The organism is uncultured Thalassolituus sp. (genome assembly GCF_950066645.1).
In the GTDB taxonomy this organism is placed as follows: Bacteria; Pseudomonadota; Gammaproteobacteria; order Pseudomonadales; family Oceanobacteraceae; genus Thalassolituus.
The window spans coordinates 1-57,545 of the sequence record NZ_CATMFB010000019.1 but is presented as its reverse complement, the minus strand read 5'-3'; the positions used below and the strand labels follow the sequence as shown (position 1 = coordinate 57,545).

Sequence of the window (57,545 nt, the reverse complement as noted above, 5' to 3'; positions counted from 1 at the left end):
TATCAGGCTTCTGTGCATTTACAATGAAGGGCATTATGTCGTAAGCCACACAGAGCGTCCAATGTGAACTCCATTGTTGATCTTCACTGTCACACCACTGCATCCGACGGGGCGCTGTCACCAGCCGAGCTGGTGGCCAGAGCTGCGGGGCGGGGTGTTGAGGTTCTGGCCATTACAGACCACGATACTGTCGCTGGGTTCCGTGAAGCCTCTGCAGCCGCGCAGCAACATGGTATCCGGCTTATTCCAGGCATCGAGCTTTCCTGTGTCTGGGGAGGCGTCACCGTGCATATTGTCGGGCTCAATTTTAACCCCGAATCAGAAGCGATGAAGTCGGCAGAGGCTTATCAGCTGAAGGTACGTGACGAACGCTCGGAGTTGATCGCGCAGAGGGTGGGCAAGCGTCTGAAGCAGACCTTCGATATGAATAAAGTGCGGGAGTATGCCGGTGGCGAGGGAATCGGGCGTCCACATTTTGCGCGCTATATGGTTGATCAGGGCTGGGTCCCCTCGATGGCAGTGGCCTTTAATAAGTACCTGGGGGCTGGTAAGCCCGGAGACGTTAAGAGTGGCTGGCCCGAGCTTGAGCAGGTGGTTCGCTGGATTACTGAGGCTGGCGGTACGGCGGTCATGGCACATGCGCATCTCTACAGAATGACCCGCACTAAGCTGAAAGCCTGTCTGGCTGATTTTATCGATGCCGGTGGCAGCGCGATCGAGGTGGCGTATGGCCAGATGGACAACAATCAGCGGGGTCAGATGGCAGCGCTGGCAAAAGAAATGAATCTCATGGGATCGTGTGGCAGTGATTTCCACGGCCCTAACCGTTTCGGTCTGGATCTTGGTGTGATGCCTGCCTTTCCAGCAGATGTGACTCCGGTCTGGTCTGAATGGGCCTGACAGTATTTAAGGACGTAAAGTGAGCCAGTTTTTTCAGATACATCCGGATAATCCGCAACAGCGCCTGGTGAAGCAGGCAGCGGACATTCTGCGTAACGGTGGTGTGGCGGTTATCCCGACAGACTGCGCTTACGCACTCGCGTGCCGCATCGGTGACAAAGGGGCTACCGAGACGATTTCGCGTATGCGGCAACTCGGACCAAAGCACAACTTCACGTTACTGTGTCGCGATTTCTCCGAGTTGTCGGTGTATGCCAAGGTAGATAACTCGATGTTCCGGCTGTTGAAAGCCCATACCCCGGGAGCGTTTACCTTTATTCTGCCGGGAACGCGCGACGTTCCACGCCTGCTGATGAACCCGAAAAAGCGGACCATCGGTATCCGCGTGCCGGATAACCGCATCGCAATGGCTTTGCTGGAAGAGATGGGCGAGCCTCTGATGACCTCCTCCCTGATTCTGCCGGGCGAAGAGTTACCTTTGTCAGACCCTTATGAAATCCGTGAGCGTCTTGAGCATCAGCTCGATGTGGTTATCGATGGCGGATTCTGTGGGTTCGAAGCTACGACCGTTATCGATATGACGGAAGAAGCTCCCGAGTTATTGCGTCAGGGCATAGGTGACGCAAGCGCCTTTCTCTGAACCTGTCCTTAGCCTGTGACTCACCGGCTAAAACCGCTATCATGGCGCCCTTTACGATTCATCGGATGTAACGGGTTCTGACCATGAGCAAACAGCGCGTTCTGACCGGTATTACCACTACCGGCACCCCCCACCTTGGCAACTATGTCGGCGCAATCCGCCCGGCAATTGAGGCCAGCCGCGATACGAATAACGAGTCTTTTTACTTCCTCGCGGATTTCCACGCACTGATCAAATGTCAGGATCCGGCAGCTGTACACCAATCGACCAAGGAAATTGCCGCGACCTGGCTGGCGTTGGGCCTGGATACCGATAATGCTGTTTTTTATCGTCAGTCAGACGTTCCGGAAATACCGCAACTTACCTGGTTCCTGAACTGTATCTGCGCCAAAGGCCTGATGAACCGGGCGCATGCCTACAAAGCTGCCGTGGATGCCAATCTCGAAGAAGGTGAGGATGCAGACAAGGCGGTCACTATGGGTCTGTTCAGTTACCCGGTATTGATGGCGGCAGACATCCTGATGTTTGGTGCGCATAAAGTGCCGGTCGGTAAAGATCAGATTCAGCACGTCGAGATGGCTCGTGCTATGGCTCAGCGTTTTAACCATATCTATTGTAAAAATGAGCCGCTGCTGACGCTTCCGGATTATCAGGTTGATGACGATGCTGCCGTACTGCAGGGGCTGGATGGTCGTAAAATGAGCAAGAGCTACGGCAACACGATTCCGCTGTTCCTGCCAGAGAAAAAGCTGCAGAAGCACATCAATAAGATTAAAACCAACCTGCTGGAGCCGGGTGAGCCAAAAGATCCGGATACTTCCGCGGTTTTCCAGATCTGGAAAGCTTTCGCAACCCAGGAGCAGACCGCCGAGATGCGCCAGGCGTTTGCAGAAGGTATCGGTTGGGGAGATGCGAAGAAGAAACTGTTTGCATTGATCAACGAAGAAGTTGCCGAAGCCCGTGAACGTTATGAAGATCTGCTGGCCCGTCCGGCGGATATTGAAGCTGAGCTGCAGAAGGGCGCAGAAAAAGCGCGTTCTTTCAGTCGTCCGATGCTTGAAAAAGTACGTGCGGCGGTTGGTATCTCAGGTCTGGCCTGAAAACAGGAAATTGCCCGGCTGCTGGAGTACACTGGGCCGGGTATAAGAGAAAGAGGAAGCGCAATTGAGTACAGTTGATCCGCAGAGGCGGGTGGTCTCCGGAATGCGACCGACCGGCCCGGTTCATCTCGGCCACTATCATGGTGTGCTGAAAAACTGGGTAAAGCTGCAACACGAGTACGAGTGCTTCTTCTTTATTGCTGACTGGCATGCCCTGACGACTGGGTATACCTCAACAGAGCAGATTAACTCTGCCACCTGGGATACGGTGATTGACTGGTTGGCTGCCGGAGTGAACCCCGGTGCGGCCAATCTGTTTATCCAGAGTCGCGTGCCTGAGCAGGCAGAGCTTCATCTTCTTCTTTCGATGATTACACCTCTTACCTGGCTTGAGCGAGCGCCTGCCTACAAAGAGTTTATTGAACACAACCGGGAGAATGATCGCAGCACATTTGGTGTACTTGGGTACCCTCTGCTGCAGAGTGCAGATGTGCTGGCCTATCGGGCAGGTCTGGTTCCGGTGGGCGCCGATCAGGCACCACACGTTGAGTTGGCCCGTGAGATCGCCCGGCGATTTAACCATCTCTATGGGGGGGAGGTTGATTTCACTGCGAACTCAGAAGCCGCGATCCGTAAGCTCGGTAAGAAAACGGGCAAGCTTTATACTGAGTTGCGGGTGGCTTATACCACCAAAGGCGATGTGGATGCGCTGGCTACTGCGCAGGCACTGATCCGTGAACAGAACTCCCTGACACTCAGTGATAAGGAGCGTCTGCTGGGATATCTGCAGGGTGACAGCGTCGCCATCCTGCCAGAGCCGAAGGCCGTTCTGGCCGACAACGCCGCAAAAATGCCCGGACTGGATGGTCGTAAGATGTCGAACAGTCATGGCAATATCATCCCCTTACGAGCCGAGCCTGACGACGTTGCAAAAGCTGTCCGTAATATGCCGACAGACCCTGCGCGTATCCGTCTCAGTGATCCGGGAGATCCGGATAAGTGTCCGGTATGGCGTTTTCATCAGTTGTACAGTGACGAGCATGGCCAGGCGGAAGTGTCAGACCGCTGTCGCGCAGCTGCATGGGGATGTCTGGAGTGCAAGCAATGTGTGATCGATGCCATCGTTGCGGAGCAGGCTCCGGTGCGGGAGCGGGCAAAACAGTTTGAAGAGAATACGGATCTGATTCACAGCATCATTGCAGAAGGGACAGAGAAGGCCCGGGATGCCGCCCGTGCAACGCTCGAAGAAGTCCGCGATGCGATGGGGCTGGCGTTCCGTTGAGGAGCATCCGATGACAGAGAGCGAGCAGACACCCGTCAGCACCGCCCGCCAGCGGGAAATGCCGTTTGCATTGGTGCAGGGGCAGCCAATGACTCAGCTGCCTCTGGATCTCTATATTCCACCTGATGCGCTTGAGATTATTCTGGAGCAGTTTGAAGGACCGCTTGATCTTCTGTTGTATCTGATCCGTAAGCAGAACCTCGATATTCTGGAGGTGAATGTCTCTGAGATCGTGGATCAGTATATGCAGTACATAGATCTGATGCAGTCGCTGCAGTTGGAGCTCGCTGCTGAGTACATGGTCATGGCGGCGATGCTGGCTGAAATAAAAAGCAGAATGTTACTGCCCCGTCAGAAAGGCGACGGCGAAGAGGGTGAGGAAGAAGATCCCCGTGCTGAACTTATCCGGCGCCTGCAGGAATATGAACGTTTCCGGACCGCAGCTGAGAATCTCGACGAGCTGCCGAGGCTGGAAAGGGATATTCATGTTGCTGATATTGATGCACCGGATCGTATTCAGGAAAGAGTACATCCTGAAGTTGATATACGTGAACTGATGCTGGCGATGGCCGTTGTTATGCGCCGTGCTGAGCGCTTTGAACACCATGAGATTCAGCGCGAGCAGCTGTCAACCCGGGAGCGCATGAGCCAGGTGCTGGAGTCGTTGAAAGGCGGGCATTTCGTTCCATTCCGCGCGCTTTTTACGCCAGAAGAAGGACGGCTTGGCGTGGTCGTAACTTTTCTGGCAATTCTTGAGCTGATAAAAGAATCCCTGGTTGATATTGTTCAGCATGAAACTCTTGGCGCGATACACGTAAAACTGCGGGGTGGGGATGTCATTACCGGCACTGAAGAACATTCTTGAAGCGGCGCTGATGGCGGCAGGCACACCGCTGTCGCTGGACCGGATGCTGACGCTTTTTGAAGAGCATGAAGCCCCTGCCCGTAATGATCTGCGTGACGCTCTTGATGAACTCAAGCGTGATCTCCTTACTCGTGGCATAGAATTAAGTGAAGTAGCCTCCGGCTACCGGCTTCAGGTCAGGCGAGAGGTCGCTCCATACGTCGCCAGGCTATGGGAGGAGCGTCCGCAACGTTATTCCAGAGCCTTGCTTGAGACACTTGCTCTTATTGCTTACCGGCAGCCTGTGACACGGGGAGATATCGAAGATGTCCGTGGGGTTGTGGTGAGTTCAGGCATTATGAAAACTCTCGTGGAACGTGAGTGGGTCAGAGTTGTGGGATACCGTGATGTGCCTGGTCGTCCGGCAATGTATGCCACAACCCGGGAGTTTCTCGATTATTTTGGCCTGACCTCCCTTGAGGACCTGCCGTCGCTGATGGAGATTCGTGAGCTTGATGATGCGAACCGCCGGCTGGAACTGGGGGATGATGCAGACGCACGTAAGCCGACACCGGAGCGTTACGATTTCACCAGTGACGAAGATCGTGAAGAAAGAGGTGCTGAGGTACTCTCTGATACGGCAGACGATCTTGATCAGGCTGAAGCATTGTTACGGCAGGTAGAGGACAATGTCTTCGAGCCTGCCGGAGAAAAAGGTGAGGGCCGCAAGGTTCGCGATCTTGGTGATATACTCGCGCGCCTTGAAGAACAACAGGGTCAGCTGGCGGAGCCGGCTGACGAACTTAAGGCGGTAGCGGCAGATGACGGCGCGCACCGCATGCAGGATACAGAATCAGATCATGAATGAACGTGTTCAGAAGTTGCTGGCGGTTGCTGGCGTAGCCTCCCGTCGCGAAGTAGAGCGCTGGATCAGCGAAGGCCGGGTTTCAGTGAATGGTGAAACCTGTAAGCTGGGTGATCGTGCCAGTCGTTTTGACGATGTGCGTGTCGATGGCCGCCGTATCAACCTGGAAGAAGCTGGCCGGACCTGCCGCGTTATTGCCTACAACAAGCCCGTGGGGGAAGTGTGTACCCGCAATGATCCGGAAGGTCGCCCTACGGTATTCGACCACCTGCCGAAGACCAGAAACGAGCGGTGGGTTAATGTTGGTCGCCTCGATATCAACACCAGCGGGTTACTGCTGTTTACGACAGACGGTGAGCTGGCCAACAAGCTGATGCATCCTTCAAGCAATGTCGACCGCGAATACGCCGTTCGTGTCCGCGGTGATGTTGATGAGGAAATGATTGCACGTCTGAAAGAAGGGGTGTTACTCGAAGACGGGCTGGCGCGCTTTACCGATGTCCGTTATTTCGATGGTGAAGGGCAGAATAAGTGGTATCACGTAGTGGTGATGGAAGGACGTAATCGTGAGGTACGTCGCCTGTGGGAAAGCCAGGGGGTTGCGGTCAGTCGCCTCAAACGTGTCCGCTATGGTTGTATCTTTATGCCTGCCAATGTCCCTGTGGGCACCTGGGTTGAAATGGGTCAGAAAGAAATTAATGACCTGTGTGATATGGTGGAGCTGCGCCGCAAGCGAACTAAACGCTTGGTGGGCAAAGAAAAGGACCAGGCGCAAAGAGCGGCTAAGAAGCAGAAAATCCGCCAGTTTGCCGGCCGTCGTCGCCGTCCCGGTTCGGAGCGGGCGGATAACGAATAAGCATCAGGGGAGTGCTTACTCCCCGTCTTCTTCGCGCTCTGTGAATTCCATATCAAGGTCACTGATGACTCTGTTACGGCCACTGTCTTTCGCAACGTAGAGAGCTTCGTCGGCCCGTTGTACTAACTCTTCCATTGTATCTGTCATATTCAGGGTGGCACAGCCGATGCTGGCGGTTACCTGAAGGCTTCCCTTTTCACTGGTAAACATCAGCTGACCGATGCCCATGCGGATACGCTCTGCAATGCGCAGCGCGCCTGCCTGGTCTGCACTGCTGAGCATGATAAGAAATTCTTCACCCCCGTAGCGGAAACACATATCCGTCTGGCGAATGCAGCCGGTCATGGCGATCACGGCCTCTTTGAGAACTTTATCTCCCATGCTGTGGCCGAACTCGTCATTCACCTGCTTGAAGTGGTCAAGGTCCAGCATAAGCACAGACAGTGACTGGTCGTGGCGTTTCGCGAGTTCGACTTCCCGCCCCAGAGTTTTATCCAGTGCAACGCGGTTTCCTGCTCCGGTCAGGGGGTCGCGGAAGGCGGCAGCCATCGCTTCGTGATATCTCAGGGCATTTCGCAGCGGATACACCAGTGTGCTCAGCAGGCCCTCGATGTTGGCAAGTTCGTGTTCGCGGAAGCGGGTGGAGCGATGAAAGGTCAGATCGCCCATGTAATCCTGCTGAGTCTGCATACGGTAGTTGGCGGTGTGCAGACTGTTGCGACCGGTTGCGAGAGATATTCCGGAGGGGTCATGCGTCAGCGTGAGGCCATCTACGAGCACGGCCTGCTGAATTTCTTCCAGAAATATTTCGAGGAGTTGGCTGAGTTCCAGGGTGGTCTGAAGCTTCCCTGATAAACGCAACAGTACTTCCGGGCGAATGTCGGGACGTGGTGCCAGATCCCCGAAAGGGGTAATGACTTTATCGTCCCGCAGTTCTGCTCTGCCGTTGGTGTGTAACGGACTGACCATGAGCTACCTCATCAGTTGGTTTATGCATCTGATCAGGAAATAAGCGATAACCGTGCCAGTATACGAAATGTTGTTTAATTTCAGTAAAAACAATAGGTTAGCGTATGATAGCTGGGGTGGGGCGATCTTTTGCCGGCGGTTTGACGTTTGCCGCCGGCAAAGGCCTGCCAAATAACTGACTAAAATTCAGAAGGTTTTCTTCTGGTTTTCCGTCATTTCTTTGGCTGGGCATCGATACTCTGGCAATGCGTTCCGATAGATTCCGGACTCATCAGATGAAGATAAAGAGGCATGATGTCCTTTGCTTCCGTGACGGTTGTCGGGTTTTCAGCGGGGTAGGCGGCTGCGCGCATCTGGGTGCGTGTTGCGCCTGGATTGATGCAGTTAACACGGATTTTGCTGGTGTTTTCGAGTTCTTCCGCCATTACCTGCATCAGGCCTTCTGTCGCGAATTTAGAGACAGCGTAGGCTCCCCAGTAGGCCCGGCCCTGGCGTCCGACACTGCTGGTGGTGAAGATCACAGAGGCGTCGGCGGGGGCGTTCCGCAGGAGTGGTAACAGGTGTTTCATTAACGCAAATTGGCCATTCACGTTGATCTGCATAACTTTCTGCCACGTTTCCCAGTGGTAGTTATCGAGCATTGTTCTCTGCCCAAGCACCGAGGCATTGAGTAGTACGCCATCGAGGTGATCGAAATGCTGTTCAATCAGAGCGGCCAGCTCGATAAACTTCGCTTCGTCTTTTTCTTCGAGATCGAAGGGCAGTACCGCTGGTTGCGGCAGGTGTTCTGCTTCGATCATGTCGTACGTATCGTTGAGCGCTTCTTCAGTACGCCCCAGCAGGAGCACAGTGGCGCCTGCTCTGGCGTAGGTGAGGGCGGCTTCACGGCCGATACCATAGCCGCCACCTGTCACTAAAATGACGCGATTTTCGAGGGGTTTGGCGTTCTGGTCAGTCATTTCTTGAATTTTCTCGTTAAACCGTTAAGGAATCAGCGGCAAGAACGGCAATGCCGGTCAGTCTTTGCCGGTAAGCATCGCCATCAGGCTCTGCGCAGAGTCTATATAATGATCCGCCTCCCATGAGGCTGGATCATCCTGTTCTTCAATGTACCCGAAACAGGCTGCGATACTGAGCATCCCTGCTGCTTTCGCGGCCTGTATGTCGCGAATGTGGTCACCGACATACCAGCACTGACTCGCAGCTACTTTCATCTGCTCTGCGCACAGCAGCAGGCTGTCGGGTGCTGGCTTATTATTGATGACATCTTCCGGGCAGACCACGAAGTCACATGGCAATGGCATACGATCAAGCAGCAGCTCAGTGTACTTGCGTGGTTTATTGGTCACGATTCCCCAGGGAATGCGCTGTTCTGCGAGAAATGCCAGTACTTCCGAAAAGCCATCGAACAGCTCCGCGTGCGCACCGACTGCAGTTTCGTAGCGGTCGAGGACTTTCTGGCGGTATGCCTGAATGTCCGGGTGATCGCGGGAGATATCATAGGTAATCGTCGCCAGTGCAACACCGCCATTACTCACTTGCTCGCGAATAGCATCGTCGCTAAGCGGTGACTTGCCAATGTCTGCACGGAGGCTGTTGACGACCTGGTAGAAGTCGGCAGCCGTGTCTACCAGGGTGCCATCAAGGTCAAAAAGTACCGCAGCAGGGCTCATCAGATGTCTTCTTTTACCGTGGCGACGAGATAATTCACATCAACGTCATTGTCTTTCAGGCTGTAGTCCTTGGTCAGCGGGTTGTAGACCATGCCGGTCATATCGATGACTTTCAGGTCTGCAGCGCGGCACCAGCGGGTCAGTTCGCTCGGCTTGATGAACTTGTCGTAATCGTGGGTGCCGGCCGGCAGCATGCGCAGCAGGTATTCCGCACCGATAATGGCCATGGCATAGGCTTTCGGGTTGCGGTTGATGGTCGAGAAGAAGACCATGCCGCCCGGTTTCACCAACTTGTAGCAAGCGCGGATGATCGACGCCGGATCAGGCACGTGTTCAAGCATCTCAAGGCAGGTCACGACGTCAAACGCCCCTGGCATTTCTTCGGCGAGCTCTTCCACGGGAATCTGGCGATAAGTAACGCTGACACCGCTTTCAAGGGCGTGCAGGCGAGCAACATTCAGTGGGGCTTCGCCCATGTCGATGCCGGTGACTTCGGCACCGCGTTGCGCCATGGCTTCACTCAGAATACCGCCGCCGCAACCGACATCGAGGACTTTCTTGCCCGCCAGTGTCGCGTGAGCGTCGATGTAGTTGGTGCGCAATGGGTTGATATCATGGAGTGGTTTGAATTCACTCTCCATATCCCACCAACGGGAGGCGAGGGCTTCAAATTTCGCGATTTCTGCGCGGTCGACGTTGGCTTTTACTGTCTCGGTCATAATTGTTGTCTCGTCGTGCGTCTTATTTGCTGATCTTCTGTTGCCATTGTACAGCGCGGGCAATCAGTTGATCTTCATTTAAGGTACTGAGCTGGCCTGCTTTAAGCAGGGCTTTGCCGGCAACCCAGGTGTATTCGGTCATGCGGCTGCTGTCGGTGTATACCAGCTGCGAAGCGGCATCATAGAGTGGCAGCTGCGGCAGGTTGTTCATTCGTACCGCCTGCAGGTCGGCTGCTTTGCCAATTTCAATAGAACCGGTGAACTCGTCAATTCGCAGTGCTTTGGCACCGCCAATGGTCGCTGCTTTCAGTGCGGTCATCGCAGGCAGTGCTGCTGCGTCACCTGCGACGGCTTTGGCCAGCATGGCGGCGGTTTTAAGTTCGCCCTGAATATTGAGGTCGTTATTACTGGCCGCGCCGTCAGTCCCGATGGCAACAGTCACACCAGCATCCATGAGTTTCTGTACCGGGCAGAACCCACTTGCCAGTTTTAGGTTGGATTCCGGGCAATGCACCACGGATGCGCCGGTCTGCTGCAGGATGCCGATGTCTGTATCGTCGATCTGGGTCATATGGACGCAGCTGACGCCTTCATTTAAGAAGCCAAGTTCAGCCAGGCGTTCCGTCGGGCGTTGACCGCGTTGCTCGATACTCTGAGCGACTTCAAAAGCGGTTTCGTGCAGATGGATCTGTACCGGCATGCCAGTCTGATTGGCGATGGTGGCGATTTCTTTCAATGGCTCATCTGACACTGTGTAAGGCGCATGAGGGCCGATGCCGATATGTGCGAGTGCCTGATGGCGGTATTTCGCGTGCACATCCATGGTTTTACGGATGTACTCGTCAGCGTTCTGGGCGAAGTTGGTCGGGAAATCCAGTACGGGTGTGAAGCTCACTGTGCGCATACCTGCATCCAGTGAGGCTTGTATACTGTCGCCCGAATAGAAATACATGTCGGCGAAGGTAGTGGTGCCGCAGCGCAGCATTTCAGCAATCGCCAGTTGTGTGCCGTCGTAGACAAACCCGGAAGATACCCACTGACCCTCGGCCGGCCAGATGTGCTGTTCAAGCCAGGTCATTAACGGAAGGTCATCAGCCATGCCGCGGAACAATGACATCGCAGCGTGCCCATGGGCGTTGATGTATCCGGGTAATACTGCGTGTTCTGTTAAGTGAAGGGTTTCGCCAGCTTCTTCTGTACATTCAGAGGTCGGGCACAGGCCGCTGACTTTGCCATCAGTAACGAGCACTGTGTGGTTTTCCAGAACACCCGTGCCCTCGCTCATAGGGAGTACCCAGCGGGCATCAATGCGCAGATCTGCGGCCATGTTTGTATTCCTGAATTTCAGTGTGTGCGCAGTATACCTAATCGTTGAGTGATTGAGCGAATAAACACTCTGGGGCTGTGTGTTATTTGATCAGTAGGGAACGCCCGTTCAGATGCTAAAACGTCTTGTGCGGCCATTCAGGAGCTCTCATTAGGTATCTGCCTGTTTTGTGGTATGATTCTGCGCTTCTCCGGGCGCTCTAAGGGCGTCTGTTCAAAATAAGGATTACCGCCTCAGGCGGAAAACAGTGCGGGCCAGAGTTTTATGGGTGAATTAGCTAAAGAAGTTCTTCCGGTAAACATTGAAGACGAGCTTCAGCAGTCGTACCTCGATTATGCCATGAGTGTTATCGTTGGGCGGGCACTTCCGGACGTCCGGGACGGCCTTAAGCCGGTCCATCGTCGAGTGCTCCATGCGATGAATGTTCTTGGTAACGACTGGAACAAACCTTACAAAAAGTCTGCCCGTGTTGTTGGTGACGTGATCGGTAAATATCACCCACATGGTGACTCTGCGGTCTACGACACCATCGTTCGTATGGCTCAGGACTTCTCCATGCGTTATACGCTGGTGGATGGTCAGGGTAACTTCGGTTCGGTAGACGGTGACTCTGCTGCAGCGATGCGTTACACGGAAATCCGGATGGAGAAAATCAGCCATGACATGCTGGCTGATATCGACAAAGAAACCGTCGACTGGGTACCTAACTATGATGGTACTGAGCAGATTCCCGAAGTATTGCCGACCCGTGTGCCAAACCTGCTGGTGAATGGCTCATCCGGTATCGCGGTAGGTATGGCGACCAATATTCCGCCACACAACCTGACCGAAGTACTGAATGGCTGTCTGGCTCTTATCGACGATCCGAATCTGACCGTTGACGATCTGATGGAATACATTCCGGGTCCGGATTTCCCAACAGGCGCCTTTATTAATGGTCGTGACGGTATCGTTGAGGCTTATCGCACGGGTCGTGGCCGTATTTACCTGCGTGCCCGTCACCACTTCGAAGAAGACGATAAGAACGGTAAGGTCTCTATCGTATTCACCGAAATTCCGTACATGGTGAACAAAGCCCGCCTGATCGAAAAGATCGCGGAGCTGGTAAAAGATAAGAAGATCGAAGGTATTACAGAGCTGCGCGACGAGTCGGATAAAGACGGTATGCGTATCGTGGTTGAACTGCGTCGCGGTGAAATGCCAGAAGTGGTCCTGAATAACCTGTTTGCACAGACCCAGCTGCAGGGTGTGTTCGGTATTAACACTGTTGCACTGGTAGACGGTCAGCCTAAGACGCTGAATCTGAAACAGCTGCTGGACGCCTTTGTTAAGCACCGTCGCGAAGTGGTTACACGCCGTACTATCTACGACCTGCGTAAAGCCCGCGAACGTGGCCATATTCTTGAGGGGCTGGCACTGGCGCTGGCAAACATTGACCCGGTGATTGAGCTGATCAAAAAGTCTCCGACTGCAGCTGAGGCTAAAGAGCGTCTGATTGCTGAGGCCTGGGCTCCCGGAGATGTTCTGGATATGCTCGAGCGTGCTGGAGAAGATGCCTGTCGCCCAGATGATCTGCCAGAGGAGTTTGGCTTCCGTGATGGTAAGTATCACCTGTCACCAGTTCAGGCTCAGGCGATTCTGGATCTGCGTCTGCAGAAGCTGACCGGTCTTGAACACGAAAAACTGATTGATGAGTATCAGCAGAAACTGGCTGAAATCGCCGAGTACCTGGAAATTCTGGGTAGCCCTGAGCGCCTGATGCAGGTGATCCGTGAAGAGCTGGAAGCCATCCGCGCCGAATACGGCGATGATCGTCGCACCGAAATCATTGCACAGAAACGCGATCTGACGATGGCGGATCTGATTCCGGAAGAGACCCTGGTACTGACTTTGTCTCATACCGGCTATGCCAAGACTCAGCCGATGGATGCGTACCAGGCGCAGAAGCGCGGTGGTAAAGGCAAGTCAGCCACACAGGTGAAAGACGAAGACTTTATTGAACATCTGTTGGTGGTGAACAGCCACGACACGGTGCTCTGTTTTACCGACGCCGGCAAAGTTTACTGGCTGACTGTTTATGATATCCCGCAGGCGAGCCGTAATGCGAAAGGTCGCCCGATTGTGAACGTTCTGAATCTGTCAGAAGAAGGCGAGCGTATTACCGCCATTCTGCCGGTCGATGAATACCGCGAAGATCTTTATGTCTTCATGGCAACTGCTCGCGGTACCGTTAAGAAGACGACCCTGGATCAGTTCAGCCGTCCCCGTTCAACTGGCCTGATTGCCTGTGAGCTGGATGAAAATGATTGGCTGGTCGGTGTGGCTATCACCGATGGCTCTCAGGATATTCTGATGCTGAGCGATGCGGGTAAAGCGGTACGCTTCAAAGAGTCTGATGTGCGTGCCATGGGCCGTACTGCTCGTGGTGTGCGCGGTATCAAGCTGGCGGATGATCAGCGTGTGATCTCGCTGATTGTACCGGAAGAAAACGGCACGATTCTGACTGCCTCTCAGCGCGGTTTCGGTAAGCGCACCAAGGTAGAAGAATTCCCAACGAAAGGTCGTGGCACTCAGGGTGTTATCGCTATGGTCACCAGTGACCGTAACGGTGCTCTTGTCGGCGCGGTACAGGTATTCGATGGCGATGAAGTGATGCTGGTCAGTGACCGTGGCACACTGGTGCGGACCCGTGTCGATGAAGTCTCCGTGTTGGGGCGTAACACTCAGGGCGTGACGCTGATTAAAGTGGCAGAAAAAGAGAAACTCGTTGGTGTTGAGCGCATTTGTGACGCTGACGAAGATGATGATGTGATCGAAGGGGATGTGTCTGGCGATGAGTGATCAGCAGACGAATGCGCGCAGAGATGAGATTGATTTGTTTGATCTCGTCGATGATATTCGCGACAAATGGTATTGGGTGGTTGGCGTCAGTATTTTAGGTGCCTTACTTGCGATTGTGTATGCGGTCACTACGACGCCCTTATATCGCACAGAAGTGGTCATCAAGGATGCCCCGGGATCTGATTTGGTGGCCTTTAATCAACCTGCGCTCAGAACGACCCTGGTTCTGGAGGCCCGTAAAGATAGCCTGAAGGACGGGGGGAGCACATCTGATTTTGCATTGAGCGCAGAGCCCGTGTTTGAGTTGACTTCAGAAACTGCTTTTCTTGGAGCACGTGCGGTAATCCGCTCTGCTTCCACGCGAAAAGCCTTCTACCAGAAATTGGTCCGCGGTGAAGACGAGGTGCTTAAGGCATTGATCTTTAATGAGCTACTCACTGAAGAACAAAATCTGGCACTTTTTCTTGAGCGATTCAGCTTCTCTGATCCGGGTGCAAAAGAAAAGTTGGATGTGTTTATGACTGTATCATTTGAGCTAAGCGATGCTCAGCTCGCGACAGACGTATTAAATGATTACGTTGCCTTTGCTCTGAGCAAGTACGATTTGCAGATTCAGTCTGAACTTGACCGGAAACTAAACGCTCAACTCCAGCTTAATGAATCATGGGCAGACTCATTAAGGGCTGCTTACGATGCGGAAAAAGAGAGAAGGATCGTTGAGTTAAGTGAAGCCGCCGAGATTGCCGCGGTAATAGGTCAGAAACAGCCATTTTACAATTCTAATGATGTGGTCGTAAGCAGCGAGCCCCCACTCTACATGATGGGTGAACAGGCTCTCCGGGCAGAAGTTTCTCAGTTAAGATCTCGCAGCCAGCTGAAGTCTGAAGACCTTTTTATTAATGGGCTGCCGGAGATATTACAGAACACGGCGGTATTGAAGTCAGTCAGTGTTGACTGGAAAAGTGTGAATTATGCTTTGGTTGACCAGCCTGCTTTACTACCCCGAAAGCCTGTCAAACCTAGAAAAATTTTGATTGTTGTTCTGGGCGGAATTGGTGGCTTTATGATGGGGCTGATCGCAGCTCTTATTGCGGCAGGTTCGGCGAGACATGTTGTTCGTCCCCGATATATAAAAATTCAGTAGTTCTAACGTTTTTACAGAGTGAAGAAATGAGTCGGATCTATAATTTCTGTGCGGGCCCTGCGGCCCTTCCTACTCCAGTGCTCGAACGTGCTGGCAAAGAGCTGGCGGATTGGCACGGAAAGGGAATGTCGATCATGGAGATGAGCCACCGTAGCAAGGAATACGTTGGCGTCGCTGAAAAAGCCGAACAGGATCTGCGTGACCTGATGGCGATCCCTGACAACTACAAAGTGTTATTTATGCAGGGAGGCGCCAGCAGTCAGTTCACTATGATTCCAATGAATCTGCTGCGTGGTGGTTCTAAAGCCGATTACATCAATACAGGGCAGTGGTCGAGCAAAGCCATTAAAGAGGCAAAGCGTTACTGCGAAGTGAATGTTGCTGCGTCGACAGAAGGCAATAACTTCACGTCTGCGCCAGCTCAGTCTGAACTGAGTCTGAGTGCTGATGCTGCGTATGTTCATTACACACCAAATGAAACCATTGGTGGTGTTGAATTCGATTACATCCCGGACGTGGGTGATAAGCCGCTTGTTGCCGACTATTCATCGTCGATTCTGTCTGAACCAGTCGATGTATCTAAGTTCGGTCTGATTTATGCCGGCGCTCAGAAAAATATCGGTCCTGCGGGGCTGTGTGTGGTGATTGTGCGTGAAGATCTGCTGGGTAATACCATTTCAGGTACGCCGACCATGTTTGATTACAAGGTCGCTGCAGACAATGGCTCTATGTACAACACACCGCCGACGTACAGTTGGTACCTGGCTGGTCTGGTGTTCGAGTGGCTGAAAGAGCAGGGCGGTGTTGAGGCGATGGCCGAGCTGAACCGTCGCAAAGCCGAAAAACTGTACGGCTTTATTGATACCAACGATTTTTATGCGAATCCGGTAGCTAAAAATAACCGCTCCCGCATGAACGTGCCATTTACGCTGGCGGATGCTGCTCTGGATAAAACTTTCCTGGCAGAAAGCGAGCAAGCAGGTCTGATGAATCTGGCAGGCCATCGCAGTGTCGGTGGTATGCGCGCCAGTATTTATAACGCAGTACCGGAAGAAGGTGTGGATGCGCTGATTGCATTCATGGCGGACTTCGCTGAACGTCACGGTTAACAGGTTTTATCATGAGTGAAGCACAGGAACTGGATCAGCTGCGTCAGCAGATTGATTCGCTGGATAAGCAGATTCAGGAACTGATCAATCAGCGCGCACAGTGTGCTCAGAACGTTGCTGACGTAAAGCAGAAGTATGCTGCACCGGGTGAAAAGGTCGTTTTCTATCGCCCTGAGCGCGAAGCACAGGTGTTGCGCCGGGTGATGGAGCGTAACGAAGGACCGCTGCCTGATGAGTCTATGGCGCGACTGTTTCGTGAAATTATGTCGCAGTGCCTTGCGTTAGAAGAGCCGCTTCAGGTCGCCTATTTAGGTCCTGAAGGTACATTCACACAGCAGGCTGCAGTAAAGCATTTTGGCCACGCAGTGAATTGTCAGGGCAAGGTGTCTATCGGGGATGTCTTCCGCGAAGTGGCCAGTGGTGCTGCTAACTACGGTGTCGTACCTGTTGAGAACTCGACCGAAGGTGTCGTGACCCATACCCTCGATAGCTTCTACGATTCTAACCTTCATATCTGTGGTGAAGTCACTCTGCGCATACACCATCATTTGCTGATTAAGAGCGAAGGTCAGGAAATCGATCGTATCTATTCACATGCTCAGTCTCTGGGGCAGTGTCGTCGTTGGTTGGATCAGAATTTCCCTGCGAATGTTGAGCGTATTGCCGTTAACTCGAATGCGGAAGCTGCACGGCGTGCTGCCGCAGAAGAGGGCGCGGCGGCCATTGCTGGTGAAGCTGCAGCAGAACTCTACGACCTCTCTGTGCGTAATGCGAATATCGAAGATCGTCCGGACAACACTACGCGTTTCCTGATTATTGGTCGTCAGGAAACCGGTCCGAGTGGCGAAGATAAGACGTCCATCATGGTGTCGAATCGTAATAAACCAGGGTCCTTATATCAGGTGCTGGCGCCTTTTCATGAGGCTGGCGTTAACCTGACGCGAATTGAAACCCGCCCGGATCCATCTGGCACCTGGAATTATATTTTCTTTATAGATTTTGAAGGTCACTGCGAAGATGACGTAACTGCGGCTGTTCTGAAAAAGCTGCGTGAAATAGCGGTCGATTACAAACTGTTGGGTTCTTACCCGCGCGCCGTGCTCTGATAGAGGTTAATGATAGTGGCTGTAAATTTTTCTGAACTGGCAGTAGAAGGTGTTCGTTCACTGCGTCCTTATCAGCCAGGTAAGCCAATTGATGAACTGGCACGTGAGCTGGGTCTGAACGAGTCAGACATTGTTAAGCTTGCCAGTAACGAAAATCCTATGGGCCCAAGCCCTAAGGCGTTAGAAGCGATCAAAGCGGAATTAGCTGATCTCACGCGTTATCCAGATGGTGCCGGCTTCGTGGTGAAGAAAACGTTGAGCGAAAAGCTCTCGATTTGCCCGGAACAGATCACGCTCGGCAATGGCTCCAGCGATATTCTCGATTTTATCGTTCGTGTGTTTGTTAACGACGGCGACAACGTCGTATTTTCGCAGCATGCCTTTGCGATCTATGGCCTCGTTGCGAAAATGGTCGGCGCGGAAAGCATTGTCACACCGGCGAAAGATTTCGGTCACGATCTTGATGCAATGGCTGCGGATATCAATGACCGCACTCGTATCGTGTTTGTGACGAACCCGAATAATCCCACCGGCACCTGGAATACCCGCGATGAGCTGCTTAACTTCCTCAATAAGGTACCGGAGCATGTCATCGTACTTCTGGATGAAGCGTATTTTGAATACGTACACGAAGCGGACTATCCAGACGGCATCAGTCTGTTGAATGATTACCCTAACCTTGTCGTTACCCGTACTTTCTCCAAAGCCTACGGTCTTGCGTCATTGCGTGTGGGCTATGGTGTATCGAGCCCTGAACTGGCTGATCTGATGAATCGTGTCCGCCCGCCGTTCAATGTTGATTCGTTTGCGCTTGCGGCGGCTAATGCGACACTCCTCGATGAGGAGTATGTCAAAGAAAGCATCGCACTCAATGATGCGGGTATGGCCTACCTGACCAGCGCATTCAATGATATGGGGCTTTCTTACATTCCGTCCGTGGGTAACTTCATCAGCTTTAAAGTGCCTGCTGGCGTAAATGCGATGGATGTTTATAACGGCCTGCTGCGTGAAGGCGTCATTGTGCGCCCGGTAGCGAACTACGAAATGCCTGAGTATCTGCGTGTATCCATTGGTACAGAAGCAGAAAATCAAACCTTTATCAGTGCGCTGAAAACGGTTCTGTCTTGAGTAAACGAATTCAGATTCCACGTATTGCCGTTATTGGTCTGGGACTGATTGGTTGTTCCTGGATTAAGGCATTGCGTGTGCGCGGCTGTGTTGACGAGGTGCGCGGTTATGACCGCAATCTTGATTCAATGCAGCTGGCCTTGTCAGAAGGCTTGATCGACAGCTACAGCGAAGATATTGGCGCAGTGGTTCAGAATGCTGATCTGGTGATTGTGTCTGTGCCGATTATGGCGATGAGACCCGTTCTGGAAAGCATCCGAGCTCATATCGCTGAGCATACCGTGATTACAGACGTTGGCTCGGTGAAGGGCTCTGTCGCTACCGATGTGGCTGCGGTGTTCGGTAAGGGCTTCCCGCGTTTTGTTCTGGGACACCCGATTGCTGGATCTGAGCGTAGTGGTGTGATGGCGGCGGACGAGAATCTGTATGTTCGCCATAAGGTAATTATTACCCCTGAACCACATACCTCAAAAGAGGCCCTGGCTCTCGTTCGCGATGCATGGACGGCAGTGGGTGCTGATCTTGAGCACATGAGCGTGTCGCATCACGATGAAGTGCTCGCAGCGACGAGTCATTTGCCACATCTGTTGGCGTACTCGCTGGTCGATACCTTGGCCAACAGTCATGAAAACAAAGAAATTTTTAACTATGCTGCCGGTGGCTTCCGCGATTTTACGCGTATTGCCGCCAGTAGTCCGGTCATGTGGCGTGATATTTTCGGAGCCAACAAAGACCAGATTCTGAAGACGCTGGATCTGTTCAGTCACGACCTGGCTTTTCTGCGTGCTGCGATAGAGCAGGGCGACAGCACCTTTGTAATGGGTGTGCTGACCCGGGCGAAATCCGCGCGTGATCATTTTTCTAAGATACTTGCCCGTCGGGCCTATGTTGAACCTATGAAAACAGCTTCTATTTCTTACATTGCGAACCCTGGCAAGGCGCTGTCTGGCAGCTTCCGTGTGCCGGGTGACAAATCAATCTCGCACCGCTCAATCATGCTGGGCTCTCTGGCAAATGGTACTACGGAAGTCACTGGCTTCCTTGAGGGTGAAGATAGCCTTGCAACCCTGCAGGCATTCCGTGATATGGGGGTCGTGATTGAAGGGCCGCATCGCGGACGCGTCACCATTCATGGTGTCGGTCTGCATGGTCTGCAGGCGCCACCAAATGCGCTGTATTTGGGTAACTCAGGTACTTCGATGCGTTTGCTGGCTGGTCTGATGGCAGGTCAGGCATTCGACGTAGAAATGACCGGCGATGAGTCATTGTCCAAGCGTCCTATGGGTCGCGTAGCTGATCCGCTGGCCTTAATGGGCGCGATTGTCGATACCGCAGAAGCAGGTCGCCCACCGATTAAGGTGAAAGGCGGCAGCCCACTCAAAGGCATTCATTACGACCTGCCAATGGCGAGTGCTCAGGTGAAAAGCTGCGTGCTGCTGGCGGGTCTGTATGCTGAAGGCGAAACCTCTGTGACTGAGCCTGCGCCAACGCGTGATCATACCGAGCGTATGTTGCGTGGTTTTGGTTATGACGTGACTGTAGAGGGTAATAAGGTCACTCTGCGTTCCGGTGGCGAGCTGACGGCAACTGAAATCGACGTGCCTTCTGATATTTCTTCGGCAGCGTTCTTTATGGTTGGCGCCAGCATTATGCCGGGCTCTGACATTACCCTCGAGCACGTCGGCATCAACCCGACCCGTATTGGCGTGATCAATATTCTTCGTGCGATGGGTGGCAATATCGATGTGCTGAATGAGCGCGAAGTGGGCGGTGAGCCAGTGGCTGATATCCGTATCCGTTCCGCCCAGCTGAAAGGCATTCATATTCCTGAAGATCAGGTGCCGCTGGCGATTGATGAATTCCCGGCGATCTTTATTGCAGCGGCCTGCGCTGAAGGTGAGACTATCCTCACGGGTGCAGAAGAACTGCGTGTTAAAGAAAGCGACCGTATTCAGGCCATGGTCGATGGCATGGTGACTCTGGGTGTTAATGCCGTGGGTACAGAAGACGGTGCTGTGATTCACGGCTTTGGCGCTGAAGGTAGCTTTGGTGGCGGTGAGATCGACAGTCAGCATGATCACCGTATTGCGATGAGTTTTGCGATGGCGTCGCTGCGAGCAAGTGCTCCTGTTGTTATCCGTGATTGCGCCAACGTGGCCACGTCGTTCCCGGGCTTCGTCGAGCTCGCTTCGGACTGCGGCGTAAACCTGCAGGTGGAATCCGGCGATGAGTAATAACAACGCTTCTGTCGTTATCACCGTTGACGGACCTTCAGGGGCAGGCAAAGGAACAGTGTGCGCTATTCTTGCTGAAACGCTGGGCTGGCACTTGCTGGACAGCGGTGCGCTGTACCGTATCACCGGTCTTGCTGCTGACCGTAAAGGCCTGACTCTTGATGATGAAGCTGCTGTTGCTGATGTGGCGGCTGGTCTGGATGTGCGTTTTGAGCCTACCTCTCAAGGTGTTCGTGTCATTCTTGAAGGTGACGATGTAACCACGACGATCCGTACAGAAGAAGTTGGTAGTCTGGCCTCTCAGGTCGCAGCGCTGCCGAAAGTGCGCGAAGCCCTGCTGCAGCGTCAGCGCGATTTCCGTCAGGCCCCGGGCCTGGTTGCGGATGGCCGCGATATGGGGACGGTTGTCTTTACTGATGCTGAAATCAAAATTTTCCTGACTGCCTCTGCCGAAGAACGCGGTCAGCGTCGCTATAAACAGTTGACTGAAAAGGGCATAAATGCTAGTTTGCCCGCCCTTATCGAAGACATCCGGGTTCGTGATGAACGTGACAGCAACCGTGCTGTTGCTCCATTGCGCCCAGCGACTGACGCGACAGTGATCGACAGCACCTCAATGACGATTGAGGACGTCCGCGAAGAAATCCTGACGCTGGTCCGCCAAGCAGGACTGATCTGAGATTAAAACCTCTGTATATGCCAGCTTCCCGATGGAAGTCGTGCAGAGCGTTTTATTATTAACTAACCCCAGGTGACTGGCAGTCTGGGCAGCGCGAACTCCGTATAGGAGCGTGCTTTATGAGACAGGTGCATACCATGAGCGAAAGCTTTGCTGAATTATTTGAAGAATCCCTTAAAGAACTGGACATGAAACCAGGCTCAATTGTTGTTGGTACCGTAGTGGATATCGATAGCGATTGGGTAACTGTTAACTCCGGTCTGAAATCAGAAGCCGTTATCCCACGCAGCCAGTTCCTGAACGAAAAAGGCGAACTGGAAGTTGCTGTTGGTGACGAAACTTACGTTTCTCTGGAAGCTGTAGAAGATGGCTTCGGTGAAACCAAACTGTCTCGTGAAAAAGCTAAGCGCGCTGAAAGCTGGAAAGAGCTGGAAAAAGCCTTTGAAGCTGATGAAATGGTTATCGGTGTTATCAACGGCAAGGTTAAAGGTGGCTTCACTGTTGACCTGAAAAACATCCGTGCGTTCCTGCCAGGCTCCCTGGTTGACGTTCGTCCAGTACGCGACACTGCGCACCTGGAAGGCAAAGAGCTGGAGTTTAAGGTAATCAAGCTCGACGCTAAGCGTAACAACGTTGTTGTTTCCCGTCGTGCCGTTCTGGAAGCTGCTAACAGCCAGGAACGTGAAGAGCTGCTGGCTAACCTGCAGGAAGGTCAGTCTGTTAAGGGTATCGTTAAGAACCTGACCGACTACGGTGCATTCGTAGATCTGGGCGGTGTTGACGGCCTGCTGCACATCACTGATATGGCTTGGAAGCGTATCAAGCACCCAAGCGAAATCGTTGCTGTTGGTGACGAGATTGACGTTAAAGTCCTGAAGTTCGACCGCGAGCGTAACCGCGTTTCTCTGGGTCTGAAGCAGCTGGGCGATGATCCATGGGTGAACATCAACGAACGTTACCCAGAAAACGCACGCGTCAAAGCACGTGTTACTAACCTGACTGATTACGGCTGCTTCGCAGAGCTGGAAGAGGGTGTTGAAGGTCTGGTACACGTTTCTGAAATGGATTGGACTAACAAGAACATCCACCCAAGCAAAGTCGTACAGGTTGGCGACGAAGTGGAAGTTATGGTTCTGGACATTGATGAAGAGCGTCGTCGTATTTCACTGGGTATCAAGCAGTGCACCATGAACCCATGGGAAGAGTTCGGTACTAAGTTCAACAAGGGCGATAAGATCTCCGGTAAGATTAAGTCAATCACTGACTTCGGTATCTTTATTGGTCTGGACGGCGGTATCGACGGTCTGGTTCACCTGTCTGACATCTCCTGGAACGACACTGGTGAAGAAGCCGTTCGCAACTACAAGAAAGGCGACGAGCTGGAAACCGTTATCCTGTCTATCGATCCAGAGCGCGAGCGTATCTCTCTGGGTGTGAAGCAGCTGGAAAGCGATCCTTTCTCTGAGTATGTTGCAGAGAACGACAAAGGCACTCTGGTTAACGGTAAAGTGATCGCAGTTGATGCGAAAGCGGCTACTGTTGAAATCGCTGCGGGTGTTGAAGCAACTCTGAAAGCGTCTGAGATCAGCCGCGATAAGGTTGAAGATGCACGTAACGTACTCAACGAAGGCGATAGTGTTGAAGCCGTTATCACTTCTGTTGATCGCAAGAACCGCGTAATCAGCCTGTCCGTTAAGGCGAAAGACGCTGTTGCAGACAAAGAAGCTCTGAAAGAGCAGCGTGCTAAGGCTGAAGCTGAGATGACTGGTCCTACCACCATTGGTGACCTGATCAAAGAGCAGCTCAACCAGAAAGACTGATCTTAGCCCTGATATCAGTGCTTTGATTAAGAAAACCCGCTCCGGCGGGTTTTTTTGTGCCTGAAGAGCGGCTTTTTGGCGAAGATTGTTCATAAAATGCACTTGTCTTCTTGCAAAAGTGACAAGCTAACTGCATGATTTAGTTGGTTTTATTGCTGAGCTACGTTCTCATGGAGGGAAAGTCATGACGAAATCTGAACTGATCGAGAAGATAGTCAGTCGTCAGCCACAGCTGTCAGCTAAAGATGTCGAGCTTGCCGTAAAGACGTTGCTGGATCATATGTCGCAGACATTGTCATCGGGTGATCGTATTGAGATACGTGGATTTGGCAGTTTTTCACTTCATTATCGTGCTCCACGAACGGGGCGTAACCCAAAAACGGGAGAAACGGTGGAGCTGAAAGGTAAGTTTGTCCCTCACTTTAAGCCCGGAAAAGAATTGCGGGATCAGGTGAATGATGGCCTCGATGAGGGTGGGACGACTCATTGAACCACCCCTCTGTTCAGGTGGTCTGTATCTATAATCTGAAAGTCATTTCCAGGCAGATATGCCAGGGATAACAGATGCCTGATTCTGCGCTTATATACATTCTTCTGTTAGCCGGCGTCGCACTTGGCTGGACCCTGGGCTATCGATACGCCACCCAATCAAAGCTACCGGAATACCCCGACTGGATTCCGAGTGTCGACTATCTGCTTGCTGAAAGTAACGACCTTTCCCTGGAAAAACTTCTCAACATTGAACAGATCGACGATGGTTCGATGGATCTTTTTCTGAAGCTGGGCAGGAGCCTGAGAGACAAGGGCGAGCTGGACCGGGCGACCCACCTGCATCAACGACTGTTTGCCCGGCCAGACCTTGAACGCAGTGCAATGCATTCCATTCAACTTGAACTGGCGCTTGATTACTCGTATGCCGGACTTCTGGATCGTGCTGAAAGTATTCTCCGGGAGTTGCTCGAAGGAAAAGGCCACGTTGCTGATGAGGCTGCTGTTCATCTGGTTGAATTGCTTGAGGAAGAGGGGGAGTGGGGCGCGATTCTGGAGCTGTATCAAGCCAGGAAGCTGCCGGGACATCAGTCACTGAATCAGAGGGTGTCACACGCGGCATGTGAGCTTGCTGAGAGAAGTCTAAAACGGGCCGATTACCTGGAATCTCAGAAGCTGTGTAAACAGGCACTCAAAATTGATACCCGTTGCGCCAGAGCGTTTGTTGTTCTGGGTGATCTCGCATTTGGCCAAGGGGAGTTCAGAGAAGCTGTACGCTGTTATCTGCGTGCGGCTGAAGTGGACAGGCAGGCTGTGGTCCGTATTCTGGATAATCTGGTTAAGTCGTTCCAGAATATCGGTGATATTCCGGGTCTTCGTGAGCACCTGAGGAAGCAGTGGGAAGAAAGCCACTATATGCCGGCTCTGATCGCATGCGTCGAAGCGATGGCCAGTCAGAATAAAGGCGGAGAGGCGGTTACTTCTCTGTTAGTTGAGCTTCAGAAAATTCCTTCCAATCAAGGGTTTCTCGCTCTGGCTGAGCTCGTCGTTGAGCATCGCCAGCAGCTCGATAAGTCGCAGTTAATGACGGTCTATGATATTCTCCGCCGCATCGTTGCAGCCGAGCCCAAGTTCGTCTGTTCAAATTGTGGATTTAAAGCTAAGGAGCCGCATTGGCGCTGCCCCAGCTGTAAAGACTGGGCATCGGTAAGGGCGTACGTTCCGCAGCCGCCGTTATCGAAGCCTGATTTATGACCACTACATCTCCCATTGTTGTTGCTCTTGATTTCCCCTCAATGGACCAGGCGCTTGCCATGGCTGACCAGCTCGATCCTGACCTCTGCCGCGTTAAGGTAGGAAAAGAGCTCTACACGGCAACGGGTCCGGCGATTCTTGAAGAATTGCACAAGCGTAATTACGAAGTATTCCTCGATCTTAAATTTCACGATATTCCAAATACCTGTGCAAAAGCCGTTGGTGTTGCCGCAGACCTTGGTGTCTGGATGGTGAATGTCCACGCATCCGGTGGGCAGCGAATGATGGAAGCTGCGCGAAATGAGCTTGAAAAGAAGTCGCATAAGCCTTTGTTGATCGGCGTTACCGTGCTGACTTCTATGGAGCAGTGCGACCTTGCTGGTATTGGCCTTGATATCGAACCAATGGTTCAGGTTGAGCGATTAGCAAAGCTGGCTCAGTCTTCGGGTATGGATGGGGTTGTGTGTTCTGCCCGAGAGGTTTCTTTAATCCGTGACGTTTGTGGTCCTGGGTTTCTGACCGTTACCCCGGGAATCAGACCGGAGGGGGCGGATATTGGTGATCAGAAGCGTGTAATGACTCCTAGGGAGGCCGTGGAAGCTGGTGTAGATTATATGGTAATTGGGAGGCCGGTAACGAGCTCTTTATATCCCGCTGAAGCCTGTGAGTCGATATACAAAACCGTATGTTAACTATTTCGGGTGAATTCAGAGTCTGACACTGCTTGACCGCGACGGTGTCCGAATGTCAGTAGTTTTGGTGGATACAAGTGATAAATCGTAAAATAAAGCAAGCCAATACGGCCGTAGCAACTTCTTCGAGATTTAATTATGGGGATATTTTATATAGCTTGTTAGCTGATAAGGTATTTCCTGGTATATCTCATGTAAATCTTACGGGGTTGATACCTGATAAAGTACAGGGTGATATATACGGCTTTGACAAGGTCTGTTCTGCCAAGAATATTTATCTCGGTGGTGAACTGTTTCCCAAAGCACTTTCAGCTCAGTATAAAAGCGAAAGTATATATGGTTTTTACAAGTACAGAATTGCTGAGCGCTTAAAACTACCTATACCTAGAGGGTTGTTCGTCAAATCTGACAGATCAATTTCACTGTCAGTGGGAATGCAAAATATTGATATGGCGGATAAGGCCACTATCAGAGAATTGGATAGACTTGAGTTTCTGGGTGTGAGAGATGATACAACTTTCTCAAAGTTAAAGGATCATGGCTTGAATCCAGTTATAGTTCCTGACTTTGCATTAATTACCCCTGATGTATATACCTTCTCAGATGGTAAAAAAGATATAGCGATATTTCATTTTAATGAAAGTTATCTGGAAAACTATTTTGATAGAGCCGAAGCAATTGTTAACTGGTATACAGCAGAGCATAAATTAGTTCCAGTCGTTCAGAATATGGCTCGATGCCTCAATCATGATTCCAACGAATTGTCGCAAAGGTTAGCTGAGCGTGTGGGGGGAGAATTTTACGAGGCGGATTCTGTTGAGGGCATTACTAAGCGGCTCTCAAGTTGCAAGTTGTATGTGGGCAATTCCTTTCATGGTGGGATCGTAGCCTCAGTCTATGGTGCGGAAATCGTTTGGGTTTCAGCACACGGGAACAAGCTGAAGAACCTGGCAGGGTTCTACAATGTGCCATATATCTCGGAAAATCCTGATCGACTGCCTCTGCCAGGTAAGGTGGCGGAAAGCTTTATAGTTGAAGCACATAATGGTGTAGAGCATGCTAAGAAATTCCTTTCTTCCTAAGGGTGTTCTTACAAAAATACATTACTGGGTGCCTGTTCCACTCGGCTTGCTACTTTCGTTATTGTTAATAAAAGACCGGGGCCAGGAATTCTATGCTTTATATGCCCTTTCGTCTTTTTATATAAATGCGTTTACTGCTTTCTTTTCTTCGAAGGCATTTCTATATGCTTCTGTTAACAGCCAACTATCCAAAGATCTACTTTATCGGACTGTTGTAAGTGAGTCTTTGCTAAGGGGGGTAGGGCTGGTTGTCGCTTTTGCGATTGCTTATGGTGTTTCTGAGACATACTCTGAGTTGCTGATATTCTTAATATTTCACTCTGTGGTATCGCTAATAAAATTGACCGATCCTATCTTCGAGATAATGACCGTAAAAGACAGTGACTTGGAGTATTACTCAAAAGTTCAGACTATATCAAGGTTGTTATACTATGGAGCAATGATAGTTGGCATTTATAGTGCCGATGGGTTTCTTTTTCTCTACCTCGGCGCTGGGGCATGCACTTTTGAGGCCATTGTTAAAGCCTTCTACGTACTGGGGTCAGTTTCGAAGCTTCCATTGCGGGGTGAGGTGAAGGTGGGTGCTAAAGAGTCGTCATTCGTCTACATTATTCAGAACTTTTGTGGCGTGTTTAATAAGCAGTTCGATACGTTTATTATAATGTTCTTTGTTAGCGATATTGCAATGTTCTCTATCTACCTGTTTGTTAAGCAGGTTCACAGTATGGTCATGATTGCTACACAGCCTGTTATGCATTTCTTCTTCTCAGGGGTAAATTACAGAAGATTATTATACGGATTATTTGTCCTCTATTCTCTTATGTTAGTCTTCTCCGAAGTATTTGTGACTTTGATACTAGGAGCTGACTACCTTGAGTTGTTTCGGTATTTCTACATCGTTTGGGCGCTATCATTTGCTTCAGCAATAGCTCCTTTGTATCTTGCTAGATCGGGGCGGTTTGCTATTCAGATGTATATTTCTATAGTTTGCAGCTGTCTCTTGATGTGCTATCTCTACTTTTTCGAAGCATACATTGAAGTTGAAGTGATTGAGTTGATATTTGTCAGAATAGCGATCGTTTTGTTGGCGACTATTCTTCAATTTTCTTTCGTATTAAGGGTCAGGATGCAGCATGCTGGTTAGGTTTTGGGCTCACACAAATGATATTGAGGTTGCGAGTTTTAGAGTTAGGTGTTTCCATATTGTCAGTGAGCTAAGAAGCTTAGGTCTTAATATTGGATTCTACAAGGACGGCGAGCAACCGGATGTGCTGGTTCTTCTTAAGCGTTATGATGAAACAACGCTTTCAAAGGTAAGGGATTTAAAAGCATCTGGTACCTATGTAGTCCTTGACCTGTGCGATAATCACTTTTATATGGATTTTGAGAGTGAGGCTCTGAAAAATCGAGCTGATAGATTGCGTAGAATGTGTGGAGAGGTAGATCATATTACTACCGCTAGTAGCTATATGAAGGATTACATTAAACAAAATATCTTTGAAGAAATCCCTATCGATGTTGTCGATGACTATGTTGAAGTTAACACGGATGGTATGCCTAAAGAGCGATTATTTACACGCCTTCGGGCCAGATTGAGGTACAAAAAGTACCTTCGTCAGCTGATTAGCTATAGTGAGAAATATTCAAGAGTAGTATGGTTTGGGAGTCACGGAAGCCCGGGTGTTCATGGCGGAATGTCGGATTTGATGAGGGTCATATCCGCAATGAATATTGAACACAGAGAAAATAAGATTGTACTTACAATAATAAGCAATAGTGAAGAGCAATATAATATTATTCGGAGTAAGTGTGATTTTCCTGTGTTGTATCTTGAATGGAGCAATTCGACTGCATACAGTGCGATTGAGGAGCAGGATATTAGTTTGATACCTATTACGCTCACACCCTTTACTATGGCGAAATCAGCGAATCGAGCGATTACTAGTATAACCTACGGTTTGCCCGTAGTGGCGGATGAGTTACCGAGCTATGTGGGATTAGACCAATCTGTAGTTATTGGGGATCTTTCCAGTGATTTTCAGTCTCTGTATCATAGGGCTAAAGGTAAACTCCCTGAGTTTCGGCCGGAGAAGCGAAATATTAACACACTGAATAGTTGGCTAGATCTGTTTTATCAAGTACGCGGGGACGCATGATGCAGCATATCGGTGAGTTTTTTTCAGAGCTTGATCTGGAAAATTCAAGATTTTTAGTAATAGGTAAAGGTCCGTCGGTAGCTCGCCTCAAAGATACCAGTAGATTTGATTATACTGTTTCCTTAAATCACGCATTACGGGATTATTCTGTCGATTTTTCACATATTATTGACCTGGATGTCGTGGACTCTCTGGATCAGATTATTCTGGATAATGCAAAGTATCTGATAATGCCGCTATATCCGCATGTGAATAGTGCTCCATCGAAGAAATCATTATTAGATTTTATCGAGGACTATCCCGTGCTACGAGCACTAAACGATCAGAATAGGTTGCTTTGGTATAATTTAGGAACTAAGAAGAAGTCGGGCAATTCATTGCCAGTTGTACCCGGTGGGTATTTCAGCGGTGATGTGATCGTGTCTCTGCTGTCATCTAATGGAGCCAGGAACTTCACGATGGCTGGTGTCGATGGGGGGAAGACCTATGCAGATGGATTCAGTGATCTGAATCAAAGTACCCTGCTTTCGAATGGAAGATCATCTTTTGATATTCAGTTTGATAACATAAGACGTTTTATAATGGAGCGAAACTTGAATTACAACCATATCGAAGATGAGTACCCAGTAAAAGTTTATGTCGCAACCACTGAAGCTCAGATGCTTGCAACTAAGGTGCTTGAATACTCTATCCGAAAGCATTCAAGTGTACCTGTGGAAGTAGTCGCGATCCATGAGCTGGGCATTGAATACAAGGAACCCAAGGACGTCGAGAACCGGCAGCGGACCCCCTTCAGTTTTCAGCGCTTCCTGATTCCCTCTATATGTAATTACCAAGGCCGTGCAATCTATCTGGACTCGGATATGCAGGTGTTTACTGATATTAAGGAGCTCTGGTCACTGCCGATGGGCGGGGATACGCTTCTCGCTGCGAAGTCGCGTAAGGGGGAAGGCAGGAAGCCTCATTTTAGTGTGATGCTCATAGATTGTGAGCGTAATGCTTGGGATATTAATAAGATTATTGATTGCCTGGACAATAACAACTTCAGTTATAGCGATCTGATGGATGGCATGGTCGTTTCAGAGAAACCCTCTGCCGGGATCTCTTGTACGTGGAACTCTCTGGAGTATTTTAAAGAAGGCGAGACCAAGCTAATTCACTATACTGATATGAAAACTCAGCCATGGGTGTCAACTAAAAACCCATTTGAGGAGGTATGGGTCAGAGAGCTAATTTCTGCAGTTAATGACGGATCTATATCTATTGATTACATACGCTCTCATATATCAAACGGGTGGGTGAGACCTTCTCTTGAGGATCAGGTTACATTGGGAATTGAAAGCTCAAAGGGTCTCAGTTCTGACATTCTGGCAAAGGACAGAGATTTCTCTCCACCATACAATGAGTTGATATGTGGCTATTCTGATGTTTCTTCGAATATTCTGAAAAGGTTATGGGTGAAGGTTATTAAGACTGCCCGATATTTGAAGCGCTAATAGTATGTCGACGTTAATTACACCAAGTTTTCCAGTGGCTGTGTTGTTGGCCACTTACAATGGCGAGAAGCATCTGCCAGAACTTCTTGACTCCCTGGTTTCTCAAAGTTATACAGAATTCGTAGTCGTAGCTCATGATGATGGTTCCCGCGATGGTACCCTTGCTGTACTGCAGGAGTATGAAAACCGCTTTCCAGATAATTTTTTGATTTTAAAAGATGATATTTGCTGTGGCGGAGCTAAAGATAACTTCTCTCACCTTATTCGCAGTGTGGATTTTGACTACGCATTTTTTTGTGATCAGGATGATGTTTGGGATGAGAATAAGCTTCAGGAGCATATGCAGTTACTGGGTCAACAAAGCAGCGAAATACCTTGTGTAGTGTATAGCGATCTTAGGGTCGTTGATGAGAACCTCAATATTATTTCTGAGTCGATGTGGGAGTTTCAGAATACAGGTCCTCACCTGACTATGGATATAAAGAAGCTTGCTTGCCGAAATTCTATAACAGGCTGTGCAATGGCCTTTAATAGGGCAGCAGCATCGTTGTACAGAGCTTCAGATACATCTGATATTTTGATGCATGACTGGTGGATGGCCCTTCTTGTGAGCAAGAGGAGTGGTAAACTGATTCCAATCGAAAAGCCACTTTTGTTGTATCGTCAACATGGTTGTAATGAGGTCGGCGCGCAGAAATTTTCTCTGAGAGTTATTTCTGGCAAGATTTTCGATATTAAGAATCTGTTAGAGAGTCAGCTGGTCGTATATAGAATGTCCAGGAAATTAGGGATATATAGAGATTTTCTGGACTTCATCGTTTGGAAAGTCAGGTCTATTTTATGAATGATTCAGATTATCCTTATGGGCGCTTGAGATACACTGTTGTTGGATTTCTGAAACTTAGTATATTTCTGTTTCTTGCATTTTCTATTCTGGACCCTGTTGGGAATATATTTAAACTTAAGATTTTCTTCTTTGTTGTTTCTGTTGGTGTTTTTCTTTTGCTCGCTCTCGTTGGTAATAGGGTACCACTGCGAAGAGACTTGGTTATACTTGTAATTAGTGTCGCTTTTGTTGTTCCTCTGTTGTCTTATGTGGTCGTTTTATTGAGTGGTTCCCAGGAAATAGATCATGCCATACGACTGCAGTATCTAATTGCTTTTGTCCCTCTGTTGTTATTGCTACCTGTATCGGCATTTGGAATAAAGACCCATAGTCTTTCTGTTCTTCCGCTGACCCTTCTTGTGGTTACTATTTTTGTTACTTTTATACTATCGAGTTTGAACGTCTCATTGGGTTTTAAACTTGGGGTATTTCTAGATCAGGGGATTAGTGCCGCTAAGATTGGGGGGCGTGATTTCAATGGTCTGGTTGTTTATATGGTGTATTACAAAACATCTGTATTGCTTGTTTTTCTTATGGCATTTTTCGCCACCAAAAGGAGTTTCAGTGCACTTCTGATTTGCGCTTTTATATCCGTTGTATTAATAATTTCTGCTACTCGAGCTAATGCGCTGATGGGAATGTGGTTGTTTGCAACCTATGTGTATTTCTATCTCAGCGATCGCACTAAAGTGATTTCTTATGTATATGTTATTATAGTCGCACTTTTTGCTTTAGCATTATTTATCCTCAGCTATCAGTACTTTTTCTCATCCGAAGAGGTCTCTAACCAGATAAAAATTGGACACGTTCTTGGCTATGCTGACCACTTCTCTCAAGCCGGCGCTTCACTGATATTTGGTTCTGGAGCTGGAACAGGATTTTATACGCCTGGATACGATAAGCTTATATATTCGTCGGAGTTATCTTATTTCGAGATTTATCGCATTTATGGCTTTCTGTCTCTTCCGCTCCTGGCATTACTTGCTTATCCACTGTTTAAGTTCAGACTCCTGGGCAGAGAGTACACTGTAGCCTGGATTGCTTACTTACTGGTAGCAGGAACTAATCCACTCCTTGTTAGCAGCACGGGGATGATTGCCATTATTGTGATTTACGGAAAGTTGATTCAGAGTATGAAAGAGGATGGGCATTAGGTGACAGATCATTGTCGTGTTGCGGTCCTGATGGCTGTATACAATGGTACCAAGTATATGGATGAACAGATCTCCAGCATACTTGGTCAGTCTGGAGTTAGTGTCACTGTATACGTGAGTGTAGACCTTTCAGATGATGAGTCTTATGCCAGGGTACTCGAGTGGTCATCCCGCGACGCGAGAGTTGTGCCACTCAGTTATGGAGAGAGGTTCGGTGGGGCGGGCCCAAATTTTTTCAGATTGTTTAGGGACGTTAACTTCAATAACTATGATGCTGTTTCATTATCAGATCAGGACGATTGTTGGTTTCCCGATAAGTTAGAGCGCTCACTGTCCTGCCTAAAGGAGTTCTCCTGTGATGTGTACTCATCAAATGTTACAGCATTCTGGCCAGATGGAAGGCGTTTGTTAGTTGATAAGGCTCAGCAGCAGAAGAAGTTCGACCATTTCTTCGAAGCCGCTGGACCGGGATGTACATATGTATTTAGCAGGTCCTCTGCTATTGCTTTAAAGACGTTTATTATTGAAGTTTCAGATAGGCTGAGTAGTGTTTCTCTTCATGACTGGTTGGCTTATGCATTTTGCCGATCACGTGGGTATCGTTGGTATATTGATCCTTGCCCATCCATGTTGTACAGGCAGCATTCTGATAATCAGGTAGGTACGAACACTGGATTGCAAGCTATCGTTAAGCGATTAAATATGGTCAGGGCACACTGGTATCGCAAGCAGGTATCTCAGATAGTGGAACTCGTTTCCCCTGAGCTTAGTAGTAGGATTGATAGCTACTTCTTTCGTCTTCTTAACTTTTACCGTATGAGAAGGAGATCACGGGATGCATTTATCCTACTCCTCCTTTTTATCTTTGGTGTGTATTGATGTCTGATAGCTTAAGAGTGGTTGTAACTGGAGCTAGTGGTTTTGTAGGAGCCAGGTTGCTCTCCACGCTATGCAATTCCGGGAAATTTAATGTTACGTCGATTTTGCGGAGTAGATCATCGTCACATGAGAAAATGTTGGATGAGTTTACGGTAGAAAGTATTGGTCCTCAGACATCTTACGGTAGGTTGTTCGATGGTGTTGATTCAGTAGTACACCTCGCAGCAAGAGTTCATGTGATGAATGAATACTCCGAAGATCCATTGCGTGATTTTCGTGAAGTTAATGTGTTTGGTACCGTTAATCTTGCTAGGCAAGCCGCCTCAGCAGGGGTGAGGCGATTCATCTTTATCAGCTCTGTAAAGGTGTCTGGCGAACGCACAGAGCAAGGCCGTCCTTTTGTGGAAGCGATGCGCGCCAATCCAGAGGACGCCTATGGTCAGTCAAAGTTTGAAGCCGAAGAAGCTTTAAAAGAGATTGCCAAGGAAACCGGGATGGAAGTCGTGATTATCCGTCCACCTCTCGTCTACGGTCCCGGTGTCAAGGCAAATTTCAGGAGTCTTATTAGCCTTTGCAATACTGGATTTCCGCTTCCCTTTGGTTCGATTCACAATCGAAGAAGCCTTATATACGTCGACAATCTTGTAGATTTTATTTTGTATTGTATTAGTCACCCCGCGGCAGCAAATGAAACCTTCCTTGTTTCAGATCGGGAGGATGTATCTATTGCCGCTCTGATATCTCGAATCCGGAAGTTACAAGGCAGAAGGTCTTTCTTGCTTCCTGTGCCGACTAGTTTATTCACTTTTGCAGGTAGGCTTACTGGTAAGACTGAAGTTGTTAGTCGTCTGGTTTCGGATTTATCTGTCGATAGCACTAAAGCAAGCCAGCTTCTTGACTGGACGCCGCCATACTCCCTTGATAGAGGGCTGCAGAATACCGTTGCGCATTATTTACACGAGGAGACATAAGATGTTGCGTTGTTTAGATATAGTTTTTTCAGTCATAGGTCTGGTCGTCGGATTTCCGGTATTGGTTGTGATTTATTTAGTTGGAATGTTCGATACTGGCGCGCCACTGTTTCGCCAGGAGAGAGTAGGTCGTAATCTCAGGCCTTTTGTGTTGGTTAAGTTCAGAACTATGACATTAGATACGGCCTCTGTTGCTAGTCATTTAGCTTCAACCGCTTCAATTACACGTGTAGGTGGTTTTCTGCGTAAGACAAAGCTTGATGAATTACCACAGCTATGGAATGTTCTTAGAGGGGATATGAGCTTGGTTGGTCCAAGACCTAATCTTTTCAATCAGGAAGAGCTGATAAAAGTCAGAAATGAATTGGGTGTTTATAAAGTAAGACCCGGGATTACAGGCCTGGCACAGGTAAGCGACATTGATATGTCCACACCAGATTTACTGGCAAGAACTGATGCAAAGATGATAGCTGAAATGTCTCTTAAAAATTACTTTGTATTTATCTTTCGTACAGTTTCAGGTGCTGGATCAGGTGATCGAGTCGTGAATAAATAGCTACTGAGCGTTTAACACCCAGTCAGGGCAGTCGCCTTGTTTATTGTATCCTGCAGGTGAATCCAACAGTAATTTAACCACATCTTCTACTTTAAAATCATGACATGCTTTGTCGAGGTGATTGAGCAGGTTATGAGTTTCTGGCCAGCTCAACATTATTTCGTTGGCAGTCATGATCCGGGGATGGTCTGTTCCTTCTACATTATCTCCAATCAGAAGTTCTTCATAGAGCTTCTCACCAGGGCGGAGACCGGTGTAGAGGATTTCAATATCTCCTGAAGGGTTCTGGATTGAACGTTCTGTGAGGCCGGAAAGCTTGATCATTTTCTTCGCGAGAGAAGTGATTTTTACGGGCTCTCCCATGTCCAGCACGAATACATCACCACCTTTACCCATCGCACCGGCCTGTATAACTAGCTGCGACGCCTCAGGGATCGTCATAAAGTATCTGATGATGTCGGGGTGAGTCACCGTAATTGGGCCCCCCTCTTTGATTTGCCGGCGGAATAAAGGGACCACTGAACCAGATGAGCCCAAGACATTTCCGAAACGTACCATGCAGAACAATGTATCGTCTTGCCGGCTAGCCAGGGCCTGCAATACGAGCTCCGCAAGCCGCTTGGATGCACCCATAACATTGGTAGGGCGTACAGCTTTGTCGGTAGAAATCAAAACAAATCGTTCGACCCCGGCACTAATAGCGGCTTCTGCGCAGTACCAGGTTCCAAATACATTATTCCTTACGCCTTCGACGACATTATGTTCAACCATTGGAACATGCTTATACGCTGCGGCGTGGTAGACTGTTTGTACTGAAAAGGTACTGAAAATGGTCTGGAGTCGATGCTGTTTCTGAACTGAGCCTAGTATTGATACGATCGGAATATCTGTTTTCTGGTATTCATTCAGCTGATTCAGCTCTTGTTCAATCGCATACAGGCTGTATTCATTTAGCTCAATGAGAATTAACTTAGATGGTCGCGAAGCGATGACCTGTCGGCATAGTTCCGAGCCAATTGATCCTCCAGCACCAGTAATGGCGACGACTTTTCCTTTAATGTTATCCTCTAAAAGGTCTTTATCAGGGGCTACAGACTCCCGACCTAACAGATCTTCAATTTCTACTTCTCTGACTTCTTCAACTCTTGCCTTGCCGCTAATGATGTCAGTCATAGAAGGGGCTGTCAGAACTTCTAATTGCTTTTCGGCCAGTTGTTCGATCAAGTGCTTTCTTTGGGAGGAGTCAGTTCTGCCAAGCGCCAGGAGTACTTTACGTGCACCAGTGTTTTCACAAATTTCTGAGATTGCCCCGGCTGGTAAAACCTTCAGCCCATGGATTGTAGTGTTCTGTTTTGATGGTGAGTCATCAATAAACGCGGACGGTCTGAAGATGTTACTGTTGTGCAGAGCCTGTGCAAGGGCGATTCCCTGGCGGCCTGCGCCATAAATAATGACTGGTTCTGCGGCTACTTTGCCCAACTGCGACACTATGCTACGAATGAATAATCTTGGAATTCCCAGAAGTGCGAAGGCTGTAAATAAATAGATGATAATGCTTGATCGCGGAATGGCGGCGGTAAAAAGAAATGAGGTGGTTCCCAGAGTGGCAGCTGATACTGCTATGCCAGCCCCAAGTGTAGAAAACGCCTTACTGGTCATAAAGCGCACTACCGCACGGTAAAGTCCTATTTTAATAAAAATAGCGATAGTAACGAGTGTTGTTATTCCTAAGACAGGGTAGAGACTTGATTCGATCGGTGGAGACCACGTTCCATATCGTAATGCCATTGCGAGATAGATGGCTACAGGGATTGCGATTACGTCGTAACCGACTGACAAGAGGCGCTTCACCGGACGTGATGCATCAAGAAGAACTTTTATCATCCCGGATTCCTCCAGATTAAACCACTATGAAATGATACCGCTCGGGGCTGTTCAGAACTCGTCCTGAGAAATGAGATGAAGCATAAAAGAAGTGGCTCCCCGAGCTGGACTTGAACCAGCGACCAACGGATTAACAGTCCGCTGCTCTACCGACTGAGCTATCGGGGAACATCTAAGCAAGTGGTTGCTATTATGCCATCAGAAATTTTCAGGTCAACGATTTCTGCTGAAAATCTTTGATTTTTATAAGGTTTTTTTCTTTCGAAGGAGTAGTCAGTCCTTCGAAATCCGTGAAAAAACCGCACCCTTCTGGTCTCGGTACTTTGCATTTTCCCGTTTGTTGTAAGGGCGTTTTGCCGGGTTGCTCAACGTTTCAAATGACATAGCACAGATCACCATGCCCGGGCGCAGGGCCAACGGAAGTTTGCCGTTATTAAAGAACTCGAGCACGATCTGTCCCTGCCAGCCGGGATCGATTCTTCCGGCCGTAACGTGAACCATAAGGCCGAGGCGAGCAAGGGAGCTACGTCCGTCGAGCCAGCCAACGAGATCATCCGGAATCGTCACAGACTCCATCGTTGCGCCAAGGATCAGTTCACCTGGGTGAATATAGAGAGCCTTACCTTCTTCGATCTCGATCTCTTTACTCATGATACGGTCAATATCACGCTCGAGCTGCTCGCGATCCCCGGACAGGTCCAGGTGGGTGACTGAATTATTGCTGAATACACGAAATCTGTGATCAAGGCGGAGGTCGACGCTGATACCTGCGATGGCGTCATCTGCGGGGGCGGGCTCTATGATAATTTTGCCGTCCGCTATTTTCTGTTCAATATCCCCATCGCTGAGTCGCATGTTGTTACCTCGTCTGCGCGCCTGTTGGCGGTGTTTGTCGCGTCAAAGTGTACCGGAGCATCCGTCAGTATGACAGGCTGGTAGCTTCAATCCGGTACTTCAGATCGCCGTCTTTTTTATCACTGAGCCGGATCAGAGGGTAGCCAGGCTGTACCGCAAACCAGGCGTGCAGTTCACGGTCTTTATTCTTGCGGACCTGTTCAATTTTGATGGTGTCGAACTCTCCGGCTGGGACACGGATTTTTTCGCGTTTTATTATGCGGAACCGTTTATCTTTTGTACGCCGGGTTTCGAATACAGGAATAACAAAATCCGTTTCGCCCCGTGACAGATAGAGACTGCCCTGAAGCATATAGGTCAGGTTGTCCTGAATACCTTTTTCCCACTCCCCCTGAATGGTGTTGCCGGACTCAAGGTCTTTAACGATTCCTGGCCCCTCAACGAAGAGCAGAGTGCGGTCGTCATCAGCCACCATACCGGATGCCCGGTAGCGGTATTCAGAAGGAATAATAGTACCGTCCCTATAGGTGAATTCGGAGTATTCCTGCAGTGAGGCAACGCTCGCTTCAGCATTGAAATTCAGTGCCCAGCGATCGGTATCAACCTGGCTCAGGCGTCGGGTGGCATCAATATCGAAACTGAACCAGCCGAGCCTGTACTCGCTGTGGTATTCGATACTGTATGGCGTCAGTCCGGGCACTGGCTCTGCCCGGAGCGAGAAGGGAAGTGTCAGTAATAACAGTGTCAGTAAAAGCTTCGGCATCCGTATCTCCGGCAGTCTGACCCGTCAGACAACTTTTCAGCTTTCAAGTTGCACGCCGGTCACCGGCAGAGGCTGACCATCCATCAGTGCTGTGTTGCCGACCATGGTCAGTCGACCTTCAACAAACCATTTTACAGCGATTGGATATATGATGTGTTCCTGCAACTGTACGCGCTTCTGCAGACTGGTCGCGTCATCACCATCCAGCACCGGGACAACGGCCTGTATTACATTAGGGCCATCATCGAGAATTTCGGTGACGAAATGAACAGTAACACCGTGCTTCTGATCTCCTGCATCAAGTGCTCGCTGATGCGTGTGCAATCCCTGATAGGCTGGCAGGAGAGAAGGGTGAATGTTCAGCATACGGCCTTCGTAGCGGCGGACAAAATCAGGCGTCAGGATACGCATAAAGCCTGCCAGCACGATCAGGTCAGGCGAGTAATCATCAATGGCGCGCATCAGGTTGAGATCAAACTCTTCACGCGAGGTGAAGTTGCGATGATCGATCACCTGGGTTTCCAGATCGCGGTCACGGGCTTTCTGGATTCCAGCAGCTTCAGGAACATTACAGATCACGGCAGAAACTTCAGCATCCATGGAGCCCCGGCTGATCTCATCGGCAATGGCGGTCATATTCGAGCCACTGCCAGAGATCAGAATGACAATCCGGGTTTTTTCTGGCGGTTCAGACGGAAGTGACGCCTGCTGGTCAATCATGCACGGCTTCCCGTGAACTCAACCTGAGCTTCGTCGCCGTTGCGCGGTTGTACTTCACCGATAATCCAGGACTGCTCACCTTCCGCATTCAGGAGTGCAACGGCAGCATCTGTTTTATCTTCCGGCAGCGCGATAATCATGCCCACACCGCAGTTGAAGGTGCGGAACATTTCGTGTGTAGCGACGTTGCCCTGCTGCTGAAGCCAGCCAAATACTTCTGGCCATTGCCAGCTGTTAGTATCGATGACGGCTTTACAGTCTTCCGGGAGAACACGTGGGATGTTTTCCTGGAAGCCACCACCCGTGATGTGTGACAGAGCATGTACTTCAGATGCATTGATCAGCTTCAGCACAGGTTTGACGTAAATGCGCGTTGGGGCCATCAGGGCATCAGCAACCGGCTGTCCGTCGAGATCGGCCGTCAGATCAGCGCCGGATACCTCGATGATCTTACGGATCAGGGAGTAGCCGTTAGAGTGCGGGCCTGACGATGCCAGCGCGATCAGCTTATCGCCGGCTTTGACCTTAGAACCGTCAATCAGATCTTCTTTCTCTGCAATGCCAACGCAGAATCCGGCGAGATCGTAGTCTTCGCCTTCGTACATTCCTGGCATTTCAGCAGTTTCACCACCCACCAGAGAGGCTCCAGCCTGCTCACAGCCAACTCCAATACCGTCGACAACTGCCGCGGCAACATCTACGTTGAGCTTGCCAGTAGCGTAGTAATCAAGGAAGAAGAGAGGTTCGGCACCCGCGACAACCAGGTCGTTAACACACATGGCCACCAGATCGATACCAATGGTGTCATGCTTGTTCAGGTCCATTGCCAGGCGCAGTTTCGTGCCAACACCGTCGGTACCGGAAACCAGAACTGGCTGACGGTATCCCTGTGGCAGTTCGAACAGAGCACCAAAACCACCCAGGCCTGCCATCACTTCAGGCCTGCGCGTGCGTTTAGCTACGCCTTTGATTCGTTCTACGAGTGCATTACCAGCGTCGATATCAACGCCCGCGTCTTTATAGCTCAGGGATTTTTGTTCGCTCATGCCGCTTGTCACAGGGTTGGCCAATGAAAGGCGCGTATTCTAACGATTTGTTCGCCTTCCTGCATCATACAAATGTGACGGTTTCGAAAACCTTTCAATCGTAATGGTTCGCGGTTTTTCAGCTGTTAACACTTTCAGGCGTGCGTGGCACAATACGCGCCCGCATGTGCGTTAAGGATTCTCTGAGTGCGAGTTACGTTTTTTATCCTGGCTATGATCTGGGGTGTGGCGGTCCAGGCCGTCACTGTGAGCGACCTGTATCGCGTTTCTGTCCCGGTTCAGGACCAGACATCGCAGAGTCGTGCTGACGCAGTCACCGCGGCATTCCACAAGGTGTTAGTGAAAGTCTCCGGAACTCGCGAAACTCTGGACAATGCGCCGTTGGCCGATCACGAGAAGCGCGCAGAAAGTTACATCAGCAGCCTGCGTTACGAGCGTCAGCAGGACAGCGGTGAGCTTAGGCTTGAGGTCAGCTTTATGCCCGCACCTCTCCAGAAGTTATTAGGGCAGTCTGGCGCTCCCGTCTGGGGTGCCTCACGCCCGCTGACGGCGCTCTGGCTGGTTGAAGACAGCGGTCAGGGACGCACCCCTGTGTCGCTGGCTAATGAACTGTGGGGCACAGCCGTCAGCTCGGCAATGAACGAGCGCGGCGTCCCTGTCTTGTTTCCTGCCTGGGATCTCGATGACGAAATGGCTCTCCCTCTGGTGAGACTCTGGGGGCTGTTTGAGGAAGATATCAGCCGGGCTGCGGTCCGTTACAGTGCTGATGGATACCTGGCTGGGCGGATACTCTCCATCGGTGATGGGCTCAGCTTTGCCGGTTATAGCCAGTACGGTGAGGAATATATCCCACTGCAGTTTTCGGCCACCAGTATCGAGGAGCTTGTCTCAATGTTGGCCGACCACCTCGCTGAGACTCTGTCAGACCGATATGCTGTGGTTGCTCTGCCGTCGGAGCTCGCGGCCGGCGGTCACGTGATCCGGGTGGCCGGGGTAGATGGCTTCACCGACTACCGCAGATTGTTGGATTACCTGAGCGAGCATGTCGCAATACGAGGAGTCAGAGTGCTGTCATTGCAGGGGAGTGAAATTACCCTGAGCATAGATACCCTGAACAGCTGGGCGCAGGCATGGGATGTCCTGGCGCTGGATCGTAAACTTCAGGAAACAGAGGAGGCCGACAGCTATGTCTGGCTCCCATGATCTCAATCCCTCGGCGCAGCTTACACTGCCCGTCGTAATCCGTGACGATGCCCGCTTCGCTAATTACTTTGCCGGACCAAACCAGCAGATTGTTGAAGCTCTGCAGGCTCAGTGGACGACCCGCGGAGAGCCTATTATTTATCTCTGGGGAGCAGAAGGTACAGGAACCAGTCATCTGCTCCAGGCGGCGTGCCATTATGCCGATGGTTTAGGGCATCAGAGTATCTATCTCCCCCTTGATGAGCTGATCTCATACAGTCCGGCGGTTCTGGAAGGGATGGATCAGTTACCTTTGGTCGCGCTCGATAATTTACAGGCAGTGGCAGGTAACAAGGATTGGGAGGAGGCCCTGTTTCACCTCTACAACCGCATCCGGGACAACCAGAGTCACCTTCTTATGGCTGCAGATCAATCGCCGGTGCATCTGGAGGTCACACTGCCGGATCTTGCTTCCCGCCTCAGTTGGGGCATGGTTTATCAGCTCGAGCCCCTAGAAGACGAAGAGAAAGTGCAGGCACTACTCCTGCGTGCGCGGCATCGCGGCCTGAACCTTACGGATGATGTCTCACGTTTTGTACTGACCCGTGGGCCAAGAGATATGGCAGGCTTGTTTGAAGTACTGGAGCAGTTAGATCAGGCCTCGTTGCGGGCCCAGAGGAAGCTCACCATCCCCTTCGTGAAAGCTGAAATGGGATGGTAAGCAGAAGGCTCAGAGATCAGTTTCTCTGAGCGGTCAGTCCTGGCGATGCAAGCTTCATATAATCCAGAAGGATAAAGCCCGCCTCTTCAAGCATAGCGTCAGCCTCTTCCTTGTCCTGCTTTGCGGCTTCGGCAGTCGCTTCATCGTCTTTTTTATCGACCTCTTCGGCAGTCTGTTCGAGGGTATCCAGCAGCGGCAGGCCCTTGGCTTTACGGCGTTTATTCTCCAGGCCCAGGCGTTTCTCGTCGTTAGCTTCCCGCTCTTTGCGGCGAACAGCTTCATTCAGTGAAACTTCAGTCTTATCACGCATCTCTGATACCAGGTCTTTCTGCTCGCGCATAAAGATAAAGTCTGGATTGTCCTGGATCCGGTTCTCGTGGCGTTCACGCAGATTCGGCAGCAGGCCAGTAACCGGGTTCATTCTGAGCTCTTTGGCCGGACGGATAGTGTCCCATGGCAGCGCCTGTGAGAGGGCACTTTCACCGATTTTGTCTTTGTCGAACAGCGACGGGAAGAGAATATCCGGGATGACGCCCTGATGTTGTGTACTTTCGCCGGAGACGCGATAGAACTTGGCCTGAGTGATTTTCAGCTGTCCTTCCGTCAGAGGCCGTAGCGATTGCACTGTGCCCTTCCCAAAGGTCTGACCACCAAGTATCAGGCCGCGGCCGTAGTCCTGAATCGCACCTGCGAAGATCTCAGAAGCCGACGCACTGAGACGGTTTACCAGAACCGTGAGAGGGCCGTCATAGAGGACTTCCGGATCCTGATCCTGCAGTACCTCGACATTACCGCGGGCACCGCGCACCTGCACCACTGGTCCGGTAGGTATAAACAGTCCGGTAAGTGAAATAGCCTCTTCGAGCGAGCCGCCACCATTGCTGCGCAGGTCAATGATCAGGCCGTCGATGTTGTCTTCTTTCAGTTCTTCGATCAGGCGGCGGACGTCCCGCGTTGTGCTGCGGTAATCCGGAAGATTTTCCATGCGTCCCTGAAAATCGATGTAAAACGTAGGGATGTCGATGACGCCCAGGCGTCGTGTGCTGTCGCCATCTTTCAGCTCAATCACTTCTTTCTGGGCTGACTGTTCCTCGAGTTTCACTTCATCACGCACGATAGAGATGATCTTACTGTCGCTGGTTGCGCCAGAAGAAGGGATGATCTCGAGGCGGACCGTCGAGCTTTTTGGCCCTCGAATCAGATCAACAACTTCGTCGAGACGCCAGCCGATGACGTCGACCATCTCTTCTTTGCCCTGAGCAACGCCAATGATTTTGTCCTCAGGCTCAAGATTAGCGGCTTTCGCTGCAGGGCCGCCGGGTACCAGGCGAACAACTTTTGTATGCTCGTCTTCGGTCTGCAGCACTGCGCCAATCCCCTGAAGGGACAGGCTCATATTGATATTGAAATTCTCTGAATTGCGCGGCGAAAAATACTGAGTATGCGGGTCAAATGTCTGTGTGACCGCATTCATAAAGGTCTGATAGGCGTCGACGGGTTTGCTCTGATGTACCCGGTTGAGCTGATTCTGGTAGCGTTTGGTCAGAAGTTCGATGATTGCCTTGTCGTCTTTACCCGCAAGACGCAGGTTCAGAATGGAGTTTTTCAGACGCTTACGCCAGAGATCGTCGAGTTCGGCAGAGGTGGTCGCCCAGGGCGCCTCTTCGCGGTCGAGTTCAAGCGTTTCGGTATCATCGTAGCGGTAGTCTTTGGCGTTGCTCTTCAGTTCAGAGAGCAGGAACGACAGGCGCTCACTGACGCGCTGTTGAAAGCGGTTGTAGATGACAAACGCGGGCTCCATGTTGCCGCGGCTCAGTGCTTCATCCAGTGAGGTACGGTAACGTTCGAAGCCTTTCACATCACTGGCAAGGAGGTAACTCCGGGTGCTGTCTATGTCGTCCAGAAGCGTATCCAGTACCTGCTCCGACAAGCGATCGTCGAGACGTTTGCGCTCGTAGTGACCGCGCAGCAGGTTGCTCATGATCTGCTGGGTTGTAATCGATTCTTCCCTGGTCGGTTCGAGCGGGGTAAAGGGGGTGCCGGGTTCAATCTCAGGGATGCTGGCGGACGCTCCGAAGGAAATCAGAGCGCACAATCCCAGGATAAGTGAGCGCGGACGGCTCATGCCGGATGTAATCATAGCTTTACCAGATCCTGTGTTCTTTCTGTTTGTATTGCAGTACCGCGGTGGCTATCATGCCGCCGCCGATCAGATCAGTCGCCACAGGCCGGGCCTCTGACAGTCTTTCTGCAGGCGTTACTTGTTTCTATAGTAGAGCCTATTCGAGCGACTGACACCAACTTAATTCCCACCAGACTGTGAAGAATCGTCGTTTTTTACCAGTTTTTGTTGCATCAGGAGTAGTCCGTGGCACGTGTTCAGCTCGATTTACCAGACGTTTTCAGTTTCACCACCCACCTCACTGTGCGTGTCTCTGATATCAACTATGGTAACCATCTCGGCAACGACCGGATGATTTCTCTCCTGCACGAAGCTCGTCTGCGCTACCTGCATTCTCACGAGTTCAGTGAATTCAATATCGGTGGTGTCGGCCTGATGGTGACGGATATCGTCGTCAGCTTTGTCGCTGAATCGTTTGTCGGTGACAAGCTGACGTTCAGAGTGGGCGTGACAGATTTCAACAAATACGGCTGTGACTTTATCTATATGGTGGTGAACGAGAGCCAGGACAAGGTCGTTGCCAAAGCAAAAACAGGAATTGTGTTCTTTGACTACGATGAACGCCGTATTTCCCGCGTTCCTCCTGTGTTTTACGAACGCTGTGCTCCAGATACAACGCCAGTGACAGAATGATCAGGCGTTGCTGAAATACTCCGTAATAAAATCGAGAAATGCCCGGCTCTTGTTGGCCAGATAACGATTCTGCGGGAAAACGACTTTGATGGTGCGCACCGGGATTTCCATCTCTGCAAACAAGCGTACCAGCTCACCGTTCTTCAGGTGTTTCTCTGCAATATAGGTAGGTAGGGCGGTAATGCCCATGCCTGCCAGGCACGCTTCGTATATCAGATCGATATCATTTACCGTCAGCTTGCGCTCAATATTGGCGAGGCTGAAGTTATTCTCTTTCTCAAACTGACGCAGCCAGTTCAGGCGTGCATATTCCGCGTTGGCGACCACCAGGATGCGATGTTTTAGCATATCCTCAAGACAGGCCGGTGTTCCCCATTTCTGAAGATACGCAGGCGACGCACAGATGACGATCCGTTGCTCCGCGACGGGTTTGGCTATCAGGCGGGAATCTTCAAGCGAACCTATACGCAGGGCAAAATCATACCCTTCTTTAACAATGTCGAGTGGGCGGTCTGAAATGTGCAGATCGAAACTGACATCCGGGTATTTGTCAGAGAAGTCATTGAATACCCGCGCCAGTTCACGCCGACCAAAATTAGACATGGCAGTAATACGGAGCCTGCCCTTAGGGGTGTCGTCAAAGTCGGTGACCAGCTTTTCAGCTTCGGTGATTGAATCCAGGATATTTTCGCTGTGCTGATAGAACATCTGCCCGGCTTCTGTCGGACTCACTGAGCGGGTTGTTCGGTTAAGTAGCCGTACCCCGAGGCGCTCTTCCAGTGCGCTGATCTGTTTGCTGACGGCCGAAGGCGTTACGCCGAGTGATTCCGCCGCCGTTGAAAAGTTACGGGCGCGGACAACGGCAACAAAGGTCTGCAATGGATCAATACGGGACATAGTATTAACCTCTCCGACAAAAAGATGCTATCTGAAAGAGAATAATTAACTATTGGGCAATAATAAACCGGTTTTACTCGGACTGTGCTTTTGTTTTCTGAGGTTGCCACAAGTTGATCAGGCCGGCAGAAACGATAAGCGCGGCACCAGCCCAGGTTGTCCAGGCTGGGATTTCAGCCCATATGATCCAGCCCATCAGAGCACCGTAGAGTACCGCACTGTAGGCATACACCCCGACCTTCCCGGTGGGGGCTATCCGGTATGCTTTGGTCAGCGCCAGCTGGCCCAGCGTTGCGACCAGCCCAAGAAGAAGGATCCAGCCCCACAGTTCGTATTCAACCGGTTGCCACGTCAAAGCGGCGCCCGGCAGACTGACTACTGCCGCGATCACGCCAAAGTAGAAGACAATTGTCTGGCTGCTTTCGGTTGCCGACATGCGGCGGATGGTGACTTTTGCAAGCGCTGCCAGGAAAGCCCCCAGCAGTGCGATCAGAGCTATAAAGGTAAAGGCGCTGTCGTCAGGCCTGAGAATGCAGGCTACGCCTGCAAATCCTACAAATACTGCCAGAATGCTATATTTTCCAGCGCGTTCACCCAGCCAGAGAAGACCGATCAGCGGCATGAAAAATGGGCTGGAAAGCTTTACCAGAAAGGCCTCAGTCAGGGGCATATGCCCGAGTGCCCAGAAATAACAGTACATAGCACTGACGCCTACTAATCCTCGCATCAGGTGCCAGTGCCAGACAGAGGTTTTCAGCAGTTTGCTGCCCTGGGTAAGTATCACCGGCATCAGGATGAGCAGTCCCGCAGCATTGCGGAAGAAGACGATCTGTTCTGTTGAGAGGGTGTCGGAGAGGTATTTAATGAGTCCTCCCATAATGGCCAGCAGAGCTTCACCGAGCAGAAGGTAAAAAGCGCCGAGTCTGAGGTCAGACTGCATGAAAAGACTCCGGAAAACCTTGAGGACTGAAAAACCGGCTCCATATACCGGAACAGGGCGGCATTATACGCGCAGTTTCATGCGCTGCATCAAATCGGGCGTTATTGAGATATTTTAAAGTTAATGCTTGGGTAGTTGAAAATTACTAAATTGGCCGCATCTCTGTTGTAAGCAGATATTCCCGGAAAGGGCAGGAGAACGTTTTATGCGTATGGATCGATTGACCACCAGTCTCCAGAACGCTCTGGCAGAAAGTCAGAGCATTGCACTGGGTCAGGATCATAATCAGATTGATACAGTGCACGTACTGATCGCCTTGTTCGAACAGACAGACAGCTCAGCGAAAGACGTGCTGCGCCGTGCTGGCGTCAATGTCGTCGAACTTGAGAAAGCGCTCAGGGCCATCATGTCAGATCAACCTCGCGTCAGTAGCCCGGACGGCAATATTCAGCTCGCTCCTGAACTGGGGCGGATACTCAACCTCGCGGACAAAGAAGCCCAGAAAGGGGGTGATCAGTTTGTCTCCAGCGAGGTGTTTCTGCTCGCCGCACTTGACGACAAGGGAGCAACAGGGCGGGCTCTGAAGGCTGCTGGTATCGACCGGCAGAAGTTGGAACAGGCAATTAAAGACATGCGTGGTGGTGAGAAAGTGACAGACGCAAATGCAGAAGACAGCAGACAGGCACTCAGCAAGTACTGTGTCGATCTGACCGAGCGGGCAGAGGCGGGAAAGCTGGACCCTGTGATTGGTCGCGACGAAGAGATCCGTCGCACGATTCAGGTTCTGCAGCGCCGCACCAAAAACAACCCGGTACTGATCGGTCCTCCTGGTGTGGGTAAAACCGCCGTGGTTGAAGGTCTGGCTCAGCGCATTATCAATGGTGAAGTGCCAGAGAACCTGAAAAACAAACGCATTCTGTCTCTGGATATGGGCGCTTTGTTGGCAGGGGCAAAATATCGCGGTGAATTTGAAGAGCGACTCAAGGCCGTTCTGAAGGACGTTTCGAAAGAAGAAGGTCGTATCATTCTCTTTATTGATGAACTGCACACTATGGTGGGCGCAGGTAAGAGTGATGGTGCGATGGATGCTGGCAATATGCTCAAGCCAGCACTGGCGCGTGGTGAGCTGCACTGCGTAGGTGCAACTACGCTGGACGAGTATCGGGAATTCATTGAGAAAGATGCGGCGCTGGAGCGTCGTTTCCAGAAAGTGACAGTGGATGAGCCAAGTGTTGAAGACTCCATTGCCATTCTGCGTGGTCTGAAAGAACGGTACGAAGTCCACCACGGCGTACAGATTACCGACAGCGCCATTATCGCTGCAGCGAAGTTGTCGCAGCGCTATATCGCCGATCGTCGCCTGCCTGATAAAGCGATTGATCTTGTTGATGAGGCCGCCTCGGTAATCCGTATGGAAATAGACTCCAAGCCTCAGGAGATGGACCGTCTGGAGCGCCGCCTGATTCAGTTAAAGATCGAGCGCGAAGCGTTGCGCAAAGAAAAAGACGAAGCGGCGCGCAAACGCCTTAATGATCTGAATGAAGAGATTAACAAGGCGGGCGCTTCCTACGTTGAACTTGAAGAAGTCTGGAAGAAAGAGAAGGCTTTGCTGGAAGGTGCGAGTAAAGCGAAAGAACTGCTTGAACAGGCCCGCATGGAGCTGGAAGCTGCGCGTCGTGCGGGTGACCTGCAGAAAATGTCGGAACTCCAGTACGGCCGTATTCCTGAACTGGAAAAGCAACTCGCGTCTGCGGCAGAAGCAGAAAACACAGGCACGCAGGAGTTCACCCTGCTGCGAAACAAGGTGACCGAAGATGAGATTGCCGAAGTTGTCTCCAAATGGACCGGCGTTCCTGTCACGAAAATGCTGGAAGGTGAACGTGAGAAGCTCCTGCGTATGGAAGACGTTCTGCATGAATCTGTGGTTGGTCAGGATCAGGCGATCGCGGCAGTCGCCAACGCGGTGCGCCGTTCACGCGCCGGGCTGTCGGACCCGAATCGTCCGAATGGTTCATTCCTTTTCCTGGGACCAACCGGCGTCGGCAAAACCGAATTATGCAAAGCATTAGCAGGTTTTCTGTTTGATAGCCGCGATGCCATGGTGCGTATCGATATGTCGGAATATATGGAGAAACACTCTGTTGCCCGTCTGATAGGGGCGCCTCCGGGGTATGTCGGTTACGAAGAGGGTGGGTATCTCACTGAGGCCGTTCGTCGCAAGCCATACTCCGTCATCCTGCTTGATGAGGTTGAGAAAGCGCATCCTGACGTCTTCAATCTTCTCCTGCAGGTTCTCGATGACGGACAGCTGACTGATGGCCAGGGGCGCCGGGTGGATTTCAAGAACACCGTACTGGTGATGACTTCTAACCTTGGCTCTGACCTGATTCAGACCCTGGCACCGGAGGGTAATTACGAGGTGATGCGTGATGCTGTGATGGACGTCGTGGGTAACCACTTCCGTCCTGAGTTCATCAACCGGATTGATGAGGCAGTCGTTTTCCATCCGCTGGAAAAAGATCAGATCCGAGGGATTGCCGATATTCAGTTACACATGTTGCATGAACGCCTGAAAGAACGGGATCTCGCACTGGAACTGACGGACGCTGCGACTACTAAGCTGGTGGACGTCGGATATGACCCAGTGTACGGCGCGCGGCCGCTGAAACGGGCGATACAGCGCTGGATTGAAAACCCACTGGCTCAGGATATTCTCTCGGGGCGCTTTATGCCGGGAGAAACCATAGTGGCTGATGTGCAGGACGACAGTTTCACCTTCAGCAGTCGCTGAAGCATCCCCTGACAGGCCCGCCCCGGGCCTGTATACTCGGCCGGTATCCGCACTGATACCGGCCTTTTTTATGGAAAGTAAAATGCAAGTCATCCGAGCCACTGTTGTTCTCTGCTGCAGCCTGATGCTGGCGGCCTGTGCAGGTCAGGCAAAGCCTGTCGAACTGTATTCCAAAAACAGCCTTAACTGTGGCGTGATGGCTGGGGTGACCCTGCTGGACCGCGAACTCACCATTAATGCAGGCGAGCGTCCGACTCCCGGGTATGGTGTTGAAGTCAAAGAGCAGACCCGCGATCGCAAAGGGGTGAATATTGCTTACGAAATCAGCAAGCCGGCAGCGGGCAGTATGCTTCCTCAGATGATGACAAGCCCGTGCCGCAGAATCACTTTGCCTGAAGACTGGAAACGTCTCACCGTGACGGACCTTGAAACCGGGCAGAAGTGGGTATTCGAGCAACCCTGACATGGCCATTATTCTGGGCATAGATCCCGGTTCACGTATTACAGGTTTTGGCCTGATTAATACGGTAGGTGCGCGTTGTGAATACATTACCAGTGGCTGTATCCGCACGGGGAAAGGGGAGCTTCCAGAACGTCTGAAGGTCATCCATGAGAGCATCATCACGCTGATCGAAGAGTATATCCCGCAGGAATTTGCCATCGAACAGGTATTTATGGGGCGCAATGCCGACTCTGCTCTGAAGTTGGGGCAGGCAAGGGGAGTCGCCATTCTCGCGGCGACACTGCAGAACCTGCCAGTACATGAGTACGCACCACGAACAATCAAACAGGCGGTCGTCGGCACCGGCGCTGCAGACAAAGAGCAGGTCCAGCATATGGTGCAGCGCCTGCTCAAACTTCCTGGGCTTCCTCAGGCCGACGCCGCCGACGCCCTGGCAATTGCGCTCTGCCATGCCCACACCAACGCCAGTCTGATCAGTCGCGCAGGCCTGAAGACCTTTCGTCGGGGGCGGGCTTCCTGACATTGAGTCCGCGCTGACTTTACTGATAGTCTATGCCCGTTTTTATCTGAATTGTGTGTCTAGCTGAATGATTGGTCGTCTCCAGGGATTTATTCTCGAAAAACAGGCTCCTGAGCTACTTATTGATGTGCAGGGGGTTGGTTACGAAGTCCAGGCACCGCTCTCTACGTTTGCAGTGTTGGGCACTATTGGCGCCCCTGTCACACTGTATACCCATCTCGCGATTCGCGAAGATGCGCACCAGCTTTACGGTTTCAGCGATAAAGAACAGCGGACTTTATTCCGGACTCTGATCAAGGTCAGTGGTGTCGGGCCGAAGCTGGCGCTGGCGATTCTTTCCGGTATGGACGTGAACGCGTTCGCTTCCTGTGTTCACAGTGAAGATGTTAAGTCTCTGACCCGGTTGCCAGGGGTGGGTAAGAAAACCGCAGAGCGTCTGATTGTTGAAATGAAAGATCGCCTGAAAGAGTGGCAGGCGCCAGCACCTCTGTGGGCTGCTGCAGATGCAGCTGACAAGCAAACCCAGGATCAGCTGATACAGGAAGCGGAAAGTGCCCTGATCGCGCTGGGTTACAAACCGCAGGATGCCTCCAAAATGCTGATCAGCGTGGCTGACCAGTGTACGACCGCAGAAGATATGATCCGACAGGCCTTACGCAATACCATGGGTGGCAAATGATCGAGACAGATCGCTTTATCTCCGCAGCCCCCCAGATTGGCGAAGAAAAGCAGGACCGCGCAATTCGACCCAAAATGCTGGCCGATTACGTGGGGCAATCGCATGTGCGGGAGCAGATGGAGATTTTTATTGGCGCTGCCCGCGGACGCGGTGAAGCACTGGATCATACTCTGGTGTTTGGCCCTCCGGGCCTGGGTAAGACAACCCTGGCCAATATCATCGCCGAAGAAATGGGCGCACAGATCAAATCAACGTCAGGTCCGGTGTTGGAAAAGGCGGGAGATCTCGCCGCCATGTTGACGAGCCTGGAAGAAGGCGATGTTCTGTTTATTGATGAAATCCATCGTCTTAATCCTGCAGTTGAAGAAGTTCTCTATCCGGCGATGGAGGATTACCAGCTGGATATAATGGTGGGTGAAGGCCCGGCCGCACGCTCGATCAAAATAGACCTCCCTGCGTTTACTCTCGTAGGAGCCACGACCAGAGCTGGCCTGCTTACGTCTCCGTTGCGTGACCGTTTTGGTATCGTTCAGCGACTTGAGTTCTATAACGTTGCCGATCTCAGTCATATTGTCAGCCGTTCGGGCCGGCTCATGGGACTTGAGGTTGATGACGAAGGCGCGACAGAAATTGCGCGCAGGGCGCGAGGCACTCCGCGTATTGCGAATCGCCTTTTGCGCAGGGTCAGAGACTATGCAGAAGTAAAAGGAGAAGGCCGGGTGACTAAAGACATCGCGGACCTGGCTCTGAATATGCTCAATGTTGATGCACATGGTTTCGATCACATGGATCGTCGTCTGCTGCTCACGCTTCTGGAAAAGTATGACGGTGGCCCTGCAGGCGTCGACAGCCTGGCAGCCTCTATCGGAGAAGAAAGAGATACGATTGAGGATGTGCTGGAGCCGTATCTGATGCAGCAGGGGTACATCACCCGCACCCCGAGAGGCCGGGTAGCGACCCGCATGGCTTACCTTCACTTCGGTATTGATTTGCCTGCCAGACTCGGAAAGGATGATGAATCTGTTTGAATGGCCCGTGCGTATTTATATTGAAGATACTGACGCTGGCGGTATCGTTTACTACGCAAATTATCTGAAGTTTTTTGAGCGTGCCCGCAGTGAATGGCTTCGGGCCGCTGGATTTAACCAGCACCGTCTTATGGAGCAGGGGCTCAGGTTTGTCGTCCGTGATCTGTCGGTGAAGTATCGCCGCCCAGCGCTGCTTGATGAAGAAATCATTGTCACTGTCAGCCTGGATGAGATATCGAAAGCCGGAATGACATTGAACCAGACGGCCCTGCGCCGGTCTGATGGAACAGAAGAAATTCTGGCAGAAGCTACCGTGCGTGCTGCCTGTATTAATGAAGCAGGGCGTCCAGTGGCGATTCCTGCAGACGTCGCCGAACAGTTAACCCCGAAATAACCCGAGTATTGCCGGAGCAATCGTGAACGAATCCATGTCTATCCTCAATCTGATCCTTAACGCCAGTTTCGTCGTGCAGCTGGTCATGCTGATGCTGATTGCAGCCTCTGTTGTCAGCTGGATCATCATCGTCCAGCGTGGTCGTTTACTGTCAGCGACTCACAAAGAACTGCGTGCCTTTGAGGAGCGTTTCTGGTCGGGTATTGATTTTAATGAGCTGTATCGGGAGTGTAAGGCACAGCCTTACACCAGTGCTGCAGAGAATGTATTTATGGCAGGGCTGAAAGAATTCAGCCGTATGCGGCAGCAGAACACCAGTGACCCGGATGCGGTTATGACCGGTGTTCAGCGTGCACTGCGCGTTGCGATTACCCGCGAAAGTGAAGAGTTGGATAATCATCTGCCACTGCTCGCGACCATTGGTTCAACCAGCCCGTATATCGGTCTGTTTGGTACGGTGTGGGGCATCATGCATTCTTTCCATGGTCTTGCGAGTGTTAAGCAGGCGACGATCGCCACGGTAGCGCCGGGTATTTCAGAGGCTCTGGTTGCCACCGCCATGGGACTGCTGGCCGCAATTCCTGCGGTTATTTTCTACAACCGCTACGTGGCGACGACCGATAAAATCAGCACGGGCCTGACCACCTTTGCTGATGAATTCAGTTCGCTGCTGTACCGCCAGGCGCACAAAATGCACCAGTCTGTGAAGGCAGGTGCGGAGTCTCACTGATGGAACCGATTCAACAGCAGGGCCCAAAACGCCGGCCAATGGCTGAGATAAACGTCGTGCCTTATATCGACGTTATGCTGGTGTTACTGATTATTTTTATGGTGACTGCCCCTATGCTGGTGCAGACCGTGCCAGTTAACCTTCCCGATGTAGATTCCACGCCGACAGATATTGATCCGGACGACTCCACACTGATTATTTCTGTAACCAGCGACGGGGCATATTTTATTGAGCGCGATGAGGAAGATCCGCAGTCGATGAGTCTTGCTGACGTGACGTCTTACGCATCGAAGCTGATGACCGCACAACCGCAGACCCGGGTCATGATCCGGGGCGATCAGGGAGTGCCTTATGGGCGGGTGGTGCAACTGATGGGGAATCTCCAGGGCGTTGGCATCAGCAATGTTGGTCTGGTGACAGAAGCACCTGATCCGGAGGCACGTCGCTGATATGAGCTGGCGTCATCCCGGTAGTTACAAGCTTCCGGTTCTTGTAGCAATTCTGGTGCATATTGTCGCGATCGCGCTTCTCATCGGTGAGTGGCGCCGCGACGCGCAGGTCATGCCAGAACCTGTACCGCCGCACATGGTTGCGAATGTGGTTCAGACAGAGAACAAGGCAGTAAAGGATCGAGAACTGAAGAAGAAACTTCAGGAACAGGAACGACTTCGTCAGGAAAAACAGGCGCGCGAGCAGGCCGCCCGTGAAAAAGCGGCTGCGCAGAAAGCCGCCAGAGAAAAGGCGGCAAAAGAGAAAGCTGCAGCGGATAAAGCGGCCAGAGAGAAGGCCGCAAAAGAGAAAGCGCTGAAAGAAAAGGCCGCAGCGGAAAAAGCAGCCAAAGATAAGGCGATCAAAGAAAAAGCGGCGGCTGAAAAAGCAGCGAAAGAGAAAGCGGCTGCTGAAAAGGCCGCGCGGGAAAAGGCAGAAGCCCAGGCTGCAGCAAAAGCCGCTGCCGAGCAGGCACTGATGGAGCAGTTGGCCATGGAGCAGGCAGAAGCGGAAATCCGGCGCCAGGAAGAGCAGGCTCGTCAGGCTGCGGCGGCCGAAAAAGCAGCTCAGATGACAGCGGAGTATCAGGATCTTATCCGTGCTCAGATCGAATCTCAGTGGAGTTATCCACCCAACGTCACCCGTAATCTGGAAGTAGAAGTACGCCTGGTTATGGTGCCAACGGGTGAGGTGATCTCCGCCAATGTAGTAAAAAGTAGTGGTCATGCCGCATTGGATCGCTCCGTAGAGCAAGCCATCATGAAAGCCTCGCCATTACCTGTTCCAGAAGATATTCGGGTGTTCGAAAAGAATTTCCGCACCCTGACAATGAAATTCCGTCCGGAGAATGCATCGTGGTAAACAGAATTATTCTGTCGCTATTGGTATTACTGTCGCTCAATGCACAGGCTGAACTGGTGATTGAAGTCACTCAGGGGCGCCAGAGTGCGATTCCGATCAGTGTTGTTCCTTTTGAATGGACCGGAGCCACCAATCTCCCTGAAAACATCAGCGCCATCATTAACAATGATCTGGGCTCATCCGGCTATTTCCGGACACTGGATACTCAACTGATGTTAAGCAAACCGGTGCGCCCGGAAGAAGTGGTGTATACAGACTGGCGCCGTATGAAGCAGGATTTCATCGTCGTCGGACGGATCAGCGCCGATGAAGCCGGGTATGCGATTGAGTTTCATGTGATAGACGTTCACCAGCAGATCGAGCTACTTCATCACCGGGTGAAAGGGCGGGCAACTCAGTTACGCGATCTCGCGCATTATATCAGTGACTTTATCTTCAAACGTCTGACGGGTATCGACGGTGTTTTTTCCACCAAGATGGTTTACGTGACCACGAACAAAGAGAGAACCCGCTTCAACCTGAACTTCGCTGACGCGGACGGCGCGCGTGAACAGCTTATCTTTAAGTCCTCACATCCGATTCTTTCTCCCGCCTGGTCTCCGGATGGTAAGAAGGTCGCCTACGTTTCGTTTGAGAACGGTCAGAGTGAAATCTTCTTTCAGGAACTGAGCACTGGTCGTCGTGAGAAAGTCATATCATTTGATGGTTCCAACAGTGCACCTTCTTTTTCACCGGACGGAACCAGACTGGCATTTGTACACTCTAATGCCGGCAACCCCGATATTTATGTCATGAATCTGAACACCCGTAAGGTGGAACGCCTTACAACCCACTATGGGATTGATACAGAACCCCAGTGGATGGCGGACGGACGACATATTCTGTTCACATCAAGCCGTGCGGGCGGTCCGCAGATTTACAAACTTGACAGTGAAACAGGGTCAGTGAAGCGCGTAACCTTCGAAGGAAGTTACAATGCCCGTGCAAGGATGACTGCTGATGGCCGTAAGATGGTGTACGTACATGGCAATGGCGACAGTTTTCATATCGCTTCTCAGGAAATGAGCAGCGGGCGTGTGAGGATATTGACCCGAGACACGAATTTGGACGAATCGCCTAGTGTTGCGCCTAACGGAAGTATGGTAATTTATGCGGCAACTGAAAATGACAGAAGTATTCTGGCGGCTGTATCCGTTGACGGAGAGGTAAAATTCCGGCTTCCATCCAGATATGGGGATGTCCGTGAGCCAGCCTGGTCTCCGATATTGAATTAAACAAAGAACTACCTATTAACCTCAATTTGGGAATATTGATTATGCAAAAGACAGCTCTGTACAAAGCACTTGGTCTCGCTTTCAGCGCCATGCTGGTAACCGCATGTGCAAGCAACAGCGACCTCGACGAGGGTGCAGGCGCTGCCATGACTGCAACTGAGCAGCAGGCAAACGAAGCTGGCGACAGCGCAACTGCAGGTGTTGAGTCTGCATCTCTGCAGGGCGAGTCTCTGGCGTCAGATGCCAACACCGCTGCTCAGAAAGCATTGCTGGACATCACCACTTTCTACTTCGCGTTTGATCAGTCTACGATCAAGAGCGAAAGCAAAGCAGCTCTGACTGCTCACGCTTCTTACCTGGCAGCTAACAAAGGCGCCCGTGTTGTTCTGGAAGGTCACGCAGATGAGCGTGGTACTCCTGAGTACAACCTGGCACTGGGTGAGCGTCGTGCGATCGCAGTACGTCGTTTCCTGATGGCTAACGGTGCTGCTGATGGTCAGATCAAAGTAGTTTCTTACGGTGAAGAGCGTCCTGCTGCAACTGGTCACACTGATGACAGCTGGGCGAAAAACCGTCGCGTAGAAATCAAATACCAGAGCCGTTAATGAAACGGCAGGTCCTCACTCTGACGCTGGCAGCGATGGCTGCCAGTGCCAGCGCTGATGACGGCTGGGTCTCAGTAGGTGCTACCCGTGTGGTAGCACCTGCCTCTCCTCAGGTTACACAACCTTCCTCGCCGGCACTTCCTTCTCAATCTGTTGTTGCTCAACTGCCCGTCGATAATTCCGGGTCGGGTAATCTTGTCAGCGAGCTGCTGATGCAGGTCGAGCAGATGCAGAATGAAATCGCGACTCTGCGTGGTCGACTGGAAGAGCAGGGCGCCCGACTTGAGCGTATGGAACGCGAGCAACAGGATCGTTATCTTGATCTTGATGGTCGTGTATCGTCGCTGATGTCGGCAAGCTATGCAGATACTGGTGCAAATAAAGCGCCTGTGACCGAGGCATCCACCCCTGATGTGGGTAAGCCTTCACCTGCAGATGCCTACAAGTCCGCGATGGAGCTGGTTCGCGCCAAAAAATTCACCGAAGCCGGTGCGGCGTTTGACAGCTTCGCAGAGACTTACCCCGAGGCGCCGTTGCTCGTGAATGCTCTTTACTGGTCGGGTGAAGTTAACCTGGTTGAAGGGCACCTGGATGTGGCAGAGGCTCGTTTCCGTCGGGTTATGACGGATTTTGCCAGTCATACCAAAGCTGCTGATGCTACCTACAAACTGGGCGTTACCCTGCATAAGGCCGGGAAGAACGCAGAGGCACGGCAAGTGCTCCAGTCTGTCATTGACGAGTACAGCGGCTCTGCTGATGGGACTGTGGCGCTCGCCACATCGTATCTCAAAAAAGTTCCGGTGGAATAACCCCCGCCGGATCCTTCTCTTTCCTGTCTTCTGACTTCCCTTGTAGCATGACTTTCATGGCAGCCAGTTGCGCTAACCCTATGAATCTTAAACTTTTTTGAAAAAAAGGGTTGTCACGAAAAAAAATATCAGTAATATACGCGGCTCCTTCGGGTCGTTAGCTCAGTTGGTAGAGCAGTTGGCTTTTAACCAATTGGTCGCTGGTTCGAGTCCAGCACGACCCACCAC

At 51.0% G+C, this 57,545-nt stretch carries 55 protein-coding genes and 2 tRNA genes; 43 read left to right on the top strand and 14 right to left on the bottom strand.

The genetic code is table 11. The features are described from left to right. Positions 1-63 precede the first annotated feature (63 nt). From Q1L85_RS15255 to rluB, 7 genes are all read left to right on the top strand, one after another. Complete coding sequence (locus Q1L85_RS15255; RefSeq protein ID WP_300425370.1) at positions 64-900, top strand: PHP domain-containing protein; 837 nt, start codon at positions 64-66, stop codon at positions 898-900. A gap of 19 nt (positions 901-919) precedes the next feature. Then, a complete protein-coding gene (locus Q1L85_RS15250; protein ID WP_300425371.1) occupies positions 920-1,540 on the top strand; it encodes an L-threonylcarbamoyladenylate synthase in 621 nt (206 codons plus the stop codon). 83 nt (positions 1,541-1,623) lie between these two features. Beyond that, positions 1,624-2,640 (top strand): tryptophan--tRNA ligase, encoded by a 1,017-nt coding sequence (gene trpS / locus Q1L85_RS15245; RefSeq protein WP_300425372.1) that lies wholly within the window; start codon positions 1,624-1,626, stop codon positions 2,638-2,640. Positions 2,641-2,704: 64 nt separating this feature from the next. Further along, positions 2,705-3,922 (top strand): tryptophan--tRNA ligase, encoded by a 1,218-nt coding sequence (locus tag Q1L85_RS15240; RefSeq protein ID WP_300433556.1) that lies wholly within the window; start codon positions 2,705-2,707, stop codon positions 3,920-3,922. Positions 3,923-3,932: 10 nt separating this feature from the next. Further along, positions 3,933-4,787, top strand: coding sequence for a ScpA family protein (locus tag Q1L85_RS15235; protein WP_300427437.1), 855 nt, complete (start codon positions 3,933-3,935; stop codon positions 4,785-4,787). Further along, positions 4,756-5,634, top strand: coding sequence for an SMC-Scp complex subunit ScpB (gene scpB, locus Q1L85_RS15230; protein ID WP_300427418.1), 879 nt, complete (start codon positions 4,756-4,758; stop codon positions 5,632-5,634). The genes Q1L85_RS15235 and scpB overlap by 32 nt, the downstream gene beginning before the upstream one ends. Further along, the gene (rluB, locus tag Q1L85_RS15225; RefSeq protein ID WP_373915175.1) at positions 5,624-6,487 is read left to right on the top strand and encodes a 23S rRNA pseudouridine(2605) synthase RluB; all 864 of its coding nucleotides are present in this window, start codon (positions 5,624-5,626) and stop codon (positions 6,485-6,487) included. The genes scpB and rluB overlap by 11 nt, the downstream gene beginning before the upstream one ends. Before the next feature lie 15 nt (positions 6,488-6,502). Here the strand turns inward: rluB and Q1L85_RS15220 are convergent, their stop codons facing one another. The 5 genes from Q1L85_RS15220 to Q1L85_RS15200 form a co-directional block, all read right to left on the bottom strand. After that, positions 6,503-7,456, bottom strand: coding sequence for a GGDEF domain-containing protein (locus Q1L85_RS15220; protein WP_300427421.1), 954 nt, complete (start codon positions 7,454-7,456; stop codon positions 6,503-6,505). Positions 7,457-7,668: 212 nt separating this feature from the next. Beyond that, positions 7,669-8,415 carry a YciK family oxidoreductase gene (locus tag Q1L85_RS15215; RefSeq protein ID WP_300427422.1) on the bottom strand — a complete coding sequence of 249 codons (747 nt, stop codon included), beginning with the start codon at positions 8,413-8,415 and terminating at the stop codon, positions 7,669-7,671. 57 nt (positions 8,416-8,472) lie between these two features. Beyond that, on the bottom strand, positions 8,473-9,129 hold the full coding sequence (locus Q1L85_RS15210; RefSeq protein WP_300427424.1) for an HAD family hydrolase: 657 nt from the start codon (positions 9,127-9,129) through the stop codon (positions 8,473-8,475). Continuing rightward, positions 9,129-9,848, bottom strand: a complete 720-nt coding sequence (gene ubiG, locus Q1L85_RS15205; RefSeq protein WP_300427425.1) for a bifunctional 2-polyprenyl-6-hydroxyphenol methylase/3-demethylubiquinol 3-O-methyltransferase UbiG — start codon at positions 9,846-9,848, stop codon at positions 9,129-9,131. The genes Q1L85_RS15210 and ubiG overlap by 1 nt, the downstream gene beginning before the upstream one ends. Positions 9,849-9,870: 22 nt before the next feature. Beyond that, positions 9,871-11,175, bottom strand: a complete 1,305-nt coding sequence (locus Q1L85_RS15200) for a TRZ/ATZ family hydrolase (RefSeq protein ID WP_300427426.1) — start codon at positions 11,173-11,175, stop codon at positions 9,871-9,873. Positions 11,176-11,439: 264 nt separating this feature from the next. Here Q1L85_RS15200 and gyrA point away from each other — a divergent pair, with 264 nt between their 5' ends. From gyrA to Q1L85_RS15100, 20 genes are all read left to right on the top strand, one after another. Then, the gene (gene gyrA, locus Q1L85_RS15195; protein ID WP_300433555.1) at positions 11,440-14,016 is read left to right on the top strand and encodes a DNA gyrase subunit A; all 2,577 of its coding nucleotides are present in this window, start codon (positions 11,440-11,442) and stop codon (positions 14,014-14,016) included. Then, positions 14,009-15,160 (top strand): Wzz/FepE/Etk N-terminal domain-containing protein, encoded by a 1,152-nt coding sequence (locus Q1L85_RS15190; RefSeq protein ID WP_300427430.1) that lies wholly within the window; start codon positions 14,009-14,011, stop codon positions 15,158-15,160. Before gyrA ends, Q1L85_RS15190 begins: the two co-directional genes overlap by 8 nt. Before the next feature lie 26 nt (positions 15,161-15,186). After that, positions 15,187-16,269, top strand: a complete 1,083-nt coding sequence (gene serC, locus Q1L85_RS15185) for a 3-phosphoserine/phosphohydroxythreonine transaminase (protein ID WP_300427431.1) — start codon at positions 15,187-15,189, stop codon at positions 16,267-16,269. Between the two features lie 11 nt (positions 16,270-16,280). Continuing rightward, positions 16,281-17,375 carry a prephenate dehydratase gene (gene pheA / locus Q1L85_RS15180; protein WP_300427432.1) on the top strand — a complete coding sequence of 365 codons (1,095 nt, stop codon included), beginning with the start codon at positions 16,281-16,283 and terminating at the stop codon, positions 17,373-17,375. Between the two features lie 9 nt (positions 17,376-17,384). After that, positions 17,385-18,503, top strand: coding sequence for a histidinol-phosphate transaminase (gene hisC / locus Q1L85_RS15175; RefSeq protein ID WP_300427433.1), 1,119 nt, complete (start codon positions 17,385-17,387; stop codon positions 18,501-18,503). Next, positions 18,500-20,737: a bifunctional prephenate dehydrogenase/3-phosphoshikimate 1-carboxyvinyltransferase gene (locus Q1L85_RS15170; protein WP_300433554.1), complete on the top strand. Its 2,238-nt coding sequence runs from the start codon at positions 18,500-18,502 to the stop codon at positions 20,735-20,737. The genes hisC and Q1L85_RS15170 overlap by 4 nt, the downstream gene beginning before the upstream one ends. Next, the gene (gene cmk / locus Q1L85_RS15165; RefSeq protein WP_300428585.1) at positions 20,730-21,416 is read left to right on the top strand and encodes a (d)CMP kinase; all 687 of its coding nucleotides are present in this window, start codon (positions 20,730-20,732) and stop codon (positions 21,414-21,416) included. The genes Q1L85_RS15170 and cmk overlap by 8 nt, the downstream gene beginning before the upstream one ends. Positions 21,417-21,553: 137 nt before the next feature. After that, complete coding sequence (gene rpsA, locus Q1L85_RS15160) at positions 21,554-23,236, top strand: 30S ribosomal protein S1 (protein WP_300428586.1); 1,683 nt, start codon at positions 21,554-21,556, stop codon at positions 23,234-23,236. 184 nt (positions 23,237-23,420) lie between these two features. Next, a complete protein-coding gene (ihfB, locus tag Q1L85_RS15155) occupies positions 23,421-23,726 on the top strand; it encodes an integration host factor subunit beta (RefSeq protein WP_300428587.1) in 306 nt (101 codons plus the stop codon). 74 nt (positions 23,727-23,800) lie between these two features. Beyond that, entirely contained in the window at positions 23,801-24,979 is a 1,179-nt protein-coding gene (locus tag Q1L85_RS15150) for a hypothetical protein (RefSeq protein ID WP_300433553.1), read from the top strand. Continuing rightward, positions 24,976-25,671, top strand: a complete 696-nt coding sequence (gene pyrF / locus Q1L85_RS15145; RefSeq protein ID WP_300433552.1) for an orotidine-5'-phosphate decarboxylase — start codon at positions 24,976-24,978, stop codon at positions 25,669-25,671. The genes Q1L85_RS15150 and pyrF overlap by 4 nt, the downstream gene beginning before the upstream one ends. Positions 25,672-25,748: 77 nt before the next feature. After that, positions 25,749-26,753: a polysaccharide pyruvyl transferase family protein gene (locus Q1L85_RS15140; RefSeq protein ID WP_300433551.1), complete on the top strand. Its 1,005-nt coding sequence runs from the start codon at positions 25,749-25,751 to the stop codon at positions 26,751-26,753. Continuing rightward, complete coding sequence (locus Q1L85_RS15135) at positions 26,728-27,897, top strand: hypothetical protein (RefSeq protein ID WP_300433550.1); 1,170 nt, start codon at positions 26,728-26,730, stop codon at positions 27,895-27,897. Before Q1L85_RS15140 ends, Q1L85_RS15135 begins: the two co-directional genes overlap by 26 nt. Then, positions 27,887-28,909: a hypothetical protein gene (locus Q1L85_RS15130; protein WP_300433549.1), complete on the top strand. Its 1,023-nt coding sequence runs from the start codon at positions 27,887-27,889 to the stop codon at positions 28,907-28,909. Before Q1L85_RS15135 ends, Q1L85_RS15130 begins: the two co-directional genes overlap by 11 nt. After that, a complete protein-coding gene (locus tag Q1L85_RS15125) occupies positions 28,906-30,405 on the top strand; it encodes a glycosyltransferase (protein WP_300433548.1) in 1,500 nt (499 codons plus the stop codon). Before Q1L85_RS15130 ends, Q1L85_RS15125 begins: the two co-directional genes overlap by 4 nt. A 4-nt stretch (positions 30,406-30,409) precedes the next feature. Further along, on the top strand, positions 30,410-31,249 hold the full coding sequence (locus Q1L85_RS15120; RefSeq protein ID WP_300433547.1) for a glycosyltransferase family 2 protein: 840 nt from the start codon (positions 30,410-30,412) through the stop codon (positions 31,247-31,249). Further along, positions 31,246-32,445 carry a hypothetical protein gene (locus Q1L85_RS15115; protein ID WP_300433546.1) on the top strand — a complete coding sequence of 400 codons (1,200 nt, stop codon included), beginning with the start codon at positions 31,246-31,248 and terminating at the stop codon, positions 32,443-32,445. Before Q1L85_RS15120 ends, Q1L85_RS15115 begins: the two co-directional genes overlap by 4 nt. Positions 32,446-32,475: 30 nt before the next feature. Continuing rightward, positions 32,476-33,324 carry a glycosyltransferase family 2 protein gene (locus tag Q1L85_RS15110; RefSeq protein ID WP_373915160.1) on the top strand — a complete coding sequence of 283 codons (849 nt, stop codon included), beginning with the start codon at positions 32,476-32,478 and terminating at the stop codon, positions 33,322-33,324. Continuing rightward, a complete protein-coding gene (locus tag Q1L85_RS15105) occupies positions 33,324-34,295 on the top strand; it encodes an SDR family oxidoreductase (RefSeq protein ID WP_300433543.1) in 972 nt (323 codons plus the stop codon). The genes Q1L85_RS15110 and Q1L85_RS15105 overlap by 1 nt, the downstream gene beginning before the upstream one ends. Before the next feature lies 1 nt (position 34,296). Then, positions 34,297-34,851, top strand: coding sequence for a sugar transferase (locus Q1L85_RS15100; RefSeq protein WP_300433542.1), 555 nt, complete (start codon positions 34,297-34,299; stop codon positions 34,849-34,851). Here Q1L85_RS15100 and Q1L85_RS15095 read toward each other — a convergent pair whose 3' ends face one another. The 6 genes from Q1L85_RS15095 to purM all read right to left on the bottom strand — a co-directional run bounded on the left by Q1L85_RS15095 (position 34,852) and on the right by purM (position 40,119). Beyond that, entirely contained in the window at positions 34,852-36,735 is a 1,884-nt protein-coding gene (locus Q1L85_RS15095) for a nucleoside-diphosphate sugar epimerase/dehydratase (protein ID WP_300433541.1), read from the bottom strand. Positions 36,736-36,827: 92 nt separating this feature from the next. Beyond that, a tRNA-Asn gene (locus Q1L85_RS15090) sits at positions 36,828-36,903 on the bottom strand. A 105-nt stretch (positions 36,904-37,008) separates the two neighbouring features. Continuing rightward, positions 37,009-37,590, bottom strand: a complete 582-nt coding sequence (dcd, locus tag Q1L85_RS15085; protein WP_300433540.1) for a dCTP deaminase — start codon at positions 37,588-37,590, stop codon at positions 37,009-37,011. A 64-nt stretch (positions 37,591-37,654) separates the two neighbouring features. Further along, positions 37,655-38,353 (bottom strand): DUF3108 domain-containing protein, encoded by a 699-nt coding sequence (locus Q1L85_RS15080; protein WP_300433539.1) that lies wholly within the window; start codon positions 38,351-38,353, stop codon positions 37,655-37,657. Between the two features lie 36 nt (positions 38,354-38,389). Continuing rightward, positions 38,390-39,073: a phosphoribosylglycinamide formyltransferase gene (gene purN / locus Q1L85_RS15075; protein ID WP_300433538.1), complete on the bottom strand. Its 684-nt coding sequence runs from the start codon at positions 39,071-39,073 to the stop codon at positions 38,390-38,392. Continuing rightward, positions 39,070-40,119, bottom strand: coding sequence for a phosphoribosylformylglycinamidine cyclo-ligase (gene purM / locus Q1L85_RS15070; protein WP_300433537.1), 1,050 nt, complete (start codon positions 40,117-40,119; stop codon positions 39,070-39,072). Before purM ends, purN begins: the two co-directional genes overlap by 4 nt. Before the next feature lie 186 nt (positions 40,120-40,305). On the opposite strand from purM, the gene Q1L85_RS15065 reads away from it, so the two are divergent. Together Q1L85_RS15065 and hda are read left to right on the top strand one after the other, a co-directional pair. Continuing rightward, positions 40,306-41,322 (top strand): DUF2066 domain-containing protein, encoded by a 1,017-nt coding sequence (locus Q1L85_RS15065; RefSeq protein ID WP_300433535.1) that lies wholly within the window; start codon positions 40,306-40,308, stop codon positions 41,320-41,322. Next, complete coding sequence (gene hda, locus Q1L85_RS15060) at positions 41,306-42,022, top strand: DnaA inactivator Hda (RefSeq protein ID WP_300433534.1); 717 nt, start codon at positions 41,306-41,308, stop codon at positions 42,020-42,022. Before Q1L85_RS15065 ends, hda begins: the two co-directional genes overlap by 17 nt. A 16-nt stretch (positions 42,023-42,038) precedes the next feature. Here hda and Q1L85_RS15055 read toward each other — a convergent pair whose 3' ends face one another. Beyond that, positions 42,039-44,162: a carboxy terminal-processing peptidase gene (locus tag Q1L85_RS15055; RefSeq protein ID WP_300433533.1), complete on the bottom strand. Its 2,124-nt coding sequence runs from the start codon at positions 44,160-44,162 to the stop codon at positions 42,039-42,041. A 228-nt stretch (positions 44,163-44,390) separates the two neighbouring features. Here Q1L85_RS15055 and Q1L85_RS15050 point away from each other — a divergent pair, with 228 nt between their 5' ends. Next, a complete protein-coding gene (locus tag Q1L85_RS15050; protein WP_300433532.1) occupies positions 44,391-44,837 on the top strand; it encodes a thioesterase family protein in 447 nt (148 codons plus the stop codon). Here Q1L85_RS15050 and Q1L85_RS15045 read toward each other — a convergent pair whose 3' ends face one another. Continuing rightward, entirely contained in the window at positions 44,838-45,734 is an 897-nt protein-coding gene (locus Q1L85_RS15045) for a LysR family transcriptional regulator (protein ID WP_300433531.1), read from the bottom strand. Positions 45,735-45,807: 73 nt separating this feature from the next. Continuing rightward, positions 45,808-46,674 (bottom strand): DMT family transporter, encoded by an 867-nt coding sequence (locus Q1L85_RS15040; RefSeq protein WP_300433530.1) that lies wholly within the window; start codon positions 46,672-46,674, stop codon positions 45,808-45,810. Positions 46,675-46,879: 205 nt separating this feature from the next. Between Q1L85_RS15040 and clpB the strand changes: the two genes are divergently transcribed. The 13 genes from clpB to Q1L85_RS14975 all read left to right on the top strand — a co-directional run bounded on the left by clpB (position 46,880) and on the right by Q1L85_RS14975 (position 57,544). Then, positions 46,880-49,465, top strand: a complete 2,586-nt coding sequence (clpB, locus tag Q1L85_RS15035; RefSeq protein WP_300433529.1) for an ATP-dependent chaperone ClpB — start codon at positions 46,880-46,882, stop codon at positions 49,463-49,465. Between the two features lie 82 nt (positions 49,466-49,547). Continuing rightward, on the top strand, positions 49,548-49,928 hold the full coding sequence (locus Q1L85_RS15030) for a protease complex subunit PrcB family protein (protein WP_300426713.1): 381 nt from the start codon (positions 49,548-49,550) through the stop codon (positions 49,926-49,928). Position 49,929: 1 nt separating this feature from the next. Then, complete coding sequence (gene ruvC / locus Q1L85_RS15025; protein ID WP_300426714.1) at positions 49,930-50,448, top strand: crossover junction endodeoxyribonuclease RuvC; 519 nt, start codon at positions 49,930-49,932, stop codon at positions 50,446-50,448. A 67-nt stretch (positions 50,449-50,515) separates the two neighbouring features. Further along, complete coding sequence (gene ruvA / locus Q1L85_RS15020; RefSeq protein WP_300426716.1) at positions 50,516-51,127, top strand: Holliday junction branch migration protein RuvA; 612 nt, start codon at positions 50,516-50,518, stop codon at positions 51,125-51,127. After that, positions 51,124-52,155, top strand: coding sequence for a Holliday junction branch migration DNA helicase RuvB (ruvB, locus tag Q1L85_RS15015; RefSeq protein WP_300426718.1), 1,032 nt, complete (start codon positions 51,124-51,126; stop codon positions 52,153-52,155). The genes ruvA and ruvB overlap by 4 nt, the downstream gene beginning before the upstream one ends. After that, positions 52,139-52,549 (top strand): tol-pal system-associated acyl-CoA thioesterase, encoded by a 411-nt coding sequence (gene ybgC / locus Q1L85_RS15010; RefSeq protein WP_300426720.1) that lies wholly within the window; start codon positions 52,139-52,141, stop codon positions 52,547-52,549. Before ruvB ends, ybgC begins: the two co-directional genes overlap by 17 nt. Positions 52,550-52,583: 34 nt before the next feature. Continuing rightward, positions 52,584-53,279: a protein TolQ gene (gene tolQ / locus Q1L85_RS15005; RefSeq protein WP_370293335.1), complete on the top strand. Its 696-nt coding sequence runs from the start codon at positions 52,584-52,586 to the stop codon at positions 53,277-53,279. Beyond that, positions 53,279-53,728 (top strand): protein TolR, encoded by a 450-nt coding sequence (gene tolR, locus Q1L85_RS15000; RefSeq protein ID WP_300426724.1) that lies wholly within the window; start codon positions 53,279-53,281, stop codon positions 53,726-53,728. Before tolQ ends, tolR begins: the two co-directional genes overlap by 1 nt. Before the next feature lies 1 nt (position 53,729). After that, entirely contained in the window at positions 53,730-54,629 is a 900-nt protein-coding gene (gene tolA / locus Q1L85_RS14995) for a cell envelope integrity protein TolA (RefSeq protein WP_300426726.1), read from the top strand. Next, the gene (gene tolB / locus Q1L85_RS14990; RefSeq protein ID WP_300433528.1) at positions 54,623-55,903 is read left to right on the top strand and encodes a Tol-Pal system beta propeller repeat protein TolB; all 1,281 of its coding nucleotides are present in this window, start codon (positions 54,623-54,625) and stop codon (positions 55,901-55,903) included. The genes tolA and tolB overlap by 7 nt, the downstream gene beginning before the upstream one ends. Positions 55,904-55,944: 41 nt before the next feature. Further along, positions 55,945-56,508 carry a peptidoglycan-associated lipoprotein Pal gene (gene pal, locus Q1L85_RS14985; RefSeq protein ID WP_300426730.1) on the top strand — a complete coding sequence of 188 codons (564 nt, stop codon included), beginning with the start codon at positions 55,945-55,947 and terminating at the stop codon, positions 56,506-56,508. After that, positions 56,508-57,317 (top strand): tol-pal system protein YbgF, encoded by an 810-nt coding sequence (gene ybgF, locus Q1L85_RS14980; RefSeq protein ID WP_300426732.1) that lies wholly within the window; start codon positions 56,508-56,510, stop codon positions 57,315-57,317. Before pal ends, ybgF begins: the two co-directional genes overlap by 1 nt. Positions 57,318-57,468: 151 nt before the next feature. Further along, positions 57,469-57,544: transfer RNA gene (locus Q1L85_RS14975), tRNA-Lys, on the top strand. The last annotated feature ends 1 nt before the right edge of the window (position 57,545 follow it).

What these genes read in the sequence shown, in the direction of transcription:
- trpS (WP_300425372.1), top strand. Translation starts at nt 1,624, where the DNA reads ATGAGCAAACAGCGCGTTCTGACCGGTATTACCACTACCGGCACCCCC.
- Q1L85_RS15235 (WP_300427437.1), top strand. Translation starts at nt 3,933, where the DNA reads ATGACAGAGAGCGAGCAGACACCCGTCAGCACCGCCCGCCAGCGGGAA.
- scpB (WP_300427418.1), top strand. Translation starts at nt 4,756, where the DNA reads ATGTCATTACCGGCACTGAAGAACATTCTTGAAGCGGCGCTGATGGCG.
- Q1L85_RS15220 (WP_300427421.1), bottom strand. Translation starts at nt 7,456, where the DNA reads ATGGTCAGTCCGTTACACACCAACGGCAGAGCAGAACTGCGGGACGAT.
- Q1L85_RS15215 (WP_300427422.1), bottom strand. Translation starts at nt 8,415, where the DNA reads ATGACTGACCAGAACGCCAAACCCCTCGAAAATCGCGTCATTTTAGTG.
- Q1L85_RS15210 (WP_300427424.1), bottom strand. Translation starts at nt 9,129, where the DNA reads ATGAGCCCTGCTGCGGTACTTTTTGACCTTGATGGCACCCTGGTAGAC.
- ubiG (WP_300427425.1), bottom strand. Translation starts at nt 9,848, where the DNA reads ATGACCGAGACAGTAAAAGCCAACGTCGACCGCGCAGAAATCGCGAAA.
- Q1L85_RS15200 (WP_300427426.1), bottom strand. Translation starts at nt 11,175, where the DNA reads ATGGCCGCAGATCTGCGCATTGATGCCCGCTGGGTACTCCCTATGAGC.
- gyrA (WP_300433555.1), top strand. Translation starts at nt 11,440, where the DNA reads ATGGGTGAATTAGCTAAAGAAGTTCTTCCGGTAAACATTGAAGACGAG.
- Q1L85_RS15190 (WP_300427430.1), top strand. Translation starts at nt 14,009, where the DNA reads ATGAGTGATCAGCAGACGAATGCGCGCAGAGATGAGATTGATTTGTTT.
- serC (WP_300427431.1), top strand. Translation starts at nt 15,187, where the DNA reads ATGAGTCGGATCTATAATTTCTGTGCGGGCCCTGCGGCCCTTCCTACT.
- pheA (WP_300427432.1), top strand. Translation starts at nt 16,281, where the DNA reads ATGAGTGAAGCACAGGAACTGGATCAGCTGCGTCAGCAGATTGATTCG.
- hisC (WP_300427433.1), top strand. Translation starts at nt 17,385, where the DNA reads ATGATAGTGGCTGTAAATTTTTCTGAACTGGCAGTAGAAGGTGTTCGT.
- cmk (WP_300428585.1), top strand. Translation starts at nt 20,730, where the DNA reads ATGAGTAATAACAACGCTTCTGTCGTTATCACCGTTGACGGACCTTCA.
- rpsA (WP_300428586.1), top strand. Translation starts at nt 21,554, where the DNA reads ATGAGCGAAAGCTTTGCTGAATTATTTGAAGAATCCCTTAAAGAACTG.
- ihfB (WP_300428587.1), top strand. Translation starts at nt 23,421, where the DNA reads ATGACGAAATCTGAACTGATCGAGAAGATAGTCAGTCGTCAGCCACAG.
- Q1L85_RS15150 (WP_300433553.1), top strand. Translation starts at nt 23,801, where the DNA reads ATGCCTGATTCTGCGCTTATATACATTCTTCTGTTAGCCGGCGTCGCA.
- pyrF (WP_300433552.1), top strand. Translation starts at nt 24,976, where the DNA reads ATGACCACTACATCTCCCATTGTTGTTGCTCTTGATTTCCCCTCAATG.
- Q1L85_RS15135 (WP_300433550.1), top strand. Translation starts at nt 26,728, where the DNA reads ATGCTAAGAAATTCCTTTCTTCCTAAGGGTGTTCTTACAAAAATACAT.
- Q1L85_RS15130 (WP_300433549.1), top strand. Translation starts at nt 27,887, where the DNA reads ATGCTGGTTAGGTTTTGGGCTCACACAAATGATATTGAGGTTGCGAGT.
- Q1L85_RS15125 (WP_300433548.1), top strand. Translation starts at nt 28,906, where the DNA reads ATGATGCAGCATATCGGTGAGTTTTTTTCAGAGCTTGATCTGGAAAAT.
- Q1L85_RS15120 (WP_300433547.1), top strand. Translation starts at nt 30,410, where the DNA reads ATGTCGACGTTAATTACACCAAGTTTTCCAGTGGCTGTGTTGTTGGCC.
- Q1L85_RS15115 (WP_300433546.1), top strand. Translation starts at nt 31,246, where the DNA reads ATGAATGATTCAGATTATCCTTATGGGCGCTTGAGATACACTGTTGTT.
- Q1L85_RS15110 (WP_373915160.1), top strand. Translation starts at nt 32,476, where the DNA reads ATGGCTGTATACAATGGTACCAAGTATATGGATGAACAGATCTCCAGC.
- Q1L85_RS15105 (WP_300433543.1), top strand. Translation starts at nt 33,324, where the DNA reads ATGTCTGATAGCTTAAGAGTGGTTGTAACTGGAGCTAGTGGTTTTGTA.
- Q1L85_RS15100 (WP_300433542.1), top strand. Translation starts at nt 34,297, where the DNA reads ATGTTGCGTTGTTTAGATATAGTTTTTTCAGTCATAGGTCTGGTCGTC.
- Q1L85_RS15095 (WP_300433541.1), bottom strand. Translation starts at nt 36,735, where the DNA reads ATGATAAAAGTTCTTCTTGATGCATCACGTCCGGTGAAGCGCCTCTTG.
- dcd (WP_300433540.1), bottom strand. Translation starts at nt 37,590, where the DNA reads ATGCGACTCAGCGATGGGGATATTGAACAGAAAATAGCGGACGGCAAA.
- Q1L85_RS15080 (WP_300433539.1), bottom strand. Translation starts at nt 38,353, where the DNA reads ATGCCGAAGCTTTTACTGACACTGTTATTACTGACACTTCCCTTCTCG.
- purN (WP_300433538.1), bottom strand. Translation starts at nt 39,073, where the DNA reads ATGATTGACCAGCAGGCGTCACTTCCGTCTGAACCGCCAGAAAAAACC.
- purM (WP_300433537.1), bottom strand. Translation starts at nt 40,119, where the DNA reads ATGAGCGAACAAAAATCCCTGAGCTATAAAGACGCGGGCGTTGATATC.
- hda (WP_300433534.1), top strand. Translation starts at nt 41,306, where the DNA reads ATGTCTGGCTCCCATGATCTCAATCCCTCGGCGCAGCTTACACTGCCC.
- Q1L85_RS15055 (WP_300433533.1), bottom strand. Translation starts at nt 44,162, where the DNA reads ATGATTACATCCGGCATGAGCCGTCCGCGCTCACTTATCCTGGGATTG.
- Q1L85_RS15045 (WP_300433531.1), bottom strand. Translation starts at nt 45,734, where the DNA reads ATGTCCCGTATTGATCCATTGCAGACCTTTGTTGCCGTTGTCCGCGCC.
- Q1L85_RS15040 (WP_300433530.1), bottom strand. Translation starts at nt 46,674, where the DNA reads ATGCAGTCTGACCTCAGACTCGGCGCTTTTTACCTTCTGCTCGGTGAA.
- clpB (WP_300433529.1), top strand. Translation starts at nt 46,880, where the DNA reads ATGCGTATGGATCGATTGACCACCAGTCTCCAGAACGCTCTGGCAGAA.
- Q1L85_RS15030 (WP_300426713.1), top strand. Translation starts at nt 49,548, where the DNA reads ATGCAAGTCATCCGAGCCACTGTTGTTCTCTGCTGCAGCCTGATGCTG.
- ruvC (WP_300426714.1), top strand. Translation starts at nt 49,930, where the DNA reads ATGGCCATTATTCTGGGCATAGATCCCGGTTCACGTATTACAGGTTTT.
- ruvA (WP_300426716.1), top strand. Translation starts at nt 50,516, where the DNA reads ATGATTGGTCGTCTCCAGGGATTTATTCTCGAAAAACAGGCTCCTGAG.
- ruvB (WP_300426718.1), top strand. Translation starts at nt 51,124, where the DNA reads ATGATCGAGACAGATCGCTTTATCTCCGCAGCCCCCCAGATTGGCGAA.
- ybgC (WP_300426720.1), top strand. Translation starts at nt 52,139, where the DNA reads ATGATGAATCTGTTTGAATGGCCCGTGCGTATTTATATTGAAGATACT.
- tolQ (WP_370293335.1), top strand. Translation starts at nt 52,584, where the DNA reads ATGTCTATCCTCAATCTGATCCTTAACGCCAGTTTCGTCGTGCAGCTG.
- tolR (WP_300426724.1), top strand. Translation starts at nt 53,279, where the DNA reads ATGGAACCGATTCAACAGCAGGGCCCAAAACGCCGGCCAATGGCTGAG.
- tolA (WP_300426726.1), top strand. Translation starts at nt 53,730, where the DNA reads ATGAGCTGGCGTCATCCCGGTAGTTACAAGCTTCCGGTTCTTGTAGCA.
- pal (WP_300426730.1), top strand. Translation starts at nt 55,945, where the DNA reads ATGCAAAAGACAGCTCTGTACAAAGCACTTGGTCTCGCTTTCAGCGCC.
- ybgF (WP_300426732.1), top strand. Translation starts at nt 56,508, where the DNA reads ATGAAACGGCAGGTCCTCACTCTGACGCTGGCAGCGATGGCTGCCAGT.